The sequence below is a fragment of the Geodermatophilus ruber genome, assembly GCF_900114385.1.
Taxonomy (GTDB): domain Bacteria; phylum Actinomycetota; class Actinomycetes; order Mycobacteriales; family Geodermatophilaceae; genus Geodermatophilus; species Geodermatophilus ruber.
The window spans coordinates 1-57531 of sequence record NZ_FOSW01000018.1; the positions used below are offsets into that span (position 1 = coordinate 1).

52 protein-coding genes (1 of these 52 only partly in view) are annotated in these 57531 nt (G+C 72.8%); 28 read left to right on the top strand and 24 right to left on the bottom strand.

Annotated elements, in window-relative coordinates:
* Positions 1-177: 177 nt before the first annotated feature.
* Both BMZ50_RS21320 and BMZ50_RS21325 read right to left on the bottom strand, forming a co-directional pair.
* Positions 178-801, bottom strand: a complete 624-nt coding sequence (locus BMZ50_RS21320; RefSeq protein WP_091329285.1) for an alpha-ketoglutarate-dependent dioxygenase AlkB — start codon at positions 799-801, stop codon at positions 178-180.
* Positions 802-839: 38 nt separating this feature from the next.
* Positions 840-3062, bottom strand: a complete 2223-nt coding sequence (locus BMZ50_RS21325) for a RecQ family ATP-dependent DNA helicase (protein WP_091329287.1) — start codon at positions 3060-3062, stop codon at positions 840-842.
* Between the two features lie 80 nt (positions 3063-3142).
* On the opposite strand from BMZ50_RS21325, the gene BMZ50_RS21330 reads away from it, so the two are divergent.
* From BMZ50_RS21330 to bar, 4 genes are all read left to right on the top strand, one after another.
* Positions 3143-3961 (top strand): PHP domain-containing protein, encoded by an 819-nt coding sequence (locus BMZ50_RS21330; protein ID WP_091329431.1) that lies wholly within the window; start codon positions 3143-3145, stop codon positions 3959-3961.
* 133 nt (positions 3962-4094) lie between these two features.
* On the top strand, positions 4095-4478 hold the full coding sequence (locus BMZ50_RS21335) for a DUF1801 domain-containing protein (protein ID WP_091329288.1): 384 nt from the start codon (positions 4095-4097) through the stop codon (positions 4476-4478).
* A 54-nt stretch (positions 4479-4532) separates the two neighbouring features.
* Positions 4533-5483, top strand: a complete 951-nt coding sequence (locus BMZ50_RS21340; RefSeq protein ID WP_091329290.1) for a carbamate kinase — start codon at positions 4533-4535, stop codon at positions 5481-5483.
* A gap of 28 nt (positions 5484-5511) precedes the next feature.
* The gene (gene bar / locus BMZ50_RS21345) at positions 5512-6615 is read left to right on the top strand and encodes a barbiturase (protein ID WP_091329292.1); all 1104 of its coding nucleotides are present in this window, start codon (positions 5512-5514) and stop codon (positions 6613-6615) included.
* An 87-nt stretch (positions 6616-6702) separates the two neighbouring features.
* On the opposite strand, the gene BMZ50_RS21350 is transcribed toward bar, so the two are convergent.
* On the bottom strand, positions 6703-7332 hold the full coding sequence (locus BMZ50_RS21350; protein WP_091329294.1) for an NADPH-dependent F420 reductase: 630 nt from the start codon (positions 7330-7332) through the stop codon (positions 6703-6705).
* A gap of 127 nt (positions 7333-7459) precedes the next feature.
* Positions 7460-8260 (bottom strand): IclR family transcriptional regulator domain-containing protein, encoded by an 801-nt coding sequence (locus tag BMZ50_RS21355; RefSeq protein ID WP_091329296.1) that lies wholly within the window; start codon positions 8258-8260, stop codon positions 7460-7462.
* 146 nt (positions 8261-8406) lie between these two features.
* Here BMZ50_RS21355 and BMZ50_RS21360 point away from each other — a divergent pair, with 146 nt between their 5' ends.
* The 10 genes from BMZ50_RS21360 to pcaD all read left to right on the top strand — a co-directional run bounded on the left by BMZ50_RS21360 (position 8407) and on the right by pcaD (position 16894).
* Positions 8407-8979, top strand: a complete 573-nt coding sequence (locus BMZ50_RS21360) for a flavin reductase family protein (protein ID WP_091329298.1) — start codon at positions 8407-8409, stop codon at positions 8977-8979.
* Between the two features lie 62 nt (positions 8980-9041).
* Positions 9042-10646, top strand: coding sequence for a 4-hydroxyphenylacetate 3-hydroxylase family protein (locus BMZ50_RS21365; RefSeq protein ID WP_218146377.1), 1605 nt, complete (start codon positions 9042-9044; stop codon positions 10644-10646).
* A gap of 45 nt (positions 10647-10691) precedes the next feature.
* Positions 10692-11537, top strand: coding sequence for a catechol 1,2-dioxygenase (gene catA, locus BMZ50_RS21370; protein ID WP_091329303.1), 846 nt, complete (start codon positions 10692-10694; stop codon positions 11535-11537).
* A 124-nt stretch (positions 11538-11661) separates the two neighbouring features.
* Entirely contained in the window at positions 11662-12885 is a 1224-nt protein-coding gene (locus BMZ50_RS21375; RefSeq protein ID WP_218146378.1) for a cytochrome P450, read from the top strand.
* A gap of 6 nt (positions 12886-12891) precedes the next feature.
* Entirely contained in the window at positions 12892-13941 is a 1050-nt protein-coding gene (locus BMZ50_RS21380; RefSeq protein ID WP_091329307.1) for an NADH:ubiquinone reductase (Na(+)-transporting) subunit F, read from the top strand.
* A gap of 25 nt (positions 13942-13966) precedes the next feature.
* Positions 13967-14182, top strand: a complete 216-nt coding sequence (locus BMZ50_RS21385) for an EthD domain-containing protein (RefSeq protein ID WP_091329309.1) — start codon at positions 13967-13969, stop codon at positions 14180-14182.
* 28 nt (positions 14183-14210) lie between these two features.
* Positions 14211-15332, top strand: coding sequence for a muconate/chloromuconate family cycloisomerase (locus BMZ50_RS21390; protein ID WP_091329311.1), 1122 nt, complete (start codon positions 14211-14213; stop codon positions 15330-15332).
* A 19-nt stretch (positions 15333-15351) separates the two neighbouring features.
* Positions 15352-15639 carry a muconolactone Delta-isomerase gene (gene catC, locus BMZ50_RS21395; protein WP_091329314.1) on the top strand — a complete coding sequence of 96 codons (288 nt, stop codon included), beginning with the start codon at positions 15352-15354 and terminating at the stop codon, positions 15637-15639.
* Positions 15636-16130, top strand: coding sequence for a nuclear transport factor 2 family protein (locus BMZ50_RS21400; RefSeq protein WP_091329316.1), 495 nt, complete (start codon positions 15636-15638; stop codon positions 16128-16130). Before catC ends, BMZ50_RS21400 begins: the two co-directional genes overlap by 4 nt.
* Positions 16127-16894, top strand: coding sequence for a 3-oxoadipate enol-lactonase (pcaD, locus tag BMZ50_RS21405; protein WP_091329318.1), 768 nt, complete (start codon positions 16127-16129; stop codon positions 16892-16894). The genes BMZ50_RS21400 and pcaD overlap by 4 nt, the downstream gene beginning before the upstream one ends.
* Positions 16895-16913: 19 nt before the next feature.
* Here the strand turns inward: pcaD and rpsD are convergent, their stop codons facing one another.
* From rpsD to BMZ50_RS25105, 4 genes are all read right to left on the bottom strand, one after another.
* Positions 16914-17516, bottom strand: coding sequence for a 30S ribosomal protein S4 (rpsD, locus tag BMZ50_RS21410; protein ID WP_091329320.1), 603 nt, complete (start codon positions 17514-17516; stop codon positions 16914-16916).
* A 102-nt stretch (positions 17517-17618) separates the two neighbouring features.
* A complete protein-coding gene (locus BMZ50_RS21415; protein ID WP_218146379.1) occupies positions 17619-19238 on the bottom strand; it encodes an MFS transporter in 1620 nt (539 codons plus the stop codon).
* A gap of 158 nt (positions 19239-19396) precedes the next feature.
* Positions 19397-20818 carry a YlbE family protein gene (locus BMZ50_RS21420; RefSeq protein WP_091329322.1) on the bottom strand — a complete coding sequence of 474 codons (1422 nt, stop codon included), beginning with the start codon at positions 20816-20818 and terminating at the stop codon, positions 19397-19399.
* Entirely contained in the window at positions 20815-22320 is a 1506-nt protein-coding gene (locus BMZ50_RS25105; RefSeq protein ID WP_281245455.1) for an AllF/FdrA family protein, read from the bottom strand. The genes BMZ50_RS21420 and BMZ50_RS25105 overlap by 4 nt, the downstream gene beginning before the upstream one ends.
* Positions 22321-22505: 185 nt before the next feature.
* On the opposite strand from BMZ50_RS25105, the gene BMZ50_RS21430 reads away from it, so the two are divergent.
* Complete coding sequence (locus BMZ50_RS21430) at positions 22506-23963, top strand: uracil-xanthine permease family protein (protein ID WP_091329324.1); 1458 nt, start codon at positions 22506-22508, stop codon at positions 23961-23963.
* A gap of 23 nt (positions 23964-23986) precedes the next feature.
* Here the strand turns inward: BMZ50_RS21430 and BMZ50_RS21435 are convergent, their stop codons facing one another.
* From BMZ50_RS21435 to BMZ50_RS21475, 10 genes are all read right to left on the bottom strand, one after another.
* Entirely contained in the window at positions 23987-25222 is a 1236-nt protein-coding gene (locus tag BMZ50_RS21435) for an MFS transporter (protein WP_143087248.1), read from the bottom strand.
* A gap of 37 nt (positions 25223-25259) precedes the next feature.
* Positions 25260-26891, bottom strand: coding sequence for a tetratricopeptide repeat protein (locus BMZ50_RS23835; RefSeq protein ID WP_143087249.1), 1632 nt, complete (start codon positions 26889-26891; stop codon positions 25260-25262).
* Between the two features lie 71 nt (positions 26892-26962).
* Positions 26963-27280 (bottom strand): NIPSNAP family protein, encoded by a 318-nt coding sequence (locus BMZ50_RS21440; protein WP_091329328.1) that lies wholly within the window; start codon positions 27278-27280, stop codon positions 26963-26965.
* Positions 27277-28443, bottom strand: coding sequence for an aromatic ring-hydroxylating oxygenase subunit alpha (locus BMZ50_RS21445; RefSeq protein ID WP_091329330.1), 1167 nt, complete (start codon positions 28441-28443; stop codon positions 27277-27279). Before BMZ50_RS21445 ends, BMZ50_RS21440 begins: the two co-directional genes overlap by 4 nt.
* 46 nt (positions 28444-28489) lie before the next feature.
* Positions 28490-28720 carry a ferredoxin gene (locus BMZ50_RS21450; protein ID WP_177212929.1) on the bottom strand — a complete coding sequence of 77 codons (231 nt, stop codon included), beginning with the start codon at positions 28718-28720 and terminating at the stop codon, positions 28490-28492.
* Positions 28717-29997 carry an NAD(P)/FAD-dependent oxidoreductase gene (locus BMZ50_RS21455; RefSeq protein ID WP_091329333.1) on the bottom strand — a complete coding sequence of 427 codons (1281 nt, stop codon included), beginning with the start codon at positions 29995-29997 and terminating at the stop codon, positions 28717-28719. Before BMZ50_RS21455 ends, BMZ50_RS21450 begins: the two co-directional genes overlap by 4 nt.
* Positions 29994-31109 carry an ABC transporter permease gene (locus tag BMZ50_RS21460; RefSeq protein ID WP_218146381.1) on the bottom strand — a complete coding sequence of 372 codons (1116 nt, stop codon included), beginning with the start codon at positions 31107-31109 and terminating at the stop codon, positions 29994-29996. The genes BMZ50_RS21455 and BMZ50_RS21460 overlap by 4 nt, the downstream gene beginning before the upstream one ends.
* Complete coding sequence (locus tag BMZ50_RS21465; RefSeq protein ID WP_091329335.1) at positions 31106-32698, bottom strand: sugar ABC transporter ATP-binding protein; 1593 nt, start codon at positions 32696-32698, stop codon at positions 31106-31108. Before BMZ50_RS21465 ends, BMZ50_RS21460 begins: the two co-directional genes overlap by 4 nt.
* A 1-nt stretch (position 32699) precedes the next feature.
* On the bottom strand, positions 32700-33839 hold the full coding sequence (locus BMZ50_RS21470; protein ID WP_091329337.1) for a sugar ABC transporter substrate-binding protein: 1140 nt from the start codon (positions 33837-33839) through the stop codon (positions 32700-32702).
* Between the two features lie 226 nt (positions 33840-34065).
* Positions 34066-36825 carry a winged helix-turn-helix domain-containing protein gene (locus BMZ50_RS21475; RefSeq protein ID WP_091329339.1) on the bottom strand — a complete coding sequence of 920 codons (2760 nt, stop codon included), beginning with the start codon at positions 36823-36825 and terminating at the stop codon, positions 34066-34068.
* A gap of 646 nt (positions 36826-37471) precedes the next feature.
* Here BMZ50_RS21475 and BMZ50_RS21480 point away from each other — a divergent pair.
* The 4 genes from BMZ50_RS21480 to BMZ50_RS21495 are packed head-to-tail and all read left to right on the top strand — an operon-like array spanning position 37472 to position 42001.
* Positions 37472-38350: an FAD binding domain-containing protein gene (locus BMZ50_RS21480; protein WP_091329341.1), complete on the top strand. Its 879-nt coding sequence runs from the start codon at positions 37472-37474 to the stop codon at positions 38348-38350.
* Positions 38347-38865: a (2Fe-2S)-binding protein gene (locus BMZ50_RS21485; protein ID WP_091329343.1), complete on the top strand. Its 519-nt coding sequence runs from the start codon at positions 38347-38349 to the stop codon at positions 38863-38865. The genes BMZ50_RS21480 and BMZ50_RS21485 overlap by 4 nt, the downstream gene beginning before the upstream one ends.
* Positions 38862-41288 carry an aerobic carbon-monoxide dehydrogenase large subunit gene (gene cutA / locus BMZ50_RS21490; protein WP_091329345.1) on the top strand — a complete coding sequence of 809 codons (2427 nt, stop codon included), beginning with the start codon at positions 38862-38864 and terminating at the stop codon, positions 41286-41288. Before BMZ50_RS21485 ends, cutA begins: the two co-directional genes overlap by 4 nt.
* Entirely contained in the window at positions 41285-42001 is a 717-nt protein-coding gene (locus tag BMZ50_RS21495; RefSeq protein ID WP_091329347.1) for an SRPBCC family protein, read from the top strand. Before cutA ends, BMZ50_RS21495 begins: the two co-directional genes overlap by 4 nt.
* A 131-nt stretch (positions 42002-42132) precedes the next feature.
* Here BMZ50_RS21495 and BMZ50_RS21500 read toward each other — a convergent pair whose 3' ends face one another.
* Complete coding sequence (locus tag BMZ50_RS21500) at positions 42133-43209, bottom strand: alkene reductase (RefSeq protein ID WP_091329349.1); 1077 nt, start codon at positions 43207-43209, stop codon at positions 42133-42135.
* A gap of 148 nt (positions 43210-43357) precedes the next feature.
* On the bottom strand, positions 43358-43981 hold the full coding sequence (locus BMZ50_RS21505) for a dihydrofolate reductase family protein (RefSeq protein WP_091329351.1): 624 nt from the start codon (positions 43979-43981) through the stop codon (positions 43358-43360).
* A 176-nt stretch (positions 43982-44157) separates the two neighbouring features.
* On the opposite strand from BMZ50_RS21505, the gene BMZ50_RS21510 reads away from it, so the two are divergent.
* Positions 44158-45807 (top strand): cation:proton antiporter, encoded by a 1650-nt coding sequence (locus tag BMZ50_RS21510; RefSeq protein ID WP_091329353.1) that lies wholly within the window; start codon positions 44158-44160, stop codon positions 45805-45807.
* 234 nt (positions 45808-46041) lie between these two features.
* Here the strand turns inward: BMZ50_RS21510 and BMZ50_RS21515 are convergent, their stop codons facing one another.
* Positions 46042-47031, bottom strand: a complete 990-nt coding sequence (locus BMZ50_RS21515; protein WP_091329355.1) for an LLM class flavin-dependent oxidoreductase — start codon at positions 47029-47031, stop codon at positions 46042-46044.
* Positions 47032-47255: 224 nt separating this feature from the next.
* On the opposite strand from BMZ50_RS21515, the gene BMZ50_RS25110 reads away from it, so the two are divergent.
* The 7 genes from BMZ50_RS25110 (at position 47256) to BMZ50_RS21550 (ending at position 54356) form a co-directional block, all read left to right on the top strand.
* Positions 47256-47486: a hypothetical protein gene (locus BMZ50_RS25110; protein ID WP_177212930.1), complete on the top strand. Its 231-nt coding sequence runs from the start codon at positions 47256-47258 to the stop codon at positions 47484-47486.
* Between the two features lie 126 nt (positions 47487-47612).
* Positions 47613-48821, top strand: coding sequence for a globin domain-containing protein (locus BMZ50_RS21525; RefSeq protein ID WP_091329358.1), 1209 nt, complete (start codon positions 47613-47615; stop codon positions 48819-48821).
* Between the two features lie 102 nt (positions 48822-48923).
* Positions 48924-49358, top strand: coding sequence for a DUF1707 SHOCT-like domain-containing protein (locus tag BMZ50_RS21530; RefSeq protein ID WP_218146382.1), 435 nt, complete (start codon positions 48924-48926; stop codon positions 49356-49358).
* 102 nt (positions 49359-49460) lie between these two features.
* The gene (locus tag BMZ50_RS21535) at positions 49461-49649 is read left to right on the top strand and encodes a hypothetical protein (RefSeq protein WP_091329362.1); all 189 of its coding nucleotides are present in this window, start codon (positions 49461-49463) and stop codon (positions 49647-49649) included.
* Between the two features lie 63 nt (positions 49650-49712).
* Complete coding sequence (locus BMZ50_RS21540; RefSeq protein WP_091329364.1) at positions 49713-51791, top strand: hydantoinase/oxoprolinase family protein; 2079 nt, start codon at positions 49713-49715, stop codon at positions 51789-51791.
* Complete coding sequence (locus BMZ50_RS21545; RefSeq protein ID WP_091329366.1) at positions 51788-53659, top strand: hydantoinase B/oxoprolinase family protein; 1872 nt, start codon at positions 51788-51790, stop codon at positions 53657-53659. The genes BMZ50_RS21540 and BMZ50_RS21545 overlap by 4 nt, the downstream gene beginning before the upstream one ends.
* Before the next feature lie 145 nt (positions 53660-53804).
* Positions 53805-54356: a GNAT family N-acetyltransferase gene (locus BMZ50_RS21550; protein ID WP_091329367.1), complete on the top strand. Its 552-nt coding sequence runs from the start codon at positions 53805-53807 to the stop codon at positions 54354-54356.
* On the opposite strand, the gene BMZ50_RS25115 is transcribed toward BMZ50_RS21550, so the two are convergent.
* Positions 54344-55165: a neutral zinc metallopeptidase gene (locus BMZ50_RS25115; RefSeq protein ID WP_177212931.1), complete on the bottom strand. Its 822-nt coding sequence runs from the start codon at positions 55163-55165 to the stop codon at positions 54344-54346. The genes BMZ50_RS21550 and BMZ50_RS25115 overlap by 13 nt on opposite strands.
* 202 nt (positions 55166-55367) lie before the next feature.
* Entirely contained in the window at positions 55368-55850 is a 483-nt protein-coding gene (locus BMZ50_RS21560; RefSeq protein WP_091329371.1) for a DnaJ family domain-containing protein, read from the bottom strand.
* 133 nt (positions 55851-55983) lie between these two features.
* Between BMZ50_RS21560 and BMZ50_RS21565 the strand changes: the two genes are divergently transcribed.
* On the top strand, positions 55984-57021 hold the full coding sequence (locus BMZ50_RS21565; RefSeq protein ID WP_245753793.1) for an ATP-dependent DNA ligase: 1038 nt from the start codon (positions 55984-55986) through the stop codon (positions 57019-57021).
* Positions 57022-57036: 15 nt separating this feature from the next.
* On the opposite strand, the gene BMZ50_RS21570 is transcribed toward BMZ50_RS21565, so the two are convergent.
* On the bottom strand, positions 57037-57531 hold the 3' portion of the coding sequence (locus BMZ50_RS21570) for a MarR family winged helix-turn-helix transcriptional regulator (protein ID WP_091329374.1). The gene runs 45 nt beyond the window's last position; 495 of the gene's 540 nt are visible here — the last part of the coding sequence; its start codon lies beyond the right edge, outside the window; it ends in the stop codon at positions 57037-57039.

Sequence of the window (57531 nt, forward strand, 5' to 3'; positions counted from 1 at the left end):
TCTCGATCGGTACAACACCCGGCACTCTGGCCGTCTTCCCACCGCGTCCGCGCTCCGCGTCATGGAGTTCGCGGAGCGGGAAACCGTCCGGTGGGTCCGGGTGTCCCGACGTGTGGCGTCAACGCCGGCCCCGCGGGCCTGCTTCCGGCTGCGCTCGTGGGCTCGCTCACGAGCCACTCAAGCCACGCCGCGCGGCCGGAACTGCACGCTGACGCGGGGGCCCACGGCTCTGGCGGTCTTCGGGATGCAGTGCTCCCACGTGCGCTGGCACGAGCCGCCCATGACGACGAGGTCCCCGTGCCCCAGGGGGAACCGGATGCTCTCGCCACCCCCGACGGGCCGGAGCATCAGCGGCCGGGGCGAGCCGAACGAGACGATCGCAACCATCGTGTCCACGCTCCGCCCGCGGCCGATGCGGTCGCCGTGCCAGGCCACGCTGTCCCGCCCGTCCCGGTACAGGCACATGCCGGCGCTGACGAACGGCTCCCCGAGCTCGGGCCCGTAGTGGGCGTTGAGCGCGGCGCGCGCCCGCCCGAGCAGCGGGTGCGGCAGCACCTCGTCGCCGCCGTACCACCGCAGCAGCCGGGGGACGGCGACCTCCCGCTCGTACATCTGCCGCCGGTCGGCCCGCCAGCCGATGTCGCCGAGCAGCACCTCGAGCACCGCATCGGAACCGGAGACCCAGCCCGGCAGGTGGTCGACCCAGGCGCCCCGGTTCAGGTGGTGCCGGGTCCCGGCGAACGGCGTCAGGGCCGGCTCGTCGGCGAGGTCCCAGATCGACGGCTGGTGGGCGAGCGACATGGCCGCAGGCTACGCCGGGTCGAACGTTTGTACGAGTCTCAGGCGATCAACGCCAGCGCGAAGGGCAGCACGCGCGAGGCACCGGCCAGCCGCAGCTCCCGGCCGGCGACGGTCATCGTCCACCGGGAGTCGGCGAGGTCGTCGACGAGCAGCACCGGGCCCTGCACCGAGGACAGCGCCATGCGCAGCTCCGGTCCCACGACGATCCGCTGCCACACCCCCGCCAGCCGGAAGGCGCTGTTGCCCCCCGGCCCGCCGGTGGGCCCGCCGTGCGCCAGGGACAGCTCACCGAGGTAGGGCAGCCGGCCGAGTCGAGCCAGGCCCTCGGCGAGGCCGGTGACCAACCGCGGCCGCCGGCGCGAGGGCACGGCCACGACCGCGGCCGGACGCTCGGCCCAGTCCCAGGCGGCCAGCACGCGCGCGCAGGCGCGGAGGAGCTCCTCGTCCGGGGGGACGTCGGAGACCGAGCGCTGCACCGGGACGTCGAAGGCGGCGTCCGGGTCCTCCTCGATCCCCGGCGCCTGCAGGTCCAGAGTGACCGTGCCCCCCACGCCGTCGTCCCCGAGCAGGGTGCGCAGCCGCTGCCCCCAGCCGAGGTCGGTGAGCCGTGCCACGGCCCGGCCCGGCTCCAGCTGCTCCGCCGGGGCGATCTTTCCCCTCACCTCGACCCCGAGCCGGTCGGCACCGGTCGGCCACTGCGCCCGCGGCGGCAGCTCCACCCCGGGGCGATCGAGCACCGCGGACGCGGCCTCGGCTGCGCCGGCCGGCACATCGGTCGGGTACCAGGGGCCGGCGCAGACGTCGCACCGCCCGCAGGGCGCGGCGGTCGGGTCGTCCAGCGCCTCCTGGAGGAAGGCCATCCGGCACTGCGCCTCGTCGACCGGCCGGGCATAGGTGATCATCGCCCGCTGCTCGGCCTCGCGGGTGGTGGCCACGCGCCCGTACCGCTCGCCGTCGTAGACCCACGGCTGCCCGGTCGCCCGCCAGCCGCCCTGCACCCGCTCCACCGCCCCGTCGACGGCGAGCACCTTGAGCAGCAGCTCCAGCCGCGACCGGCGCACGTCGGCCACCGTCTCCAGCCGGGCCACCGACCACGCCTTTCCGTCGGCCATCGCCGCGAGCACCGCGGCTGCGTGGTCCTCCCGGGGCATGGACGACGTGGCGAACCACTGCCAGATCGCGAGGTCCTCGGGCCCGGGCAGCAGCAGGACGTCGGCGTGCTCGACGGCGCGGCCGGCGCGGCCGACCTGCTGGTAGTAACTCACCGGCGAGGACGGCGCGCCGAGGTGGACGACGAAGCCGAGGTCGGGCTTGTCGAAGCCCATGCCGAGCGCGGAGGTGGCCACCAGCGCCTTGACCCGGTTCTCCCGCAGCGCCGCCTCGGCATCCTTGCGGTCGGCGTCGTCCAGCCGGCCGGTGTAGGCGCGGACCTCGTACCCGGCGTCCCGCAGCAGCGACGCGGTCTCCTCGGCCGCGGCCACCGTGAGCGTGTAGACGATGCCGCTGCCCGGCAGCTGGTCCAGATGCGCGGCCAGCCAGGCCAACCGCGCGCGGTCGGTGGGCAGCCGGAGCACGCCCAACCGCAGCGAGTCACGGGCCAGCGGCCCGCGCACGGTGGTGACGGAGACCCCGCCGGCGCCCAGCTGCTCGGCGACGTCGGCGACCACCCGCTCGTTGGCCGTGGCCGTCGTCGCCAGGACGGGCGTGCCCTCCGGCAGCGCGCCCAGCAGGTCGCGGATGCGCCGGTAGTCGGGGCGGAAGTCGTGCCCCCAGTCGGAGACGCAGTGCGCCTCGTCGACGACCAGCAGGCCGCAGCGCTTGACCAGGTCGGGCAGCTGCTCCTCGCGGAAACGCGGGTTGGTCAGCCGCTCGGGGGAGACGAGCAGGACGTCGACCTCGTCGGCGGCCAGCCGCGCGGCGACGTCGTCCCACTCGGTGGCGTTGGCGCTGGAGATCTCCACCGCCCTGATGCCGGCGCGAGACGCAGCGGCGACCTGGTCGCGCATCAGCGCGAGCAGCGGGCTGACCAGCAGCGTCGGCCCGGCGCCGCGGCGGCGCAGCAGCGCGGTGGAGACGAAGTAGACCGCCGACTTGCCCCAGCCGGTGCGCTGGACGACCAGCGCCCGCTGCGACCGCTCGACCAGTGCGGCCACGGCGGCGTCCTGCCCCTCGCGGAACTCCGCGTCGGGACGGCCGGTCAGCTCGCGGAGAACCTCGAGCGCCTCAGCGGCGAGGGCGGAAGTCGGGGCGGCGGTGCTCATGGCTCCCGACAGTAGGCACGGCAGCCGACGGAACGGCCCCCGCGCGGGAACGGTGGACGGAGGAGGAGGATCCACAGGTGATGCGACCACCGGACAACCACGTGCACAGCAGGTGGTCCTGGGACACCGCGGGTTCGGCGACCATGGTGCGCGCCTGCGAGCGGGCGCTCGCCCAGGGTCTGCCCGCGATCGCCTTCACCGAGCACCTGGACTTCACCGTCTGGGCGCCGGAGGACCGCGCCACCACCGACGGGCTGGTGGACCGGCACGCGTCCCGGCACGAACCGATCGACGTCGAGGGGTACTTCGCCGAGCTCGCGGAGTGCCGCGAGCGCTTCCCGGAGCTGCGCATCTGGTCGGGCGTGGAGACCGGCGAACCGCACCTGTTCGCCGCCAGCGTCGCCGCCCACCTCCGGGACGCCCCGGTCGACCGGGTGCTCGGCTCGCTGCACTCGCTGAGCCTGGACGGGCGGCTCTACGGCGTCGGCCAGCTCCTCTACCGGGACGCCGACGCGACCATGCGCCGCTACCTCGGCGAGCTGGTCGACATGGTCGAGAGCAGCGCCGTCTTCCAGGTTCTCGCCCACGTCGACTTCCCGCGGCGGTACTGGCCCGGCGGCCGGCAGAAATACGCGGAGAAGGACTACGAGGAGGAGTACCGGGCGGTGTTCCGCGCGCTGGCCGGCACCGGGCGGGCGCTGGAGGTCAACACCACCAGCCCGCTGGCGTCGGTCGACCAGGTGCGCTGGTTCTTCGAGGAGGGCGGCGAGGTGGTCAGCTTCGGCAGCGACGCCCACGGGCCGGACGCCGTCGGCCAGCACTTCGACCTCGCGGTGGACGTCGTCGAGGCGGCCGGCTTCCGGCCGGGCCGCGATCGGTTCGACTTCTGGCGCCGGTGAGGGCGCCGCAGGTCCGGGCCGCGACGGACGACGACGTCGCCTCGGTGCAGCGGCCGATCGGCCCGGACGGCGCCCCATCGGCCGAGCCGCGCTGAACCGCGGACTGTCGTCCCGGCCTGCCAGGATCCGCGGCATGGGACGACGCAGTGCCGACGCCGATCGGCTCGTGCAGGAGCTCGACCACCCGCTGGAGGAGGGGATCGAGGAGCTCCGGCAGGCGATCCTCGACGTCGATCCCGACCTCACCGAGCAGGTGAAGTGGAAGGCGCCGAGCTTCGTGTACGACGGGGAGGACCGCGTCACCTTCCGGCTACGCCCCGGCGACCGGCTGCAGCTGGTGCTCCACCGCGGGGTCCGGACCAGGCCGGACGGCGCCGGCTTCTCCTTCGACGACCCCTCGGGGCTGATCGCGTGGGCCGCGCCGGACCGGGGTGTGATCACGCTGGCGGACCTCGACGCGGTCCGCGAGCACCGCGACGCCGTGGTTTCGCTGGTGGACCGGTGGATCCGCGTGTGAGTCGATCGGGGCAACTACTTCACCGCTAAGAGAAATCCCGCTAGGGTCGCCAGGGTGACCCCCACCCGCCGCGTCGTGATCGCCCTGGGCGGCAACGCGATGACCGGACCCGACGGCTCGGCCACCCCCGGCGCCCAGCAGGACGCGATCGCCGCGGCGGCGGTCCACATCGCCGAGGTGGTGGCCACCGGCGTCGAGGTCGTGCTGACCCACGGCAACGGGCCCCAGGTGGGCAACCTGCTGGTCAAGAACGAGCTGGCCGCGCACGAGGTGCCGCCGGTCCCGCTGGACTGGTGCGTGGCGCAGACCCAGGCGACGATCGGCTTCACCGTCGCCGACGAGCTGGACGCCGCCCTGGCCGCCCGCGGCCTGCCGCAGCGCACCGCCAGCCTCATCACGCGCACCCTCGTCGACGCCGACGACCCGCACTTCCGGGAGCCGTCCAAGCCGGTCGGCCGCTTCCTGACCCGCGAGAAGGCCGAGACGTTCCTCGCGCTCGGCCAGATCTGGGAGGACCGCGGCGAGCGCGGCTGGCGGCGGGTGGTCGCCTCCCCCGAGCCCCTGTCGGTGATCGACGCCCCGACCGTCTCCGCGCTGGCCGCGGCCGGCTTCGTCGTCGTCTGCGCCGGCGGTGGCGGCATCCCCGTGGTGGACGACGGCGAGGGCGGCGCGCTGCGCGGTGTCGAGGCGGTCATCGACAAGGACCTGACCGCCGCGCTGCTGGCGCGGGAGCTCTCCGCCGACACCCTGGTGATCGCCACGGACGTCCCGAACGTGATGGTCGACTTCGGCACCCCGTCGGCCCGGCCGCTGGGCGCGGTCACGGCCGCGGAGCTGCGCACGCACGCCGCGGAGGGGCAGTTCGCCCGCGGCAGCATGGGCCCCAAGGTCGACGCCGCGCTGCGCTTCGTCGAAGGCGGCGGTCGGCGCGCCGTCATCACCAGCCTGGAACACATCTCCGACGCCGTCCGCGGGGACGACGTCGGCACCGTCCTGACCGCCTGATCCGACCACCCGAACCGGAAGGAATCCGATGCCCGCACCGATCGAGGTCCGCAAGGTCCCGCTGCACAACGTCAGTGACGCCTCCGAGCTGGCCAAGCTCATCGACGAGGGCGTCCTGGAGGCCGACCGCGTCATCGCGATCATCGGCAAGACCGAGGGCAACGGCGGCATCAACGACTACACCCGGATCATCGCCGACCGCGCCTTCCGCGAGGTGCTGGAGGAGAAGGGCTCGCGCCCGATGGAGGAGATCAAGCAGATCCCCATCGTGTGGTCCGGCGGCACCGACGGCGTCATCAGCCCGCACGCCACGATCTTCGCGACCCTGCCCGAGGACTCGGTCGAGAAGACCGACGAGCCGCGGCTGACCGTCGGCTTCGCGATGAGCGAGGTGCTGCTGCCCGAGGACATCGGCCGCGTCTCGATGGTGGAGAAGGTCGCCGAGGGCGTGCGCCGGGCGATGAAGGAGGCCGGGATCACCGACCCGGCCGACGTCCACTACGTGCAGACCAAGACGCCGCTGCTGACGATCGACACGATCCGCGACGCCCGCGAGCGCGGGAAGACGACGTACATGAACGAGCCGCACGGCTCGATGGACCTGTCCAACGGCACCACCGCGCTGGGCATCGCCGTTGCGCTCGGCGAGATCGAGATGCCGACGCAGGAGCAGATCATGCACGACCTGTCGCTGTACTCCTCGGTGGCGTCCTGCTCGTCGGGCGTGGAGCTGGACCAGGCGCAGATCGTCGTCGTGGGCAACGCGCGCGGGCACGGCGGCAACTACCGCGTCGGCCACTCGGTCATGAAGGACGCTCTGGACCAGGACGGCATCTGGGCCGCGATCCGCGATGCCGGCCTCGAGCTGCCCGAGCGGCCGCACCACACCGACCTGGGTGACCGGCTGGTCAACGTCTTCCTCAAGTGCGAGGCCTCGCCGGACGGCAAGGTCCGTGGCCGGCGCAACGCCATGCTCGACGACTCCGACGTCTCCTGGCACCGCCAGATCAAGGCGACCGTCGGCGGCGTGACCGCCTCGGTGACCGGTGACCCGGCGGTCTTCGTCTCCGTCGCCGCCGTGCACCAGGGCCCCTCGGGCGGCGGCCCGGTGGCCGCCATCGTGCGCGCGTAAGGCTCAGCCAGCTCCATCGGCCTCGGGGAGGTCGGGCTCCGGACGTCGTTCCGGGGCCCGGCCTCCCCGAGGTCGTCTCCGGGGCCGTCAGGCCATCGGGCCGACGAGCTGCCAGGCCGTCTGCCACGACCAGCCCCGGGTCGCGTTGAGGGTGATGTTCAGGAACGCCATCTCCTCCAGGGAGCGGGCGAACCGCAGGCCCTCGACGTCGAGCGGCGCGAAGCCGAGAGACCGAGCGAAATCGCCGACGACACGCCGGGCGGTCTCGTCGTCCCCGGCGATGTGCACCTGCAGCGGCCGGCCGTTCTCGCTCGGTGCGGCGTACCGGGCCGCCAGGATCGTGTTGAACGCCTTGACGACGGGCGCGCTGCCCGCCGCGCGCTGCACCGCCTCGGCGCCGGACGTTCCCTCGATCGCCAGGTCGCTGCAGGTCTCGTCGAGGGGATTGGTGGCGTCGACGACCACGGCGCCGGCCAGGGCGGGAGCGATCTCCGCCGCCACGAACGGGGCCACGACGGCCGGCACCATCAGGACGACGAGCTCTGCGTGCTCCACCGCGACGACGTTGTTCGCGGCGGGGGTGGCGCCGATGTCATGCGCGACGGCCCGGGCACGATCCGGGCGCAGGGCCGAGAGGTGGACGTGGTGACCGGCGCGGACGGCCGCGCGGCCGAGGGCGGAGCCCGCGGTGCCGGCCCCGATGACCGCGATTCGCATGGCGCCCCCAGATGCTTGATCGCTCAAGTGATCTGTCGACGCTAGGCGGGTGGACGGGGCCCATCAACCCCTCCCGGCGTCAGGGGCCCCTCCACCTGGCGGCCTGATCCGGACCGGGATCCATCCGCTACGGCCGGCCCCCCAGGTCGGCGGTGATCCGGTTCGCCGTCTCCACCAGCAGCGGCACCACCTCTCGCTGCAACTGCCCGCTGCTGGAGCGGCCGGCCGAGGTCGACGACGCCAGCGCCGCGACGACCTGCCCCGTCCGGTCACGCACGGGGGCCGCGGCCGACAGCAACCCGACCTCGAGCTCCTCGGCCACGATCGACCAGCCCTGCTCGCGGACGCGGGCGAGTTCGGCCCGCAGCGCCGAGGCGTCGGTCACCGTCCTGGGAGTGATGGGCCGCAGCGGCCGGCGGTTGAGCGCCGAGTCGACGACGTCCCTCGGCGCCCAGGCCAGGAGCACCCGGCCCATCGAGGTGGCGTACGCAGGCACCCGCGTGCCGACCGAGACGTTGATGCTCATGATCCGGCGCACCGGCACGCGGGCGACGTAGACGGCCTCGTCGCCGTCCAGCGTCGCCAGCGAGGCCGACTCGTGCGTCTCCTCCGCCAGGCGTAGCAGGTGCGGCTGGGCCAGCTCGATGAGCGCGTGCGAGGCCGTGTAGTGCTGGCCGATCGCGAGCACGCGGGGGGTCAGCGACCAGCGGCCCCCGGAGCCGCGCACGTACCCCATCCGCTCCAGCGTGATCAGGAAGCGCCGCACCGCCGGGCGGGAGAAGCCGGTGATCTGCGCCAGCTCGGCCAGCGTCGGCTCGGGATGCTCCTCGTCGAAGGCGAGCAGGACGGCGATCCCACGCTCCAGGCTCTGCACGTAATCGCGGTCGACCTGGGGGGACGCGCCGGTGGAGACGTCTGCGATGACCATCGGCCTCATCTTCCTGCACCGGAGGGGTTGACGTGCCGGGTGACGCGCAGCACACTGCCTGCACGCGCTGCGGTCAGATTGTACGCATAGCGGGCACGACAGGAACCAGCAGGCACGGCCGGCGAGCTCGACGAGGAGATCCCCCGATGCTCGATTCCCGCACGATCCGCACCGCCTTCGGGCGCTTCGCGACCGGCGTCACCGTGGTCACCTGCGCCAAGGACGACGGTCTGCCCCACGGGGCCACCGTCAACGCCTTCACCGCCGTCTCCCTCGAACCGGCTCTGTGCCAGGTGACGCTCACCCGGCAGTCGAAGGCCTGCGGCTACCTGGAGGACGCGCCGTTCGCGGTCAACGTCCTGTCCTCGGCGCAGCTCGACACGGCGTGGCACTTCGCGGGCCGGCCGCAGTCCCGGGAGCCGGAATGGGCCGAGGGCCCCACCGCCCCCGTTCTCGTGGGCAATGCGGCGACCATCTCGTGCCGGCCGTGGCGCACCTACGACGGTGGCGACCACCTGATCGTCATCGGCGAGGTCGTCGACCTGCAGGTCGGCGACGAGGATCCCCTGGTCTTCTTCAGCGGCCGCTTCCGCGAGCTGGCCGCCCCGGCGACCGGCGTCCACTGGGCCGGGTCCATGGACTGCCCGGAACTGGGCTGGTTCGACGCCTCGACCACCTTCACGGCGCTCCACGCCCACAAGCACCGCGCCGCCTCCTGAAGCTCGGCACGGCCCCTGCACCACAGCAGCACCCGACTCCACCGCCGAAGAAGGGTTCCCCTGTGACACTGGAGAAAGAGCAAGAAGTCGTCGGCCCGCGCACGACGGCCGAGGGCGCGCCCGATCCCGATGCCCCCACCGCCACCCGGCCCATGACCGGGGACGAGTACATCGAGAGCCTCCGCGACGACCGCGAGGTCTGGATCTACGGCGAGCGGGTCGAGGACGTCACCACGCACCCGGCCTTCCGCAACCCGATCCGCATGACCGCGCGGCTCTACGACTCGATGCACGACCCCGCTGTCCAGGACAAGGTGACGACGCCGACCGACACCGGTACCGGCGGCGTCACCCACCCGTTCTTCCGCGCGCCGCACTCGGTGGAGGACATGGTCCGCGACCGGGACGCCATCGCGACCTGGGCCCGGATGTCCTACGGCTGGATGGGCCGGGCCCCCGACTACAAGGCCGCGTTCCTCGGCACCCTGGGCGCGAACAGCGAGTTCTACGCGCCCTACGAGGCCAATGCGAAGCGCTGGTACAAGGAGTCGCAGGAGAAGGTCCTCTACTGGAACCACGCGATCATCAACCCTCCGGTGGACCGCAATCTCCCGCCGGACGAGGTCGGCGACGTCTTCATGAAGGTGGAGAAGGAGACCGATGCGGGGCTGATCGTGTCCGGGGCCAAGGTCGTGGCCACCGGTTCGGCGATCACCAACTACAACTTCATCGCCCACTACGGACTCCCGATCAAGAAGAAGGAGTACTCGCTGATCTGCACGGTGCCGATGGACGCACCGGGCGTGAAGCTGATCTGCCGGGCCTCGTACAGCCAGCAGGCCGCGGTGATGGGCAGCCCGTTCGACTACCCGCTGTCGAGCCGGATGGACGAGAACGACACGATCTTCGTCTTCGACAAGGTCCTGGTGCCGTGGGAGAACGTCTTCCTCTACGGCGACGTCGAGAAGATCAACGGGTTCTTCCCCGCGTCCGGGTTCCTCCCCCGCTTCACGCTGCACGGCTGCACCCGCCTCGCGGTCAAGCTCGACTTCATCGCGGGCCTGCTGCTCAAGGCGCTGGAGATCACCGGCAGCAAGGACTTCCGCGGCGTGCAGACCCGGGTCGGTGAGGTCATCGGCTGGCGGAACGTCTTCTGGGCGCTGAGCGACGCGATGATCCACAACCCCGACGAGTGGGTCGGCGGCACCATGCTGCCCAAGCTCGACTACGGCCTGACCTATCGGATGTTCATGATCCAGGGCTATCCGCGGGTGAAGGAGATCATCGAGTCCGACGTGGCCAGCGGGCTGATCTACCTGAACTCGCACTCCCTGGACTTCAAGACCCCCGAGGTCCGGCCCTACCTGGACAAGTACGTCCGCGGCTCCAACGGCGTCGAGGCCGTCGACCGGGTCAAGCTCATGAAGGCCCTCTGGGACTCGGTCGGCACCGAGTTCGGCGGCCGGCACGAGCTGTACGAGCGCAACTACTCGGGCAACCACGAGGGCGTGAGGGCCGAACTGCTCTTCGCCGCCGAGGCCCAGGGCACCACCGGCGCCATGAAGGGCCTGGCCGAGCAGTGCCTCTCCGAGTACGACCTCGACGGCTGGACGGTGCCCGACCTCATCGGCAACGACGACGTCTCGTACTTCCGCAACCGCCGCTGAACCCCGCGGGCCGGGCGGCCCGCATCCACTCAACGAGGAGCACCCATGACCACGGTCGAATCCAGCCCCACCGCCGCCGGTTCCGGCGCCAACGCCACCGAGGCGTTCCGATCCGCCCAGCACGAGGTCACCGACGTCTCCCCCGAGCGCATCAGCGCCGTCGTCCGGGGCGTGCTGCAGGGCGTCCACAGCGCCATCCGCGAGCACAAGGTGACCTATCCGGAGTTCCAGGCCGCCAAGGCCTGGCTCATCGAGGTCGGCGAGGGCGGCGAATGGCCGCTGTTCCTCGACGTCTTCGTCGAGCACGTCGTCGAGGAGGTGACGTCGGAGGCGCAGCAGGGCAGCAAGGGCACCATCCTCGGGCCCTACTACCTGCCGAACGCGAAGCCGCTGGCCGCCGAGGCCACGCTCCCGATGCGGGACGACGAGCAGGGGACGCCGCTGGTCTTCGCCGGCCAGGTCCGCGACATCGACGGCACGCCGCTGGGTGGCGCCGAGATCGACATCTGGCAGGCCGACAGCGAGGGCTACTACTCCGGCTTCGCCCCGCACCTGCCCGAGGGGAACCTGCGCGGCGTCGTCACCACCGACGAGGAGGGCCGGTTCGAGATCCGCACGATCCAGCCCGCGCCCTACCAGATCCCGACCGACGGGCCGACCGGCAAGCTGATCACCGCCGCCGGCTGGCACCCATGGCGTCCGGCGCACCTGCACCTCATCGTGCGCGCACCCGGACACCGGCCGATCACCACGCAGCTCTACTTCGCCGGCGGCGAGTACCTGGAGAGCGACGTCGCCGAGGCGGTCAAGCCCGAACTGGTGCTCGACCCCCAGGACCAGGGCGACGGCACGTTGAGGTCGACGTACGACTTCGAGCTCGAGCGCGCCTGACCGACCGTCCTGCTGCGGCCTCCGGTCCCCAGCGACCGGAGGCCGCAGCCTGCACGGGGGCCGACGGCCCCACCACCCCCCACCCCAGCGGCAACGACGCCGACGTACGAGGAGCAACCCCTACGTGACCGCAGTGACCGAGACGCCCGCCTGGATCGCCGAGATCACCATGGCCGAGCTCGAGAAGAACCCCTACCCGTTCTACGAGCGGCTGCGCCGGGAGGCCCCGGTGGCCTTCGTCCCCGCGCTCGGCCTCCACATCGCCTCGACGAGGGCGGCCTGCCAGGAGATCGGGTCGCAGAGCGACATCTGGGACGGCGTGATCAGCCCGGCCGGCGGCCGCACCTTCGGCCACCCCAACGTGCTCAACGCCAACGGCCCCGAGCACGACGAGCTCCGCGGGATGGTGGACCCGGCCCTGCAGCCCAGCGAGGTCGACCGCTACGTCGACAAGCTGGTGCGCCCCATCGCCAAGCGGTACGTGGAGGCCTTCGAGAACGACGGGCACGCCGACCTGGTGGCCCAGTTCTGCGAGCCGGTGAGCGTCCGCGCCCTGGGCGACCTCATGGGCCTGCAGTCGGTCAGCTCGGACAAGCTCCGCGAGTGGTTCCACAAGCTGAACGTCTCGTTCACCAACGCGGCGGTCGACGAGAACGGCGAGTTCGCCAACCCCGACGGGTTCATCCCCGGTGACGAGGCGCGCGCCGAGATCCGGGCGGTGCTCGACCCGCTCCTGGACAAGTGGACCGTCGAGCCGGACGACAGCGCCCTGTCCCACTGGCTGCACGACGGCATGCCCGAGGGCCAGACGCGGGACCGGGAGAAGATCTACCCGACCGTCTTCGTCTTCCTGCTCGGTGCCATGCAGGAGCCTGGGCACGCGATGGCATCGACCATCGCCGGCCTGTGGAGCCGCCCCGAGCAGTTCGAGCGCGTCGTCGACGACCCCAAGCTGATCCGCCGGGCGATCACCGAGAGCCTGCGCTGGACCTCCCCCATCTGGTCGGCCGTGGCCCGGGTCAACAAGGTCGACACCACCGTGGCCGGCACCTTCCTGCCGGCCGGCTCGGTCGTGATGCTGTCCTACGGCTCGGCCAACCACGACGGGAACGCCTACGACGCGCCGTCGGACTACGACCTCGACCGCGCGCCCGTCCCGCACATGGCCTTCGGCGCCGGCAAGCACGGCTGTGCCGGGACCTACTTCGCCAGCGAGGTGTGCCGGATCGGGCTCGAGGAGCTCTTCGAGACCATCCCCAACCTCGAGCGGGACGAGACGAAGGGGATCGACTTCTGGGGCTGGGGCTTCCGCGGGCCGGTCGAGCTGCACGCGAACTGGGAGGTCTGAGCTGACATGACGGGGCACACCGTCCGCCTGCAGACGCTGGGCAAGGTCACCAGCTGCCGCAGCGACCAGTCCCTCCTGGACGCCTATCTCCGGGAGAACGTCTGGCTGCCGCACGGCTGCACGCAGGGCACCTGCGGCAGCTGCAAGCTCAAGGTGCTCGACGGGGAGGTCGACCACGGGGACGCGCCGGCGTTCACCCTCACCCCGGAGGAGCGGGAGCAGGGGATCACCCTCGCCTGCCAGGCCACCCCGCGCTCGGACCTGCTGGTGGAGCCGCTCGCGGAGGTGTCCGACGACGGCGTCGTCCGGCATCCGCTGCGCGACCTCACCGGCAGCGTCGTCGTGCTGGAGGACATCGCCCGCGACACCCGTCGCGTCGTGGTCGAGCTGACCGAGGCGATGCCGTTCAACGCCGGGCAGTACGCCGAGCTGCGGGTTCCCGGCACCGGCGTGTGGCGCCAGTACTCGATGGCCAACCCGCCTTCGGAGACCCACCGGCTGGAGTTCCACGTCCGGCGGACCCCCGGCGGCGTCGCCACCGACGGGTGGGTCTTCGCCTCGTTGGCCGTCGGCGACGCCGTCGACGTCCGCGGCCCGCTGGGCGTCTTCGGGATCTCCCGGCCCCAGGAGGAGCCGGCGATCCTGATCGCCGGCGGCACCGGCCTGGCCCCGATGAAGTCGATGGTGCTGCACGCGCTGGCCGAGGGGCTGGTGCCCGAGCTCTACCTGTACCACGGCGGGCGGACCGAGGCCGATCTCTACGACGGCGACCTGTTCCGCGCGCTGGACGCCGAACACCCCCACTTCCACTACCGGCCGTGCCTGTCCGAGCAGCAGTGGGACGGCGCGAGCGGCATGGTCACCGACGTCGTCCTCGAGGACTTCGCGACCTGCAAGGGCATGTCGGCCTACCTGTGCGGCCCCCCCGCCATGGTCGAGGCCGCGGGCAAGGTGCTCAAGCGCCGCCGGATGGCCCCCCGACTGGTCTTCAAGGAGGAGTTCACCGACGCCGCCGATCTCGCCGCCGCCGGGGGCCCCCTGGCCACCGCCAGCTGAACCCCGGACGAGAGGCACTCTCCCGATGCACACCCCGATGGCCCCGTACCGCCCGCCGGCCGACCGCGCGGCGTTCAACCGGCACTGCGGGCAGGTCCACCTGCCGCTGGCGCAGAAGCTCCCCGGCGTGCGGGCCGCGCACCACAGCCTGGACGCGGCCGGCGAGGCGGCCGGGGCCGACATCCCGAACTTCGCGACGAGCGGCCTGGAGATCCTGCACTTCCCGGCCCGCGCGTCCTGACCTCGACTCCCCGGACAGAGGCAATCCCATGAGCGACCTGCACATCGAACGAGTCCAGACCGCGATCCTGGACGTCCCCCTCCGGCGACCGCACCGGTTCGCGCGCACCGGCATGGACGCCCAGCCCCTCCTGCTGGTCACGCTCACCACCCGGGGCGGCGTCCGGGGCGTGGGCGAGGGCGTCGTGCCCGGCGGACCCTGGTGGGGCGGCGAATCGGTCGAGACGATGCAGGTCGTCATCGAGCGGTACATCGCACCGCTGCTGATCGGCCGTCGCGTCGACGACATCGCCGGCATCCAACAGGCCGTCGACGACGTCGTCGCCGCCAACCTCTACGCGAAGGCCGCTGTCGAGGTGGCCCTGCACGACGCCTGGGCCCGCAGCCTCGGCGTTCCGGTGCACACGCTGCTCGGCGGCCTGGCCCGCACGTCGATACCGGTGACGTGGGCGCTGGGCACCGAGTCGGCGGCCGAGGTCATCGACGAGGCGCAGGGAAAGCTGGACGCCGGGTTGCACTCGAGCTTCAAGCTCAAGATGGGCGCCCAGGACCCTGCGGACGACGTCGCGCGGATCGTCGAGGTGGCCGAGAAGCTGTCGTGCAACGCCAGCATCCGGGTCGACATCAACGCCCGCTGGGACCTCATCACCTCGCTGCGCTGGCTGCCCCGCCTGGCCGAGGCGGGGGTCGATCTCATCGAGCAGCCGGTGCCGGGCGCCGAGGTCGAGTGGCTGGCCGAGATCAACGCGGCGCTGCCGATCCCGGTCATGGCCGACGAGAGCCTCCGGACACCGTCGGACGCACTGCGGCTGGTCAAGCTGCGCGCCGCCGACGTCTTCTCGCTCAAGACGACCAAGTCCGGCGGCCTCCGCTACACCCGCCAGATCGCCGACGTCGCCGCGGCCGCCGGCATCCCCTGCCACGGCGGCACCGCGATCGAGGGGCCGATCGGCACGGTCGCGTCCCTGCACCTGGCCTGCTCGACCCCGGCGGTCAGCTACGGCAGCGAGCTGTTCGGCCCGCTGCTCATGCGGGAGGAGTTGCTGACCGGGCCACTGCGCTACGCCGACGGCTCTCTGCACCTGCCCGAGGGCCCGGGCCTCGGCGTCGAGCTCGACCCTGCCGCCGTCGCCCGATTCACCCGAGCCTGACCTGCGAAGGAGCTCCAGCATGCTGTTCCACGTCCGCATGGACGTCGCCGTCCCCCGCGACCTCGACCCCGACGAGCGCACCACCCTGCTGGCCACGGAGAAGGCGCGTGCGCTGGAGTTGCAGCGCAGCGGCAAGTGGGTGCACCTGTGGCGGGTGGTGGGCAGGTACAGCAACGTGAGCATCTTCGACGTCGACAGCGGCGACGAGCTCCACGAGATCCTCTGGAGCCTGCCTCTGTTCCCGTTCATGACGATCGCGGTCACGCCGCTGACCGAGCACCCGTCGGCGCTGTCGGCCAACCCGTGAATGCGGTCGAGGAGCGGCTGCGGCGCCTCGAGGACACCGAGCAGATCCGGACCCTCGATGCCGTCTACTGCCGGCTGCTCGACGACGGGAACTGGCCGGCGCTGGTGTCGCTGTTCACCCCGGACGGAACGTTCGACGGCCTGTCGGTGGTCACGGGCCGGGACGCGCTGCTCGCCTTCTTCAGCAGCCTGGCCGACAGCGGGCTGACCGCGTTCTGGCACCACGTGTCCAACCTGGAGATCGCCGTCGACGGCGACATCGCCCACGTCGGTTCCCTGCTGTGGCAGCCCTGCGTCGTCGACGGCGTCCCCCATGTGGCCGCCGGCCGCTACGCCGATCGCCTGGTGCGCACCGACGACGGCTGGCGCTACTCGGTCAAGCAGGTGCGCTTCTTCTACTGGGCCCCCCTGGCGCAGGGGTGGGACCACCACCGGTTCACCCTCGAGTCGGCCCGCAACGCCGCCACCACCCCGTCGAGAGGACTCGCATGACCACCGCCCGCCTGCACGCCGTCGAGGACGGTCCCGCCGACGGCCCCGTGCTGGTGCTCGGCCCGTCGCTGGGCACCGACACCGGACTGTTCGACGCCCAGGTCGCCGAGTTCGCCGGCACGCATCGGGTGATCCGCTACGACCTGCGCGGGCACGGCGGCTCGGAGGTGGTGGCGGGCACGTGCACGATGGCCGACCTGGCGCGCGACGTGCTCGCGCTGCTCGACGGCCTCGGCGTCGAGCGGTTCTCCTACGCCGGGGTGTCGATCGGCGGGGCGATCGGCCAGCAGCTCGCGCTGACCGTGCCCGAGCGGCTGGAGAAGCTGGCGATCATCGCCTCCGCGGCCCAGTTCGCCGACCCGCCCTCCTGGCCGGTGCGGGCCCGGCAGGTGCGCGAGCAGGGCACCGAGATCCTCGTGCCGTCGCGCACCGGTACCTGGTTCACCGAGGAGTGGGCGGCGGAGAACCCGAAGGCGGCCGAGCGGCTGCTCCAGATGCTGCGCGACACCCCGGCCGAGGGCTACGCCGCCTGCTGCGAGGCGATCGGCACCTTCGACGTCCGAGACCGGCTGGGCGGGATCTCCACGCCGACGCTCGCGATCGCCGGCGCCGAGGACCCGGCGACGCCGCCGGACATGGTGCGACTCATCGCCGAGGGGATCGACGGCGCGGAGTTCGTCGTCGTCCCGGGGGCGGCGCACCTGCCCAACGCCACCGATCCGGAGACCGTCAACGCTGCCCTGCGCCGGCACCTCGGGAGCTGAGCACGCCCCTCGTCGGGGGTCAGCGGGAGTAGTACTCCACGACGAGCTGCTCCTCGCAGATCACCGGGACCTCGTCGCGGGACGGCGTCCGCTCGACCCGGGCCGTCAGGTCGGCCAGGCGCACGGTCAGGTAGGCCGGGGCATCGGCGTGCGCGCCTGAGGCGGCGACGACGAACGGCTCCTTGCTGCGGGACTTGTCGGCGACCTGCACGAAGTCACCGGGCTGCAGCCGGTAGGAGGGGCGGTCGACCCGCTTGCCGTTGACCAGCACGTGCTGGTGGACGACGAACTGGCGGGCCTGGTAGATCGTGCGCGCGAACCCCGCGCGCAGCACCGTGGCGTCCAGCCGGGACTCGAGGTCCTGGATCAGCGCCTCGCCGGTCTTGCCCCCGGAGCGCCTGGCCCGGTCGAAGGCGGCCCGGAGCTGGGTCTCGCTGATGTCGTACTGCGCCCGCAGCCGCTGCTTCTCCCGCAGCCGGGTGGAGTAGTCGCTGACCTGGCGCCGCTTGCGGCCGTGCTCCCCCGGCGGGTACGGCCGGCGCTCGAAGTACGGGACGGATTTCGGCGTGAGTGGGATGCCGAGCGCGCGGCTCAGCCGGACCTTGGGACGTGATGTGTTCATGCCACTTTCAAGTGTAGTTAGGCTCACCTTATTTCCTGCTCCACCCTCTTCGACGCCGTCGCCACCCTGCTGGCCTGCGGCTGCTGACGGTCGGCGGCGGGGTCAGGCCGAGCGCGCGCTCTCCACCCGCGGCGCACCGGCGGGGCCGGTGTCGGCGAGCCGGGTCGTCGGCAGCTGCCGGGTGAGGAACAGGCTCAGCAGCGCGATCGCCGCCGCGGCCAGCAGCGCCACCTTCAGCCCCTCCAGCTGCGCCTGGGCGTAGGTGTCCAGCAGGGCGCCCACCTCGGACGGCGAGATGCCCGCCCGCTCGAGGGCGGCCCGCGCCTGGTCGACCGGGACGAAGCCGACGCCGCCGCTGATCGCGACGCCCACCTCCTGCTGCACGGCGTCGGAGATCGCCGGGTTGTCGGTGATCCCGCGCTCGGCCGAGACGGTCAGGGCGCCGATGAGGACCGAGCCGATGAACGCCGTCCCGAGGGAGGACCCGAGGTTCTGCGCGGTGTACTGCAACCCGCCCACCTCGCTGCGCTCGGCCTCCCCGACGCTGGACTGCGCCACGTTGCCGAGCTGGGCGGCCAGCAGCCCCATCCCGATGCCCAGCAGCGCCATGGCGGCGGCGAAGGAGGCGTCGTCGAGCTCCGGGTCGATGGCCGACACCAACCACACCGTCGCGAGGACCAGCAGAGCGAACCCGGCGCGGACGACGGAGCGCGGCGCGGCGACCCGGTTGAGCAGCGGTGCGCTCATCGCGGTGACCAGCATCAGGACCGAGACGGGTAGCAGCCGCAGGCCGGTCTCGAAGGCGTTCAGCCCCTGCACCACCTGCAGGTAGAGCGGAACGGTGAAGAACACCCCGAGCAGGATCAGGTTCTGGGCGAGCAGCGTGGTGACGGCGGCGCGCAGCGGCGGGATGTCGAACAGGCTCCAGTGCAGCAGCGGGTCCTGCCCCCGCTCCTCCCGCCGCCGCAGCCAGCCGCGGAGCAGGCCGAGCGTGGCCAGCCCCGCCGCGATCACGAACGGCGTCGGGGAGAACCCGAGGACCGTGAACGGTGCCTCGCGGGGCCGCAGCCACCCCCACTCGGTGCTCTGCAGCACGCCGAGGACGACGAGGGTCAGCCCGACGACGGAGAGCACGCCGCCCACGACGTCCAGGCGCACGCGGGGGCCGGTCACCGGCGCGTCGTCGACCCAGCGGAGGACGGCGAGGATGCACAGGACCACGACCACCTCGCCGGCGAACACCAGCCGCCAGGTGAGGTTCGTGGTCACCCAGCCGCCGAGCAGCGGCCCGACCGCGATACCGGCGCCGGCCAGGCCACCGATGACGCCGTAGGCCATCGCCCGGTCCCGCCCCGCGTAGTTCCCGCCGACCAGGGCGGCCAGCGCGGGCAGGACCAGCGCCGCCCCGAGCCCCTCGATGATCGACCAGCCGAGGACGAGCACCCCCAGCGTCGGGGCGAGGGAGGTCAGCAGCGAGCCCACGCCGTAGATCACGAGCCCCACCGCGAAGGCGCGCCGGCGCCCGATCAGGTCGGCCACCTTGCCGCCGAGCAGCATGAAGGCCGCCATCACCAGCGTGTAGATGGTGATGACGGCCTGGATGGCGGTCACCGTGGTGTCGAAGTCCTCGACCAGCTGGCTGATCGACACGTTCATGACCGAGGTGTCGAGCACCATGAGGAACTGGGCCGTCCCCAGGGCCACGAGAGGCTTCGCTCTCACGGCCCCGACCGTGACACCGCCGGGCGCCGGGCACCTCGTCCGCCCGGGGCGATCCGCTCGTCCACCCCGCCCTGAACCGCCGAGATCGCGCGATCTCGCACGGATCCGGCGGGGACACGTGCGAGATCGCGCGATCTCGACAGGAATGGAGCCCGGCGTCAGGCCGCGGCGCGGGACTCCTCGGCCAGCGCGGCCAGCGCCTTCTCGAAGCACTCCTGCGGCGGCTGGACCAGCCCGGCACCGACCTGCCCGGTGCCGGCGACGCGGCCGGCCATGCCGGTGTTGATCTGCGGCAGCCAGCCGGTGCGGGCCACCTTGAGCACGTCGATGCCGGTGGGCGAGCCGCGGAAGCCGAGGATCGGCACCTGCATCGCCGGGTTCTCGGCGAGGGTGAGCTGGTACATCCGCTCGGTGGTGGCCAGCGCGTCGGGCACGGAGCCGCCGACGAAGCGGACGATCGCCGGGGCCGCGGCCATGGTGAACCCGCCGACACCGTAGGTCTCCATGATCGCGGAGTCGCCGATGTCGGGGTTGGCGTCCTCGGGGCCGTAGTCGCCGAGGAAGAGGCCGACCGGGGTGTTCGCCGGGCCGGTGAACCAGCGGTCGCCGGTGCCGGCGGTCTGGATGCCGAACTCGGTGCCGTTGCGGGACATGACGGTGACCATCGAGGAGCCGGGGACGTCGCGGGCGGCGTCCATGGCCAGCTTCGCCGTCGGCATCCCGAGGTTGAGGAAGAAGTGCTCGTTGCCGCCGATGAACTTCAGCACCGCGGCGATGTCGGACGCCGGGGCGTCGACCTCGACGATCGCCGGCGAGAGCTCGCGCAGGGTCATCAGCGAACCGGCGCGGTTGCGGTTGTGCCCCTCGTCGCCCATCTGCAGCATCTGCGCGAGCACGGCCTTGACGTCCAGCGGGTCGGCGCCGGCGTCGATCGGGTCGCGGACGGCCCGCGACAGGATCGGGCCGAGCACGTCGCGCATCCAGGCCAGGCGGGTGAGGACCTCCTCGTTGTAGGCCCCCATCCGCAGCACCTTGCCCAGGCCCTCGTTGAGGTTGCAGAACGCCCGCCCCCCGTTCACCGGGTCGGACAGGCACCACATCCACATCGACGGGCTGGTGACGCCGGCCATCGGGCCGACGGTGCGGTGGTGGTGACAGGGGTCGAGGGTGATCTCGCCCGCGGCGAGGATCTTCTCGGCCTCCTCCACCGTGGACGCCCAGCCCTCGAACAGGCAGGCGCCGATCAGCGCGCCGCGCATCGGGCCCGAGGCCATGTCCCAGGTCAGCGGCGGGCCCGAGTGCAGCAGCGTGCGGTCGGGCAGGCCGAGCACCTCGCGCGCCGGCCGGACGTCGACCAGCTGCGACCCGGCGGCCATCAGCCGTTCGACCGCGGTGCGGTTGGCCACGGCCCGCCGCGGGTCGAGGGCCAGCGCGGCCAGATCGGCCGGGTCGCCGAAGCCCGGCGGGCGCCAGTCGACGTCGGTCACGTCGGCACCCTGGGCGCGCAGCGCGTCGGAGAAGACGTCGACACCGGCGGCGACGATCGCCGGCGGGGCGGACAGGAGCTGTCCCAGACTCATCGCGCGGCTCCCAGCAGGTCGAGGGCGTGCCGCGTGGCCGCGGCGTTGGAGGAGAAGACGGCGGCGCCGGCGGCGGCGAGGGCGTCGGCCTGCCGGCTCCAGCCCTGCGGGTCGCCCTCGGTGCCGACCAGCGCGATCACCACCGGCAGCGGGGTGGCCGACGTCTCCCGTGCGGCGATCAACGCCGGCACGAGCGAGCCGGCGGGGTCGGCGTCCGCCCCGTGGCCGAGGACGACGTCCATGAGCAGCACCGCGGGCTCGCCGCTCGCGGCGACCCCGGCGAGGGCCTCGAGCCGCAGCGTGGGGTCGATCATCGGGTGCGCCCGCCCGACGGTGAGCGCGTCGTCCCCGAAGTCGATGACGACGTGACCCGTGGCGGACAGGTCCGTCCCGAGGTCGAGGCCGGGCTCCAGCGGGGTGTTGGACCGGATGCCGCCGAGCACCGGGGCGGCGAGGAGCATCGCCTCGTCGGCGAGGGTGCCCCCGGAGTACAGGCCCTTGAGGACGGCGCCCGGCGCGGCGGTCGTGCCGTCGCCGGGCCGGGCCGGCCACTCCGGCACCGCGGCGCCCATGTCGGCCAGCAGCGCCTCGACGGCGGCGGTGAGGTCGGGGGTCTCGGGCGAGAGGGCCGCCGAGCGCACCGGCACCGCGAGCTTCCCGGCGGCCTCCTCCACGGCGGCGGCCACGGACGGCGCCGGCGGCTTGGAGACCAGCAGCACCCGCTCGGTGGCCGGGTCGGCGTCCAGGGCGGCGAGCGCGTCGAGCGTGGCGAGCCCGCCGACGGCCTCGGACAGGTCCCGACCGCCGACACCCAGCACGTGGCTGACGCCGACGCCGGCCATGTCGAGCAGGCAGGAGACCTGCTGCGCGCCGGTGCCGGAGGCGGCGACCAGACCGACCGCCCCCGGCCGGACGACATTGGCGAAGCCCAGCGCGACGCCGGAGACGATCGCGGTGCCGCAGTCCGGGCCCATGACGAGGACGCCGGCGTCGTGCGCCGCCCGCTTCAGCGCGACCTCGTGCTCGACCGGCACGCCGTCGGAGAAGACCAGCACGCTGCGCCCGGCGGCGATCGCGTCGGCGGCCTCGGCGACGGCGTACTGCCCGGGCACGCTGACGATGGCCAACGCGGAACCGTCGGTCGGGAGGGCGTCGAGCCCGGCGGCGACGGTGCGCGCGGGAATGGCGTCGGCCGTGCCGGTGGAGCGCTCGCGGGCGGCCAGGGCGGCGTCGACGGCGGTGACCGCGGCGGCCAGCACGTCCTCGTCGGCCGCCTTGATGGCGATGAGCAGCTGGTCCGGGGAGGGCTCGCCGTCGGGCGCCAGGCCCATGCCCGCGGCCAGTTCGAGGTTGAGCGGGGTGGCCATGGCGACCAGTACGGCGGAGACGCCGTCGCGGGCGCCGATGTCGCGGCTGACCTGCATCAGCTTGACCGAGTCGGCGTAGACGCCACTGCGGAGGGAGACGTGCCGGGCTCCGGCACCGGGGGGAGGGGCGCTCACCCCGATGACCGTACCCGGGAAGTTCCTCAGCGTTAAGACATCACTGCAATAACGATTTAACGATGAGGTACTTCCGCCGTCTCGTGGTGCATGACACATTGGCGCCGCTCCAGTTCCGGCAACGCCCCTGTGGGCGCCCCACACTCGGTACCGGACCGGGTCACAGTGCAGTCGAGGAGGCACTCATGGCGTTCGGTTGGAAGCTCTACGGGGACGGCAAGACCCCGCCGTTGGGCGAGGCCGTCGCGCCCGACGAACGGTTGTCCTGGCCGCGCACCGTCGGCATCGGCGCGCAGCACGTCGTCGCCATGTTCGGCGCGACCTTCGTCTTCCCCATCATCATGGGGCTGGACCCCAACCTCGCGATCATGATGAGCGGGATCGCGACGATCATCTTCCTGCTCATCGTGAAGAACCAGGTGCCCAGCTACCTGGGCACCAGCGCCGCGTTCGTGGGTGGCGTCCTGGCCATCCGTGCCAACGAGGGTGACTCCAGCGACGTCGTCGGCGCGATCCTGGTCGCCGGCGTGGTGCTCGCCTTGATCGGCCTGCTGATCCACTTCGCCGGCGTCGGTGCGGTCAACAAGCTGCTGCCCCCCGCCGTCACCGGCGCGGTGGTCATGCTGATCGGGTTCAACCTGGCGCCGGTGGTGGCCAGCATCTACTGGCCGCAGGACCAGTGGGTCGCCCTCGCCGTGATGACCTTCGTGATCGTGGCGTCGCTGGCGCTGCGCGGCTTCCTCGCCCGCATCGCCATCCTGCTGGGCCTGATCTTCGGCTACCTGCTGTCGGCGCTGCTCGACGTGACCGCCGGTCCGATCACCGGGCCCGACGGCACCGGCGCCGTGAGCACCCACGAGCGGATCAACTTCGACGCCGTCGGTGCGGCCGACTGGTTCGGCCTGCCGGACTTCATCGCGCCCAGCTTCTCGTTCAAGTTCAGCCTGCTCGTGCTCCCCGCCGTCATCGCGCTCGTCGCGGAGAACGTCGGGCACGTGAAGGCCGTTGCCGAGATGACCAAGCGCGACCTCGACCCGGTCATGGGCCGCGCGATCTTCGCCGACGGCGTCGCCACGGTGGTCGCCTCGTCGGTCGGCGGGTCTCCGACGACCACGTACGCCGAGAACATCGGCGTCATGGCCGCCACCCGCGTCTACTCGACCGCGGCCTACTACGTCGCCGCGCTCGTCGCGATCCTGCTCGGCCTCTGCCCGAAGTTCGGCGCGCTGATCAGCATCGTCCCCGGCGGCGTGCTCGGCGGCATCACCGTCGTCCTCTACGGGATGATCGGCCTGCTCGGCGCGAAGATCTGGAAGGAGAACCGGGTCGACTTCGGCAACCCGATCAACCTGGTGCCGCTGGCCGCCGGGATCATCATCGCGATCGGGAACGTCAACCTGCAGATCACGGACTCCTTCTCGCTGTCCGGCATCGCGCTCGGCTCGATCGTCGCGGTGGTCGGCTGGCACCTCGCCCGGGCACTGGCCCCGGCGGACCTGAAGGCCGCGCTGCTGCGCGAGGGCCCGCACCCGGCCGCCGCCTCCACGCTCAGCCACGCCGCCGACCCGTCGTCGGTGGACCAGGTCGACCGTCCGGGGGTGCCCGGCGCCCGCACGCCGGGAGAGAGGGCGCGCAACAGCTAGCGACCGCCCGCCGGACCGCCACGTCACCGTGGCGGCCCGGCGCCACCGCTGGCCGGAAGGGGCCCCGTCACTCGGTGACGGGGCCCCTTCCGCCACATGTGGGGCAGCGCGAGCAACGGCGCGAGCCACAGTCCCGCGACCGCGAGCAGGGCGGCCGTGGTCCACGAGTGGTCGATGGCGGCACCGAGCAACGGGGTCCCGAGCAGGATGACACCGTTCGCCAGGCCGTTGAGCAGGCCGACAGCAGCCGCCGGCCGCTCGGGCCGGCGCGCCTGAGCGGCGGTGACCAGGCCGGCGAACGGCAGGCCGCTCATGATGCCGATCACGGTGACCGCCACCAGGGCGACGGCCACGTGGCTCGGCATCGCCAGGAGCGCAGTACCGGCGGCGCACCCGACCAGGGCGCTGAGGGTGATCCGCCGGGCGCGGTCCGGGTACCGACCGTTCAGGTATCCGCCGAGCGGTTGGCTGACGGTTGCGCACAGCAGGATCACCGACGCCAGGCCGGCCGCCGCACCCGGCGCGGCGCCCCAGGTGCGCTCGAGGACGGTCGCGGCCCAGACGCTGAGGACGACGGCCATGCCGAAGTTCACGGCCTGGACGAGGGCGAGGCGGTGCAGTTCCCGATCGCGCAGAACGGACGCTCCGGGACCGCTCTGCCGCGGCGGGGTCAGGGGTACCGGAGGGGTCCGGTGCAGGGCCACGCTCACGATGGCCAGCGCGGCGGCGAGGGCACAGGTCAGCCAGGCCGAGCGCCAGCCCAGGACCCCCCCGGCCGCAGGGACGACCGCCACGGCCGCACCGCCGACGGCGAGCGACGCGCCGCCGAAGAAGCCCAGCGCCGTGGGACCCAGACCCGCCCGGCGTGCCACCTCGACGCCGGCGACGAAGCACACGGCGCTCCCGGCCCCGGCGACCGCACGGGCGCCGATGGCCAGGGACATGACGGGCGCGAGTGACGCTGCCAGGTAAGCCAGCAGCGTCATGCCGAGCCCGAGGAGCGCCGCGGGGCGGACGCCGATCCGATCGATGAGCATGCCGGCGGGGATCTGGCCGATCGCGTACGGCACCCCGAACGCGGTGGTGAGCAGCCCGATGCCCACGAGGCTCGTGTCGTACGCCGGAGCCAGGTCGGTGACCCCCGCGCCGGCAGCGGTCAGGCTCCAGGCGGACGCGCCCCCCAGTAGCAGTGCGGTCAGCAGAGCTCCCGCGCGCAACCGTGTCGACAGCGCGTCGACGCCTGCGGCTGCAGCTACCACGTGCGGGCACCGGACGCGCCGCGCGGAGCGACCCGCCTCATGTCCGCAGGCTCTCGGCGATGGAGTGGCACCACGGCTCGAACGCCTTCCCGTCCGGACACCTCCGGGCCTCCTCGAGGTGCGCGTGGGCCTGCTCCCCGGCGGCGCTTCGGAGCGCCACCTCCGCCCGGAGGAGCCAGTAGCGGGCCGAGGAGTCCTGCGCACGCACCGCCATCCGATCGAGCACCACGGTGCAGTCCTGGACCCGCGCCGCCCCGAGCAGGCAGCCCACCGCCTCGACGCCGAGCTCGACCTCCTGCGGGTCGATGCGATGGGCCCTCAGCAGTCGGACCGCGGCGTCCTGGATACGACCGGCCGCGAGGTCGACGAGGGCGAGGTTCCGCTCGGTCCAGACCGTCGGGCGCAGCGCGTGCGACCACGACCAGCGTTGGTGGGCCTCCCGCAGGTCCCCGTCGAGGAAGGCGATGTCACCCAGCCGAAGGTGAACCCGCCAGTCACCCAGCGACTCACGGCGGTGGGCCCGGCGCAGCTCGGACAGCCAGTGGTGGCCCACCGGATGACCGACGTCTCCCGGATGCACGCGATCGGAGGTCCCCAGCCCCTCGTCCCGGAAGAGGTGAAGCCACTGCTGCTCCGGTACGCCGCGGAGGCGTGCAGCGACGTCGGCCGGTTCCGCGGGTTCGCGGACGGGGGTCGCCGCCGGGACGACCGGGACAGCCGTCCCGCGCTCGCGTGCGCGCACCACCTCCAGGCCGGCCCACGCCGAGCCGGTGCCCACCTGGCCCGTGCCGTCCGCAGGCGCGGGGTCCTCCAGACCCGCCAGGACCGCCGGGACCAGCGCCGCGAGCCGTTCGGAATCGACCGGCGCCACGGCCAGCGCCAGCCAGCGCACCACCTGGCCGTCGTTCGCAGGGCGGGCAACGGGCTCGGCACCCGTGCTGTCGCCGTCCGTGTGTCGCGTGATGTCCCCGAACACGCTGATCGCCGCAGCGCCGGTGAGGATCGTGGCCGACCCGTCGTCGCCCGTGCCACCCCATCGGGCATCGTCGACGAGCATCGTGAAGCCTGGTTCGGCGCCGTCCACGGCCGACGTGAGCGGTGTCTGCCGGACGGCTACCAGGAGGACCGGCGCACCATCGGGGAGATGCAGGTCGACCTGGCAGAGGTAGCCGCCGGCCCGCTCCAGTTCCCACCACCGCAGCCGGTCGCCACCCAGGCGGTCCGGCAGGGACACCGTGGCGTGGACCGGTTCGAGGGCGAGCGGTGATCTGCGCAGGCGACTGGGGTTCCACTCCACCCCGCCGCGAAGACCGGTACCGCGCGCGTCCCGGCCGTCCATGACCGCGTGCGCCACGGCGGACAGCCCGGCCCCGCCCCAGGTGACCAGTTCCAGCAGCCGCCCGCCGTGCGCGAGGTCGACCGTTGCCTCGAGATGACGACCGCGCAGCCGGACCTCCCCCGGCCGGCCCGGCTCGGGCTCCGGGAGGAGGCCGCCGGACCACAGCGGGTAGGGGTATCCGCTGTGGTCCGCGCAGCCACGTCCGGGATGGTGCGGGGGAAGGACACCCGCGCGCGGGATGGGCGAGAGGTGCGAAGCCCGCACACCGGTGGCCCGGAAGACGTCCTCTTCCCCCGGCAGGCCGGGGCCCCGCGTCGGTCCCGACGTCATCGGAATTGCCGCGTGCATGTTCATCGTGGGGTCCACTCCCTCGAATCGCACCGGTGGGCCGGGCGGGCGGGTCAGGCCAGCGGTGAGAAGCTCGCCGGCGACAGCAGCCGCATCCGTCGGCGCGTGATGAGATGGCCGTACTCCCCCGCGAAGGACACCCAGTCGGGGTCCTCGGCCAGCGACAGGCGGCGCTGGCGTCGGTCCTCCACGTCGGCGAACCGCCACACCTGCACCATCTCGTCGATGTCGCCGCCGAGGTCCACGCCCCAGCAGCCGACGAGGTCGCCCAGATGGCGGTGCAGCACCGCGAGACCCCGCTGCTCGTAGGCCCGCATGAGCACGGGGACCTTGCCGACCTGGAGGGTGTAGGTCTGCTCCTCGTAGATCATCCGACGGGCCGGCCCGCCGCTACCGTGAGGCCGACGCCGGCCTCCTCGCTCTCGATGGCCACCTGGTCCAGCGCCGCCTGCAGCTCCTCGGGGCCGCGGCGGGCCGCGATGTCGAGCTCCCGGATCCACCGCCGCCACAGAATCATCGGCTTGTCCGGCAGCACCGAGATCTCCTCGTTGGGCTCACCGATCCGCGCCGGCTCGTGCGTCACGACCACCGGGAGGTCCTCGCCGAGGACCATGTCCTGCAGCTGCAGATGGACCTCGTCCGCGGAGTCGTCCACCGTGTGGCAGGTGAACCAGTAGCTCCGGCAGGTGATCCCGTCGATCGGGGTGGCGTGCATGAAGATCTGCGTCGCGAACGTCTCGGTCCAGGTGAACATCAGCGTGATGCTGAACGGCATCTCGATCACGTACCGGGCCGGCGGGATCATGACGGAGTCCGGGTGCGTGGGCGGACCGTAGGTGTCGCTGCCGGGGTTGGCCGCGAGGAACGTTTCCGTCTTCCAGGTCAGCCGCCGGTCGGCCTGGTCCACCGGGTAGACGGGGAAGACGGTGTTGGGCGGCGCGCCCAGCGTTCCCTGGTGGGCGAAGGGGAAGTGGGTGACGTCCATGAAGTTCTCCATCCGGCGGCCGGAGGAGCATGCCCACAGGTACGGCTCGCCCATGATGCAGTGCATGGACTCGTCGTCCCACCCGGGGAAGTCGGGGATCTGCGTGTCCAGCGACGAGTCCAGCCGCACCCAGATGAGGTCGTAGCGGACCTCGCAGTCGTACTGCTTGAGCCGGGCGCGGGCGGGCAGGGTGGCACCCGGCGGGAGCGACGGGATCTCCGTGGCCTTGCCCGTGTTGTCGAAGCACCAGCCGTGGTACCGGCAGCGGAGCCCCTCGTCCTCCGCCCAGCCGAGGGTGAGCGCCACCCCACGGTGCGGGCAGCGATCCTCGAAGGCGACGATCTTGCCGTCGATCTCGGCGATCCCGACCTTCTCCCCCAGCAGGGTCGACTGCAGGGGACCACGGCCGCCCGGCTTGGCCTCCCGCAACTCGTCCAGGGTCGCGACCGGGTGCCAGAAGTGCCGCCACGTCTCCGCCCGGCTGCCCAGGTCGTAGATCCCGTCCCGCGCTCGGGTGTCGTGGCTGAGGTCCTGGTTGATGCTGCTCATCGATGGTCTCCTCGGATGGTTGGTGGGCGACTGGACGTCGAGCGGGTCAGAACAGGTCGATCTCTGAGCCGTTGTCGGTCAAGGTGATGCAGAGGGTCGGGCAGTTCTTCGCGGCCCGGACCAGCACGTCCCGGTCGGTGGTGGCGGCCGTGTCCAGCACGACCGCGACACCGCTGGTGTCCAGCCGGAACGCGGTGGGTGCGATCGAGGCGCACAGCCCCGACCCGCAGCACTCCGTCTGATCGAGCTGCACCTCGATGGGCAGCGTGTGGCTCACGCGGCATCTCCTCCGCTCAAGTCGTCGGCTAGGGACATCTCCCGGGGTGCGATCTGCGACCACGGGGCACCGGCTGCGGCGAGCGCGCGCAGCCGGCGGAACTCCTTGGGGTGGTTGACGGTCAGGACGCCGCCGAGCCGGTCGGCGTCGCGATAGGCCGCAACCAGGCGGCTCCGGTCGGGGCGCAGCTCGAGCAGCGCGGCATCCCGGTTCAGCAGGCCTGCGCCCTGGATCTTCACGCCGTACTGGTCGGACCAGAAGTACAGGTCGTGCTCGAACGGCCCGGCCGCGTCCGCGCCGTACACGAGAACCTCGGCCACGTGCCGGCCCTGGTCGCCGGCGGTGGTCCACTGCTGGGATCGCGTCCGGTAGGCATCCCGGCCCGGGCTGCGGTTCGGCCAGGACACGGCGTCGCCTGCGCCGAGGACTTCGCTGCGGCCGGCGCGCAGGTACTCGTCGCACGCAACCCCGTCGTCCAGCGGCAGCCCGCTGTCGGCGAGCCACTCGACGTCCGGGACCACCCCGACGCCCACGACCACCAGGTCGGCGGCGACGGACGTCCCGTCGTCGAGCAGCAGGCCCTCGACCCGGTCCGTGCCGTGCAGGCCGGTGACCCCGCGCCCGCAGACCAGGCGGACGCCGTTGCGTGCGTGCAGGCCGCCGAGGAGGTCGCCCATGCTCTGCCCGATCGCCCGGGCGAGCGGGGAGGCGGCCGACTCGATGACCGTGACGTCCAGCCCCAGCGCTCGTGCGCTGGATGCGACCTCGGCCCCGATGAACCCGGCGCCCACCACCGCCACCTGGGGACCGGTCAGCAGTTCCGCGCGCAGCCCGGCGGCATCCTCGACGGTGCGGACGACGTGCACGCCCTCGGGGGGCTCGGCACAGGGCAGCCGCCGTGGCCGGGCTCCCGTGGCGATGACCACCGCCGAGTACGGCACCGTCAGCTCCCCGCCACCGGCATCGCCGACGTGGAGCACCCGGCGCTCCACGTCGAGCCGGCGGGCCTGCTGCCCGAGCATGAGGTCGATCCCAAGGTCCGCGAAGTACTCCGCGCCGTGGTAGACGGGTGCCTCGGGGGCCAGTTCACCGGTCAGGACCTGCTTGGACAGGGGCGGACGGTCGTAGGGCAGGTGCCTCTCCGCCGCCACCACGGTGACGCGGCCGGTGTACCCCGCGCTGCGCACGGTCTGCACTGTCCGCAGCCCTGCGATCCCGCCGCCCACGACGACCAGGCCGGGGTCACCTGCCCGCAGGGTCGTCAGGACGCCGGTCATCCGAGTTCCTGCGGTCGTCGGCCGCGCAGCAGCTGGGACAGGGCCACGGCGAGGACCAGAGCTCCGCCGTAGAACAGGTCCTGCACGTACGGCTCGGCGCCGAGCATCTGGAGCCCGGTGATGCCCACCAGCAGGAAGTAGGCAGCGACCAGCGTGCCGAAGGGGTTGAACTGGCCCGGCTGGATGCTGGTGGCACCGAGGAAAGCCGCCGCGAAGGCCGGGAGCAGGTACGCCACGCCTCCCCGGGGGTCGGCCGAGCCGGTGGTACCCGCATACAGCACGCCGGCCAGCGCAGCGACGGCCCCCGACGTGATCAGGGCACCCCACCGGTTGCGGTCGACCTTGATCCCGCTGAGTCGGGCGACGTCACGCCCGGCGCCCACGAACAGCCACCGCCGGCCCGTCGCGGTGCGTTCGAAGACGAACCACATCAGCAGGCACAGCGCCAACGCGTAGTAGAAGGCGAGCGGGATCCCCAGGACCCGGGTGAGGACGACGAGGTCCAGCAGCGCAGAGTCGATGCCCGAGACGATGCGGTTGTCGCTGAGCCAGCTCACGACACCGAGCAGGAAGGTACCGATGCCGATCGTGACGATGAAGGAGTTGATGCCGAAGACGATGACGAAGAACCCGTTGATCGCGCCGACCGCGGCGCCGGCGGCGAGCGCGGCCAGGATGCTGAGCCAGAGCGGGAGACCGTGCTGGCCGTTGAGGACGGCCACGATCATCGTGGCGAGAGTCAGCGTGCCCCCGACGGACAGATCGAAGTCGCCGCAGCGGAGGGGCACCAGCAGCCCGAGCGCGACGACGACCAGGACCGCCTGCGCGCCGAGGATGGCCGCCGCGTTGTCCGTCGTGGCGAACGACGTCGGTCGGAGGACCGAGAAGATCACCACGAGCAGGAGCAGAACCAGCGGCAGCGCCGCACGCTCGAGGGACGTCGCCCACAGTCGGCTGCCGGGCCCCATCGGCGACGTCGTGGTGCGGCCCTCGTCCGCTGCCCCCGGTGCCGGCGCGCTGGTGGCGCCCCGGGACGGCGACGGGGAGTCCAGGGATACGACCGTCGTGCCGCTCGGGGGCAGCCCGGAGCCGGGGTCCGCGTCAGCGTTCATCTCGGTGCTACCTCCTTGCCGACCGGCTGGTCGGTCGTTGCGCTGAGCAGGTCGGTGGACCCACCGGTCAGGCAGGCCTGGGCGATGCGGTGCTTGGTCAGGGACTCGCCCTGCAGGACCTCGACGACCCGGCCCTCGGACAGGACGAGCACCCGATGGCACAGGTCCGCGAGCTGTTCAGGGTCGGAGCTGGTGAGCAGGACCCCCGCCCCCTCGGCGGCCGCGGCGAGGATGCTCGCCTCGATCTGCGCGCGGGCGCCCACATCGACCCCCTGGGTCGGTTCCTCGAGGATCAGGAAGCGAGGAGCCCGGCGCAGCCACTTGGCCATCAGCACCTTCTGAGCGTTGCCACCGCTGAGCGCCGAGACCGGCAGATCCGGCGAGGGTGGATGCACCGCATAGGTGCGGGCCAGCCGGGCCGCCGCCGAACGCATCGCCCGGCGGCGCAGGGCTCCGGCGCGGCGGTACGCGGGCAGGACGGTGATGCTGCTGTTGTCCGTGACGGGCAGCGTCACGCAGACGCCTTCCCTGGCACGGTCGGCGGGTACGAAGGCGATGCCGGCCGCCATGGCCCGGGCCGGGCGCAGCGACGCGAGGTCGAGCCGGCGCCCGTCGACGTCCAGGTGGCCACGGGCCTGCCCGCCGCCGAACAGTCCCCGAGCGACCTCGTCGACGCCGCACCCCAGCAGTCCGGTGAGCCCGACCACTTCACCCGGCGCGATGTCGAGATCGAGGTGCGGCAGGCTCGGGGTGCGCAGGCCGCGCACGTGGACGTGGGGCGCCTCACGCACCACCGGCCGCTCCAGCGCGGCCTGGGAGGTGGCGCTGCCCACGATGTGCCGCATGAGGTCGTGAACGCTCAGCAACTCGACCGGCGCGCCCGACACCACCATCTGCCCGTCGCGCAGAACGGACACCCGGTCGCTGAGGCTGAGCACCTCGTCGAGGAAGTGCGAGACGAATAGCACGGCCGTTCCGCGGCTGGTGACCTGTCCGACCATCTCGTAGACGTGTCGCTTGTCCTCGGGCGGGAGGAACGCCGTGGGCTCGTCCAGCACGAGCAGGCCGGCCGCCGTGTCGCCGTCGCCCGCGGGGATCACTGCCCTGAGGATCGCCAGGTTCGCCTTCTGGACCGCGGTCAGCCGGTGAACCGGCTCCCGCGGGTCGAGGGGCAGCCCGTACTCCTCCAGGGCCTGGGCGGCGTCACGACAGAGCGAGCCAAAGTCCACCCGCCGCCGGGTCCCGAGGGCCAACTGCTCGAGCCACAGGTTCTCCGCGACCGTCAGCCGTTCGACGAGCCCGAGGTGCTGGTGCACGAAGCGCACCCGGTGCTGGCGCAGCACGCTGGGCTGGACGGGCAGATCGACCGGTTGCCCGCCGAACCGCACCGACGCGCCGGGGTCGGCATCCTGATACCCCGCGAGGATCTTGATGAGGGTGGACTTGCCGGACCCGTTGTGGCCGACGAGGGCGTGGACCTCGCTGCCCTCGATGACCAGGTCCACATCGGACAGCGCACGCGTCGGGCCGAAGGTCTTGGACAGCCGGTGGACGGAGAGGGCCTCGGCGCCGGAGGCGGGAACTCCCATCTCAGTTCAGGCCCCACAGGGTGCGGAAGCCCTCCTGGTAAGCGTCGCCGTAACCCTGCGAGTCGGTCGGGGGGTCGCCGGCCTGGTCGAGGTTGTCGTGGGTCCAGATGTAGAGCGGCCAGGTGGCGTCGGGGTTGGTCGGCAGCCCGGCGACGAGGCGCATCTGCTGGTCGAGGGTGACGTGGGCCATCCAGTCGTTGCTCTGCCCGACGTTCATCTCGATGAGGTCGCTCTCCCGCATCATCGCGAGGATGGAGGGAGTGCCGTTGTAGGTCGCGATGTGGACGGAGTCGCTCCGGCCGGCCTGGATGATGGCCTGGCTGGCCCAGATCGACATGGTGTCGTAGAGCGGCAGGACGTAGTCGATCTCGGAGTCGGCGACCAGTGCGGACTGGACCTGCGGAAGGATCTTCGTCGCCCAGTCCGCCGACGGGACGTCGATGTACTCGACCTGGCAGCCGGGACAGACCTCGGCGAACTCGTCCTTGATCGCCTCCTCCGCCGCCTCGCTCGGTTTGATGTCGCTGGACGTGATGACCAGCGCCCGGCCGGCACCGTTCGTCTGGACGGTGACCCAGTCCGCCATCAGGCGGGCGGCTTCCGAGCACGGGCAGTTGACCGCTGCGGCCAGGGACCCGTCGGGCTCCTGCTCCACGTCGTACCCGTCGGTCGAGACGACCGGGATCCCGGCTCGCTCGGCCTCGACCATCTGGGGAGACACCTGACCGGGGTCGATGCCGGCGAAGAGTTCGATGACGTCGGCGTCGTCGGCGAGCGCGGCCTGGATGCCCTGGCCCCACTCGCTAGGACGGCCCTGGTTCTGCCAGGTGGTGTACTCGAAGCCGACCGAGTCGGCGATCCGTTCGGCCGCCTGACGGTAGAACTGGGTGAAGTCGATCGCCGCGTTGACCGGGACACTGGCGATCGTCCGGCCGGACATCGCTGCGGCGGCGTCGAACGGTTCGCCCGGGGCCTCGAACTCCGGCACCTGCGAGAACTGGTCGATGCGCTCCTGCGCCGCCGCGAGATCGCCTTCCGCTGCGCCTGCCGCGCTCTGCGACTCCGCGCCGGAGGAGCAGGCGGACAACACGGCGAGCAAGGCCATGGCGGCGACCATGGTGACGCGCGAGGGCTTTCGCATGGTGTCTCGTCTCTCGGGTGGGGCTCGGGGAGCCGCAGCGGTCGGTACGGCAAGACTCGTCACCCGCTGTGATCCCGGCCTCACCCCGACGGCGCGATTACTGGCCGCCGGCCACCCGTCGCATGTGATGCGCCTCACCCCATCGGGGTGAGGCGGTAGGCGGGCAGCGCCCGGTAGAGGCGGGGACGGCGCGGGCGGCGAGCCGCCGGTCTCGGATGCGCCGGGGTCAGACGAGCCCGAGCTCCCGGGCGCGGGCCACGGCTTCACGGCGCCCGTTGACCCCGAGCTTGCGGTACAGGCTCCGCAGGTGGGCCTTCACCGTGTTCACGGAGACGAACAACCCGGAGCTGATCTCGGGAAGGGTCAGCAAGCTGTCGAGGCACCGCAGCACCTCGAGTTCTCGTTCGGTCGGCGGTTCCGGGAGCGCACCCCTCCCCGGCTCGGCAAGGGGCACCCAGGGGCTGACGTGGCCGGCCAGGCACTTCCTGAGCCGTTGCACGAACCTCCGCTGCGGGCCGCGCTGCCGGTCCAGGGCCTCCAGCAGCCGGTCGACGCGCGCACCGAACTGCAGGAAGGGCTGCACCATCTCCTCGGGCTCGGCCATGGCGACGACCTCGGCCATGGTCTGCACGGCGGCGACGCTCCCCACGTGCTGGGCACGGAGCAGCGACAGCAGCACCCCCGCCTGCAGTCGCTGGTCCAGGAAGCCTTCCCCGACCGCGACCGCCTTCTCCAACAGGTCCATGGCCGCATCGGGGCGACCGTCACTGAGGAGGAGCTCCGCGTGGGCGAGCGCGAGGTGGATGGAGCCGTAGGCATCGGGGGGGCTGCCGGCCAGGAGGCGACGGGTGACGGCGGTCTGCCCGATCGCCAACGACAGCCGGGCGCGCTCGCCGGTGATGTAGCCGCCGAACACGTACGGCACGTGCAGCCGCTGCATGGTGCGCTCGGCTGCCTCCAGCGTCGCCAGGGCCTCCCGCTTACGCCCGCGCAGACCGGTGACCAGGCCCCGCACCAGGAGGATCACGGCGCCCACTGCGGCGTCCTGCCGACGGACGGCGTCTTCGGCCAGGTCGAGGTACTGATCGGCGTCGTCCAGCTCGCCGCGCACGTAGTGGATCCAGCCCAGCGCGTGCCAGAGCTCGGCCGCCGCTCCGCTCTGCTCCCATCCCCGGATGCGGGCCAGCTCGACCGCCTCCTCGGACGCCGTCAGGGCGTCACCGAGGCGGTCCTGAGCGGTCAGGACGCCGATCAGCTGGCTCAGGCAGCCCAGCTCGACGTAACCGCGCTCGTTGGCCCGTGCTGCCGCCAGCGCCTCGCGGAGGTGGTCCTCGGCCTCGGCCCGACGCCCGGCCCAGTACTCGGTGGTGCCCAGCTCCTGAAGCGCGAGCGCGCGCAGATCGTTCGCGTGCCGCGGGCTGCCGGCCCCGTGCTCGGCCGCATGCATGAGCCCACCCGCGGCGCTGGTCACGGCGGCGAGGTCACCGGACAACCGCGCGCGCTCCAGACCCACGACCAGCTCCGGGATGCCCGCCGTCCCGCCGTCGTCGCCCGGCGCGGAAACTGCCGGCACGGAGGCGGCGGTGGCGTTTGGCGTCTCCGACGAGTCGTCGACCCCGGCGCCGGCCAGCGCGGCGTCCCCGGTGCCCACGAAGCCGCTGTCCCCCAGCGCCAGCCCGGTGGCGATGCGTACCAGCGCGATCTGACCGCTGCACCGCACGACGTGGTCGGGCAGGCGCCGAATGAGGTCCTGGAGGGTCACCAGCTGCCCGTCGAGGTACAGGGAGAGCCACGCCGAGAGCAGCACCTCCTCCGCCAGGTCCCAGTCCTCGGCGTGCACGGCGTGCTCGAAGGCGTCCACCGGCATGCCCTGGTCGAGGAACCAGCGGGACGCCGTGACGTGCAGGTGGCTCCGCGTGGGGGCGCCGAGCCGGTCGAAGCGGCTGCGCAGGAGGTCGGCGAACATGGCGTGGTAGCGGAACCAGTCCTGCCGCGACGTGGTCGGCGTCGTGAACACGTTGCGGCGCGCTAGCCCCAGCAGCGTCTCGCGCCCGTTCGCGCGGCCGGTCAGCGCCGACGCCAGGTCGCCGGTGAGCCGATCGCAGATCGACGTCCGCAGCAGGAAGTCCTGGGTGTCCGCGGGCAACCGGTCGAAAACCTCCTCGACGAGGTAATCGGCGACGTCCGCATGCTCGCCGTTGAACTCCACCAGGGTCTGCTCGGCGGAACCGCCGTCGGCGAGCGAGAGCGCCGCCAGGCGCAGCCCCGCCGACCACCCCTCGGTCCGGTCCCGCAGGATCCGCGCGGCCTCGTCGGACACCGTGATGCCCGAGTGCCGCAGCATCTCGGCCGTCTCCTCGGCGGTGAAAGCGAGGTCCTGCGCGTGGACGACCTCCAGCCGGCCCTCCAACCGCAACCGCTGGGTCGGCAGCTCGGGGAGGTAGAGCCCGCTCAGGACGAGCCGGACCGAGGGCGGCAGGTGGAGCATCAGGTACGACAGGCCGGAGGCGACGGGGGAACCCTCCAGCCAGTGGACGTCGTCCAGGACGAGGACCGTGGTCGGCTCGAGGCCGGCGAACGCCTCGGCCACCAGGGCGGGCAGCAGATCGGGCGGTGTCTCGGACTGCGGGGCGGGCGCGAGGGAGGAGAGCAGCGAGCCCTCCGGCGGCGCGGCCGCGCTACGCGCGGCCGCCAGCAAGGCCGACCAGAAGCGGACCGGGTCCCGGTCGGTGCGGTCCAGGGTGACCCATCCGGGCGCACCGGGAGCCGCGGACGAGCGCAGCCAGGAGGCCAGCAGCTGCGTCTTGCCGCAGCCGGTTGGACCGGTCACGACGGTCACCGAGCACCGAGCGGCCTCGGTCAGACGCCGGAACAGCCGGGGGCGGTCCACCACACCCCGCGGCAGCTGCGGCAACGACACTTTGCCGAGCAGCATGGGCGACACCGCGAAACCTGAGGCGTGGCCGTGCTCGTGCTGCGGAGTCACGTCACCTCCCCGCTGTCACGATCCGGCCCTGCCGCTCGTGCGAATCCGTCCGGGCACAGGCCCCGGACACGGGACCAGCGGGCACAGGTCCCGGACGTCGGGGGCGGTGCCACGACCGGTCCACCTGCCCCCGCGAACGTGGTCGGTCCCCGGGATCCGGAGGTGCGCTTCGCTGGATACCAGCCTGGCGGCGTGTGCTGCATCTAACCGTCGCGCGTCCCGTTCGGCCAGCATGAAGTCCCCTGGCCACGGCGCCGACGGTCTCCGTGCGCGGGCGGTTCGTGGCGCGACGAGACATGAAAGTGCTGGTCAAGCGACGGATCGGGGCCCGTCCGGCGGTCGGCGCAGCTGGCGGCGTCGACCGCACCGGGCGCCGGCGGTCCGGGCGAGGCGCCCGCCCGCGGGCCCACCGGGCACGGTTGGCAGGAGCCCTCGGGGAACATCGTCGCGGCATAACAATTTAGCGCTGAGGTACTTCCGCGCCCCGCCTGCCGCGTGACACGCTGACGCCTCGCCGGTGCGGACGACGGACGTCGGCCAGCACCCTCGGGCCGGTCGACAGGGGGCCCTCGAGAGTCGGCGATGTGCGTGGCAAGGAGGCACTCGTGGCGTTGCGTCGGAAGCCCACCCCCGGGGACGTCGGCCGGTGAAGCCCTCGGCCTTCCGCTACGCCGACCCCCGTTCCCTCGAGGAGGCCCTCGAGGTCCTCTCCGCCGAGGGGGAAGGCGCCAAGGTCCTCGCCGGCGGGCAGTCGCTGCTCCCGCTGCTGTCGATGCGCCTGGCCGCCCCGGCCACGCTGGTGGACATCAACCGGGTCCCCGGCCTCGACGCCGTCGAGACCGGCGAGGGCGGCGTCCGGGTGGGGGCCCTCGTGCGGCACGCCCGGCTGCTCGAGGACGCCGCCGCCGCGCGGGTGCAGCCACTGCTGGCCCGCGCGACCGCGAACGTCGCCCACCCCGCGATCCGCAACCGGGGGACGACGGTCGGCTCGATCGCGCACGCCGACCCCTCCGGCGAGATGACCTCCGTCCTCGCCCTCACCGGCGGCTCGGTCACCGTGGCCACGCCCGCAGGCGTCGAGACCGTCGGCTGGCAGGACCTCTTCGTCGGCCCGCTGGAGACCTCCGTGCACGGGCCCGCGGTCGTCACCTCCGCCTTCTTCCCCGCGCTGCCCGCCCGCTCGGGCACCGCCTTCGCCGAGATCGCCCGCCGCAAGGGCGACTACGCGGTCTGCGGCGCCGGCGTCGTCGTCACGCTGGACGAGGACCGCCGCGTGTCGGCCGCGCGGGCCGCCTACATCTCCGTCGGGCTGGTGCCCGAGGTGCACGACCTCACCGAGGCCGTCGCCGGGCAGCCGGTGGACACCGCCGACTGGGCCGGGGCCGGCGCGCTCGCGCGCACCCTGGTCGACCCGGACGCCGACATCCACGCCAGCGCCGACTACCGGCGCCTGCTGGTCGGCGTGCTGACCGAACGAACCCTGATCGAAGCGGCCGCCGAGGCCGCCGGGAGGACCGCCGCATGACCGCCTCCGTCGACGCCGAGCGCACCGTCACCCTCACCGTGAACGGTGTTCCACGTGAAGCCACCGTGCCGGTGCGCCGGCTGCTGTCGGACGCGCTGCGCCACGACCTCGGGCTGACCGGCACGCACGTCGGGTGCGAGCACGGCGTCTGCGGCGCCTGCACGGTGCTGGTCGACGGCGCCCCGGTGCGCTCCTGCCTGGTGCTCGCCGTCCAGGTCGAGGGCGCCGAGGTGCGTACCGTCGAGGGGCTGGCGCACGACGATCACCAGGGCGGCCAGGTGCTCCACCCGGTGCAGGAGGCCTTCCGCGAATGCCACGCGCTGCAGTGCGGGTTCTGCACACCCGGCTTCCTCATGACGATCGCCGCGGGGCTGGAGAACCGGGACGCGTCGGCGGAGCTCACCGAGGAGGAGGTCGAGGAGATGGTCGGCGGCAACCTCTGCCGGTGCACCGGCTACGCCAACATCAAGAAGGCCGTCCGGCACGCCGCCGCCGCGATGAAGGACGCCGAATGACCACCAAGGTGTTCGGCGAGCCGGTCCGCCGGCGCGAGGACGCCCGGCTGATCACCGGCAAGGGCCGTTACCTCGACGACATCGGCTCCACCGCGACCCTGGCCGCCGCGTTCGTGCGCAGCCCGCACGCCCACGCCCGCATCCTCGACATCGACGTCACCGGCGCGCTGGACGTCGAGGGCCTGGTCGCCATCTACACCTACGAGGACCTCACCGGCCCGCTGGCCGAGCCGCTGCCGGTCCTCATCCCGCACCCGCAGCTGACCGCGCCGCGCACCGGCTTCCCGCTGGCCAACGGTGAGGTCAACCACGTCGGCGAGCCGGTCGTCATGGTCGTCGCGACCGACCGGTACCTCGCCGAGGACGCCGCCGAGCGGATCCTCGTCACCTACGAGGAGCTGCCCCCGGTCGTCGGCGTCGACGCCGCCCGCGAGGCGCGGCACGCGGTCCACGCCGAGATCCCGGACAACGTCGCGGCGCGGCACCACCAGGAGACCGGCGACGTCGAGCCGGCGCTGGCGGCCGCGAAGAACACGCTGTCGTTCACCCAGTACATCGAGCGCAGCGCCTGCATGCCGATGGAGGGCAAGGGCGTGCACGCCCGGTGGGACGCCGCCGACTCCTCGCTGCGCGTCTACACCAGCACCCAGGCCTCGACGTCGGTGCGCGCGGCGATCGCGGCCAAGCTGGAGCTGTCGCTGGACAAGGTCGAGGTCATCGCGCCGGACGTCGGCGGCGGCTTCGGCGTGAAGATCGTGCACCCGTGGCCGGAGGAGCTGCTGGTGCCGATGGCCGCGATCGCGCTGCAGGCCGAGGTGAAGTGGGCCGAGGACCGGCGCGAGCACTTCGTCTCCTCGGCGCACGAGCGCCAGCAGCGGCAGGAGATCACCGTCGGCTACGACGACGAGGGCCGGATCACCGCCCTCGACGTCCACATCTGGCACGACAACGGGGCGTACACGCCCTACGGGATCATCGTGCCGATCGTGACCGCGACCCAGCTGGTCGGGCCGTACGTGATCCCGGTCTACCGGGTGATCGTGGAGAGCGTCTTCACCAACACCGTCATCGTGACGCCGTACCGCGGCGCCGGGCGGCCGCAGGGCTGCTTCGCGATGGAGCGCACGATGGACCGCATCGCCGATGCCCTCGGGCTGGACCGGGCCGTCGTCCGCGAGCGCAACCTCATCCAGCCCGACCAGTTCCCCTACGACCACCACCTGACGTTCCAGGACGGCCGGCCGGTCATCTACGACTCCGGCGACTACCCGGGGCTGATGGCCAAGCTGAAGAAGCTGGTCGGCTGGGAGGAGGCCGAGCAGCTGCGGGCGGACGCCGGGGCGCGCGGCCGCATGCTCGGCGTGGGGATGGCCCTGTACGTGGAAGGCACCGGGCCCGGCCCGTACGAGGGCGGGCACGTGCAGGTGCTCGGCAGCGGCAAGGTGCTGGTCTCCACCGGGCTGACCTCGCAGGGCCAGGGGCACGAGACGGCGTTCGCGCAGATCGTGGCCACCGAGCTCGGGGTGCCGATCGAGGACATCGAGGTCACCACCGGCGACACCCGCCGGTTCGGCTACGCGGTGGGCACCTTCGCCTCCCGGGCCGCGGTGATGAGCGGCAACGCGATCGCGCTGGCCGCCCGCGGCGTGCGGGCGAAGGCGCTGCGGATCGCCGCCGACGTCCTGGAGGTGGACCCGGGCGACCTGGAGATCGACGAGGGCGTGGTCCAGGTCAAGGGGACGCCGGGGGCGTCGATCCCGCTGCGGACGGTCGCCGTCCTGTCCAACCCGCTGCGCTACGCGTTCGACGAGGCGGCCCGGCAGGCCACCCAGTTCGCCGGCCCGGCTGACGACACCAGGCCGCCGGTGGCCGAGGGTGACGCGCCCGGGCTGGAGCACGTCGATTACTACTCGCCGGTCCGCTCCACGTTCGCCTCGGGCGCGCACGCGGCGATCGTGGAGATCGACCCGGCGACGTGGGAGATCGACGTGGTGAAGTACGCGGTCGTCCACGACTGCGGAAACATCGTCAACCCCATGATCGTCGAGGGGCAGGTGCAGGGCGGCGTCGCGCAGGGCGTGGGCGGCGCGCTGTACGAGCGCATGGCCTACGACTCGGCCGGCCAGCTGCAGAACGCCTCGTTCATGGACTTCCTCATGCCCTACTCGAGCGAGATCCCCGACGTGGTCATCGACCACCAGGAGACCCCCTCGCCGCTGAACCCGCTGGGCCTCAAGGGCGCCGGCGAGGCCGGGGTGATCCCCGGGACGGCGGCGATCGCCTCGGCGATCGAGGACGCGGTGGGACGGCGGATCACCGCGATGCCGATCTCCCCGACCCAGCTGTACGACCTCATGCGCGACCAGGACACGGAACGGACCGCGGCGGCAGCACGCCGGGCGGGGACAGGAGCGATGGCGTGAACCTCGACGGCTCGGCGGTTCTCTCGGGCGAACCGGAGCGGGTGTGGGCGGTGATCACCGACCCGGCGGTGCTCGCGCGGACGATTCCCGGCTGCGAACTGCTGGAGCAGGTGGGGAACGACGAGTACCGGATGACTGTCTCGGTCGGGGTCGGCGCGATCCGCGGCACCTACGCCGGCGAGGTCAAGCTGACCGACCAGAAGCGGCCCTACTCCTACGTCATGCACGCCTCGGGCGCCGGTGCACCGGGCAACGCGCGGGCGACGGTGACGATCAACCTGGAGCCCAACGGCGACAGCACGATGCTCACCTACTCGGCCGACGCCGTGGTCGGCGGGCCGGTGGCCGGCGTCGGGCAGCGGATGATGACCGGGGTGGCCAAGCGGATCGCCGGCCAGTTCTTCTCCGCGATCGACGCCGAGCTGAACAGCCTCGCCCCGGCGCTGACCTCGACGGCCCCGGGCGAGGCGGCCCCGGGCGAGGTCGCTCCCGCCGAGGCGGCTCCGGTCGAGGCGGCTCCGGTCGAGGCCGCAGCGGTTCCGGCGACCGCTGCTTCCCCGGCCGCGCCCCGGGTGTTCGCCGCCAAGGCCGCCCCGGCCGCCGCCGCGGCGCCTGGCGACCTCCGCACGGCGCTGATCGGCGCGGTCGGCGGTGCGGGGCTCACCCTGCTCGGCGTCGTCGTCGGCTGGCTGCTGGGCCGCCGCAAGGGCTGACCCGCACCACCATCGTGGTGCGCTCGTCGTCGTATCGCGCGCTCCCGGATGCGACAACAAGGGCACAACACACGCCGAGGGCCCTCTCGATCCGATCGAGAGGGCCCTCAGCGCGTGTCCGGAGAGGAGGTTCAGCTGGCCGCGAGGAACGGGTAGTCGGTGTAGCCCTCGGCGCCGCTGGCGTAGAACAGGTGCGGCTTCGGCTCGTTCTCCGGGTGCTCGCCGGCCCACCGCTCGACCAGGTCGGGGTTGGCGATGACGGCGCGGCCCACGGCGACGGCCTCGGCGTGCGCGGCGTCGATCAGCGCGACCGCCTCCTCGCGGGTGGTCACCCGGCCGAAGCCGCTGTTGGCGATCAGCGGGCCGCCGAAGCGGCGGCGCAGCTCCTGCACCAGGTCACCGGCGGGCTCGGCGTGCAGCACCGACAAGTATGCCAGGCCCAGCGGCGCCAGCTGGTCGACGAGGGTGCCGTAGGTGGCCAGGACGTCGTCGCGGTCGGTCTCGAACGCGTCCTGGATGTTGTGCTCGGGGGAGATCCGCAGGCCGACCTTGCCGGCGCCGATCGCCTCGGCCACCGCGGTCACGACCTCGACGACGAAGCGCGCCCGGTTCTCCGGCGAGCCGCCGTACCGGTCGGTGCGCTCGTTGGACCCCGGCGCCAGGAACTCGTGCAGCAGGTAGCCGTTGGCCCCGTGCACCTCGACGCCGTCCAGGCCGGCCTCGACGGCCCGCTTGGCGGAGGCGACGAAGTCGTCCAGGGTCGCGCGTGCCTCGTCGGTGGTCAGCGCGTGGGGCACCGGGTAGGCCTGCTTGCCCTTCTCGGTGTGCCCCTCGCCGTTGATCGCGAGGGCGCTCGGGCCGACGACGGTGCGTCCGCCATTGACGTCGGAGTGCGTCACCCGGCCGGCGTGCATCAGCTGCATGACGATCCGGCCGCCACGCTCGTGCACGGCGTCGGCGACGCGGCGCCAGCCGGCGACCTGCTCGTCGGTGACGATGCCGGGCTGGCCGACGAAGCCCTGCCCCTCGTGGTTCGGGTAGGTGCCCTCGGTGATGATCAGGCCGACACCGGCGCGCTGCGCGTAGTGCTCGACGACGAGGTCACCGGGAACGCCGGACGCGCCGGAACGCATGCGGGTCAGCGGGGCCATGACGACGCGGTTGGCAAGCTGGAGGTCGCCCAGGGCGACAGCTGAGAACAGGTCCACGGATGGTTGAAACGCGAACCATCGGGGAGCCGATTCCGGAACGCGACGCTCGTCACGTCGCCGCCGCCTGCGCCGGTGCGCACGAACCGACCCATCACGAGCCCGGATACCGCGGCCCGCGCGCAATCGGGAACACAAGCCGGCCCGGTCAGTCGTATTCGGGACCCATCGACCCGGTCTGCACCTCGCCGGCGCGCTCGTAGGTGGCGATGAGCGCGCCCGTGGACGTCGCCTTCGACGAGGTCAGCCGCCACGCGCCCGGGATCGCCCCGTCCCCGAACAGCCGCTTGCCCTCGCCGAGCACCACGGGGAAGACGACCAGCCGCAGCTCGTCGACCAGATCCTCCTGAAGCAGCGTCTGCACCAGCCCCGCCGAGCCGTGGACCTGCAGCTCGCCGCCGTCCTCCTCCTTGAGCTTCCGGACGGCGTCGGGCACCTCCCCGTCCAGCAGCCGGGCGGTCTCCCACTCCACCGACGGGAGCGTGCGGGAGGCGACGTACTTGGTCTTCGTGTTCAGCGCCGCCGAGACCGGGTCGCCCTCGGTCGGCATCTGCGGCCAGGAGGCGTGGAAGATGTCGTAGGTGCCGCGGCCGAGCAGGAAGTCCTGCGCCGGCGCGAACCACTCGTGGACCTGAGCGCCCAGGACGTCGTCGAACAGGGGCACCAGCCAGCCCTCGTGGCCGAACCCGCCCGACGGATCCTCCCCGGGGCCGCCGGGTGCCTGCATGACCCCGTCCAGGGTCAGGAACGTGGTGACGACGAGCTTGCGCATGCCCGCTCCTCCGCGACGGCGGGCGATCCCTCCGATCGCCTCCTCAGAACAGACGCCGGACCGGCGCCGTTCTCATCACCGACCGGCGCAGAATCATCGGACGCCCAGGCCGAGCACGGCCGCTGCCACCGCCTTCCGGCGAACACCCGTGCTGCGGGACCCGGGACGATGGGTCGGTGGACGTGGAGACCACCTTGCTCTTCGTGCTCACCGCGGTCGCCGTGCTCGTGGTCGTCCACTGGCTCGCCGACCGGACCGGCCTGCCCGCCGCCGCATTGCTGACCGCCGTCGGCCTCGGCTTCGCGTTCCTACCCGGCCCGAACGTCGTCCTCGACCCTCACCTGGTGCTGACGGTGGTCATCCCGCCGCTGCTCTACAGCGCCGCGCTGGACTCCTCGCTGCTGGCCATCCGCCGCAACCTGCGCACGATGATCAGCCTGTCGGTCCTGCTCGTGCTGGTCACCGCGCTCATCGTCGGTGTGGCCTTCGATCTCCTCGTCCCCGGGGCGACGCTGGCCGCCGGCATCGCACTCGGCGCCGCGGTGGCACCGCCGGACCCGGTCGCAGCCCTCGCGGTGGGCCGGCGGGTCGGACTGCCGCCCCGGCTCATCACCCTCATCCAAGGCGAGGGACTGCTCAACGACGCCACCGCGCTCACGATCCTGTCGGTGGCCGTGGCCGTCGCCACCGGTGAGCGCTATTCGACGTGGTGGGCGGTGGGCCGGTTTCTCCTCGCCTCCGTCGGCGGGGTCGCGATCGGGGTCCTGGTCGCCGTCGGTGTCCGGTGGGTGCGTCGCTGGCGACGCGACCCGATGACCCTGAACGCGGTGTCCCTGGCCACGCCGTTCGTCGCCTACCTGCTCGGCGAGAAGGCCCACGTCTCCGGAGTGCTGGCGGTGGTGGTCGCCGGACTGGTCATCGGTCACGACAGCTCCCGGATGGTGTCCGGCGCCAGCCGGCTTCAGGTCAACGCGGTGTGGCGGTTGGTCAGCTTCCTCCTCGAGGGGTTCGTCTTCCTGCTCATCGGCCAGCAGTTGCCCACGGTGGTGGCCGGGCTGGGCCAGTACGAGACCTCGACGATCGTCCTCGCCTCCGTCGTCACCCTGGGGGCGGTGCTGCTGGTGCGGCCGCTGTGGCTGGCCCTCACGCAACTGCTCCCGCAGTCGCTGCACACCCGCCTCGGCGGTGGAGAGGACGAGGACGAGGACGACCGACCCGACACACGCCGGGCGCACGCCGAGCAGCGGTTCACCGGCCGTGAACTGGCTGTCCTGAGCTGGGCAGGGACCCGCGGGGTCATCAGCCTGGCCGCGATCTCCACCCTGCCGCTGACCTTCCCCGACCGCGACCTGCTCCTGTTCTGCACCTACCTCGTCGTGCTCGTCACCCTGTTGGGCCAGGGCGTCACCTTCGCGCCGCTGGTACGGGCGCTCCGCATGCGCGCGAATGCCGCCGACCAGGCTCGGTTGCGCAACCGCGCCCGCGCGGCAGCCGTGCAGGCGGGGTTGGACCGGCTCGGGGAGATGCAGAAAGAAGAGCACGACGCCATCGACGACCAGGCGATCGCCGCGCTGCGGGCCCAGCTCGAGTCCCGGCTGGCGCGGTACCGGCAGCGGCTGGACGTCCTGAGGAACGCCGAGAGCACGATCCCGTACAACCCGCAGTACGAGGCGGCGGTGCGCGCGCAACGGGCGGTCATCGAGGCCGAGCGCGAGGAGCTGCTGCGGCTGCGGGACGTCGGCCGGCTGCCCGACTCCGGGCTGCGCGTGCTGGAGCGGGAGCTCGACCACCAAGAGGGCCTGCTCCCCGCCCGACCGGCCGGGTGAGCGATGTCCGCCGGGCGTTGAAGCGCGATCATGTGCAGCTGCTTCACCCGCTCCCGAGGTCCAGAACCAGCTTGCAACCTCAGACATTGATTCCCAATGCCCGAGAGTCGGTTGCTGACCGAGCTCGATCTGGCCAACCGGACGCATGCGGCCGACCTCGCCCACGAGGCCGGCCTGCTGGAGGGCTGACCCGGGTGAGCTCTCCGCGCGGAGGGCCCACCCGGGGGCCCCGGATCAGACGGAGACGCCCTGCATCGCCTCGGCGGTGAGCTCCACCGACCGCAGCCGGGCCTCCACGCCCGGGGTCTGGTGGGCGACGATCAGCTCGTCCGCGTCGGCCTCGCGGGCGAAGTTCGTGAGGTACTCCCGCACCTCGGGCGGAGTCCCGAGGGCGGTGTGCGTGAGCATCGAGTCGATGTGGGTGGATGCGCCGCCGTCGAGCAGCAGCTGCGCCTCCGCGTCCGACAGCGTCCGCCCGCGGCCGAACAGCCCGATCGCCAGCGAGCGGCGGGCGGCGGCGAACGCCTCCTCGGCCGCCTTGCGGGTGTCGGCGGCGATGGCGTTCACGCCGGCGATCACGTACGGGCGGTCCAGCTGCTGCGACGGCTGGAACTCACGCCGGTAGGCCTCGACCGCCGGCCGGAGCATGGCCGGCGCGAAGTGCGAGGCGAACGCGTACGGCAGGCCGAGCGCGGCGGCGAGCGTGGCCCCGAACGTCGACGAGCCGAGGATGTACAGCGGCACGTTCGACCCCTTGCCCGGGATGGCGTCGACGCCGGGCACCTTCGAGTTGCCGGTCAGGTAGCCCTGCAGCTCGACGACGTCCTGCGGGAACCGGTCGGCCGAGCGCGGGTCGCGGCGCAGCGCGTACATCGTGTTCTGGTCCGACCCGGGAGCCCGGCCCAGGCCCAGGTCGATCCGCCCCGGGTACATCGCGTCCAGCGTGCCGAACTGCTCGGCGATGACCAGCGGCGAGTGGTTGGGGAGCATCACGCCCCCCGCGCCCAGCCGGATCGACGACGTCCGCGTGCCGATGTGGGCGATCAGCACGGCCGGCGCCGAGGAGGCGATCGTGGGCATGTTGTGGTGCTCGGCGTACCAGACGCGGCGGTAGCCGGTCTGCTCGGCGCGCTGGGCGAGCGCCACGCTGGCCGCGATGCTCTCGGCCGGGGTCGATCCCGGCGGGATCGGCGCCAGGTCGAGGACGGACAGCGGGATGTTCATGGCATGACCTCTTCCGTGGGGATACAGCGAGCAACCTGTGCCCCGTCGCGCCCCTTCCCACGCCGCTCCCTGCCTACGCGGCCAGGGCCACGGCCCGCCCACCGGCCGCGAGCAGGGCGGCGTAGGGGCCGCCCTGCTCGACGAGCTCCCCGTGCGTCCCGCTCTCCCACGCGCCCCTCGGACAGGACCGCGATCCGGTCGGCGCCGCCCACCGTCGACAGCCGGTGGGCGATGGTGATCGTCGTCCGGCCCCGGCTGGCCTCGACGAGGGCCGCCTGCACCGCCCGCTCGGTGCCGGTGTCCAGCGCGCTGGTCGCCTCGTCGAGCACCAGCACCCGGGGATCGCGCGGCAGCGTCCGGGCGATCGCCTCCGGCCGGGAGGGCTCGATCCCGCCGACCGCGCCTCGCTGTCCCGGATCCTCACCGCCCTGCTGGACGCCGAGCAGTACACCTAGCCCGCCCCCTCCCGGCACCGGACCCCGGTGGTTCACCCGGACCATCCATGCGTAGCCTCAGCCGCCGCGGGCTAGGAGCTGGAGCGCCGGACCCGCCGCGCGCCGATCGAGGGGAAGGGACCCGCCGTGCTGTCCGAGAAGGCCAAGCCCGTCATCGAGGCCACGCTGCCCGTGGTCGGCGAGAACATCGGGGCGATCGCCGAGCGGTTCTACGCGCACCTGTTCGGGGAGCACCCCGAGCTGCTCGATGGCACCTTCAACCGGGGCAACCAGGCCGAGGGCGCCCAGCAGAAGGCCCTGGCCGGCTCGGTCGCGATGTTCGCCAGCGCGCTGGTCAACCACCCCGATCACCTGCCCGAGCACCTGCTCAACCGGGTGGCGCACAAGCACACCTCGCTGGGTATCCGCGCCGATCAGTACCAGGTCGTCCACGACCACCTGTTCTGGGCGATCGCCGACGTCCTCGGTGACGCGGTCACGCCGGAGGTCGCCGCCGCGTGGGACGAGGTCTACTGGCTGATGGCGTTCGCGCTGATCAACCGGGAACGCGGGCTCTACAGCGCCCGCGGCGTCCGGGCGGAGACGGTCTGGCGCGACTGGGAGGTCATCGAGAAGGTCCGGGAGACCGACGATGTGGTCACCTTCCGGGTCAAGCGGATCGACGACCGGCTGGTGAAGACCTCCCTGCCCGGCCAGTACGTGAGCGTCAAGATGCTGATGCCCGACGGCGTGCACCAGCCGCGGCAGTACAGCCTCACCCAGGCCGACGACGGCGAGCACCGCTCATTCGCGGTCAAGCGGGTATCCGGCAACGGAAAGCCCGCCGGCGAGGTCTCCACCCTGCTGCACGACACGGTGCAGGTCGGCGACACGATCACCATGTCGCTGCCGTTCGGGGACGTCGTCCTCGACGACTCCGGCCGCCCGGTCGTCTTCGCCAGCGCCGGCATCGGCATCACCCCGATGGCCGGCATGCTCTCCCACCTGACCGCCGCGGGCTCCCACCTGGACGTGACACTGCTGCACGCCGACCTCGACGAGGCCTCCTGGGCGCTGCGGCGGCAGGTGTTCGACGACGTCCGGAAGCTGCCGAACGGGAAGCTGCACGTCTGGTTCGAGCGCGGCGCCGAGTGCAGCCTGCCGGTCGACGGCGTCCACAGCGGGACGATGGACCTCTCGGATGTCGACCTGCCCGCCGGCGCCGTCTACTACCTGTGCGGGCCGCTGCCGTTCATGAAGGCGGTGCGCAGCACGCTGATCGACCGCGGCGTGTCCACCCAGGACATCCAGTACGAGGTGTTCGGCCCCGACCTGTGGCAGGCCGACGCCGACTGACGTCGGCGCCAGCGGTGCGAGTGCGCGCGAAACGCCCCTCCCGGCGCCCCGAGAGGGTGCCGTTCGCCCACTCGCGCTGGAGCCGGTGCCACGATCGGTTCCGTGACCGAGCCGGTGCGCCCCGACGAGCTGCGCGTGTCCGACGTCGAGCGCGCCGCGGTCCAGGAGAGGCTGCGGCAGGCTGTCGCCGCCGGACAGCTCGACCTGCACGAGTTCGACGCCCGCGTGCAGTCGGTGTGGGCCGCGCGGACTCGTGGGGAGCTCTCCCGGATCACCCGGGACCTGCCGGAGCCGCCGCCCGCGCCGCCTTCCCCACCGCCGCTGGGCCGGGCGTTCTCCGACGACGCCGGCGGCATGGCGATGCGGGTGCTGACCATCGTCTGGGCCAGCATCGTGGCGATCAACCTGGTGGTGTGGGGCCTGGTCTCGCTGACCACGGCGGAGGTCGTGCACCCGTGGTGGGTCTGGGTGGCCGGGCCGCCGGGCGCCGTCCTCGCGGTGCTCTACGCCGCCGGGATCGGCCGCCCGAAGCGATGACCGGGCACCTGGGGGCCCGCACGTCACCGCCGCGGCCGGACGCCTGGCCGCGTTCCGGCAGGTGCGGCCGAAGGACGTCGCGATCGACCGAGAGGAGCAGTCATGACCGGGCCCGACGACGCCTTCCTGGCGCCGGATGACGCACTGCAGGACGTCGACGAGGACATCGAGCACGGCACGGGCGGCGTCGCGCGCGGGAGGGAGGACATCGAGCGCCCGGCCCCGCCCGGCCCCCGGAGCGAGGTCGAGGCCGAGGTGCCCTCGACCGACGCCGAGCCGCGGCCCGAGTAGCAGCGGGTACCGGACCTGTGGTGCGTCTTCCGCCGAAGTTATCTCAGCGCTAAGGTTTTTCCCATGACTGCGCCACCCCGCCGGGTCCGCATCGGCATCGACACCGGGGGGACGTTCACCGACGTCGTCGCGGTGGACGAGGAGACCGGGCAGACCACCACCACCAAGACCCCGTCCACGCCCGCGGACCCCGCCGAGGGCTTCCTCAACGGCGTCCGCAAGGTGCTCGACCTCATGGGCCTGTCCGGTGACACGGTCACCGCCGTCAGCCATGGCACGACGGTCGCCACCAACCAGCTGCTCGAGGGCAAGCTCGACCGCATCGGGTTCATCACCACCGAGGGCTACGAGTCGGTGCTGGAGATCGCCCGCCAGTCCGTACCCGACGGCTACGGCAACAGCTACTTCTGGGTCAAGCCGCCGCGGATCGTCCCGGCCGACCTGGTGAGGACGGTGCGCGGCCGCCTCGACCACACCGGCGCCGAGGTCCGGCCGTTCGACCGGGACGACGCCCGCGCGGCGGCCCGCTTCTTCAAGGACGCCGGCGTCTCCACCCTGGGCGTCTGCTTCCTGCACGCCTACGCCAACGACGCGCACGAGCGGGCCATGCTCGAGGTGCTCCGCGAGGAGTTCCCCGGCGCGGTCGTGTCGCTCTCCTCCGAGGTGCTGCGCGAGTACCGCGAGTACGAGCGCTCGGTGACCACGCTCGTCGACGCCGCGGTGAAGCCCAAGGTCGGCGCCTACGTCACCAACATCCGCACCCGCCTCGACGAGATCGCCCCGGGCGTGCCCTTCTACGTGATGAAGAGCAACGGCGGCGTGCTGTCGGCGCAGGAGGTCGTGCACCAGCCGATCACCACGATGCTCTCCGGCCCGGCCGCCGGCGCCCTGGGTGCCGCACTCATCGCCGGCACCGCCGGCTTCGACCGGGTGCTCACCTGCGACGGCGGCGGCACCTCCACCGACGTCACCGTGGTCATCGACGGCGAGCCGACGCTCACCACCGAGGGCTCGGTCGGCGACTACCCGTCCAAGATTCCGATGATCGACGTCGTCACCGTCGGCGCGGGCGGCGGCTCGATCGCCTGGCTCTCCCCCGAGGGCACGCTCAAGGTCGGCCCCAAGTCGGCCGGCGCCGACCCCGGCCCGATGTGCTACCCGAACGGCGGCGACCAGCCGACCGTCACCGACGCGCACGTCACGCTCGGCCGGATCCCCCCGCACCTGCTGGGCGGCGAGATCCCGCTCTCGGTGGAGGCCGCTCGCGACGGCCTGGAGCGGCTCGGCGGCAAGCTGGACCTGTCGCTGGAGAAGACCGCCACCGGCATCCTCGAGATCTCCGCGTGGAACCAGGCCAACGCGCTGCGCCAGGTCACCGTCGCGCGCGGCCTCGACGTCCGCGACTTCACGCTGACCACGTTCGGTGGCTCGGGCTCGCTGCTGGCCTGCCGGCTCATGGACATCCTCAACCTGCCGCGCACGCTGGTGCCGCCGAACCCGGGCAACGTCAGCGCGTTCGGCCTGCTCACCGTCGACGTGCGCAACGACTACGTGCAGACCGTCGTCTCCAAGCACGCCGACCTCGACCTCGACCGGGTGCAGGCGGTGTACGCCGACCTCGAGGCCCAGGCCCGGGTGGCCCTGGACGGCGAGGGCTTCGGCCGTGACGCCCAGCGCATGCAGCGCACCGCCGACCTGCGCTACGTGGGCCAGGCGTTCGAGGTGCGGGTGCCGGTGGCCGAGGGCGCGCTGGACGCCGCGGCCGCCGAGCAGGTCGCCCAGGCCTTCCACGCCGCGCACCGGCAGCTCTACGGCTACGACTTCGCCGACGACCCGCGCCAGGCCGTGGAGTGGGTCAACCTCCGGGTGAGCGGGATCGGCCCGATCCGCCGTCCGGACATGGTGGAGCTGCAGCCGTTGGACGGCGGCCCCGAACGCGCCGTCACCGGCTCGCGCCGGGTGTTCTTCGACGACTGGGTGGACACCCCCACCTACAACCGGCCCGACCTGGGCCCCGGGGACGTCGTCCGCGGCCCGGCGATCATCGAGGAGTTCGGCTCGACCGTGCCCGTGCACCCCGGCTTCGCCGCCACCGTCGACAGCTACGGCAACCTGCTGCTCACGAAGGAGACCGGCCAGTGACCCTCACCGACGGCAAGGTCGCCGCCGACCCGGTGCTCGTGGAGATCGTCGCCGGCACGCTGGCCGCGATCGAGAAGGAGGTCGAGACCTCCATCGGGCGCACCTCCCGCTCGCCGATGATCCGCGACGCGCACGACTTCCGCGCCGGCATCCACGACCGGCAGCTGCGCAAGCTCACCGGCCGCTCGTACTCCGCGCTGGTGCAGCCGGTGGTGCGGGACTACCCGATCGAGCAGATGAACGTCGGCGACGTCTTCTTCCACAACGACGTCTACATGTCCGAGGGCGGCATCGGCCACCTGCCCGACCTGTGCGTCACCGTGCCGGTCTTCGCGCGCGTGGACGGCGAGGAGAAGGTGGTCGCCTTCATCCAGGCCTTCGGCCACCACGACGACATCGGCGGCGCGGTGCCCGGCTCCATGCCGTCGGCGGCGACCAGCGTGTACGAGGAGGGGCTGATGGTCCCCCCGATCAAGCTGTGGGACCGCGGCGTGCCCAACGAGTCGGCGCTGAAGATCATGACCCGCAACTCGCGGATGCCCGACTCGCTGGCCGCCGACCTCGACGCCGAGTGCTCGGCCTGCCTGGCCGGCGCCCGCCGGCTGGGCGAGCTGTTCGACCGGTACGGCGTGGAGGCGGTCGAGGCGTGCTTCGACACGATCCTGGCCAACTCCACCGAGGTCTACCGGCGGGAGATCCTGAGCCAGATCCCCGACGGCACCTACGTCTGGGAGGACTACGCCGAGCACGACGGCGTGGAGGAGCCGCAGCTGCACCGGCAGCGGATCACGCTGATCATGGACTCCTCGAAGGAGACCCCGCTGGTCATCGACTTCACCGGCACCGGCCCGCAGGCCAAGGGCCCGATCAACCACTGCGGTGACTACGCCGACGGCAACTTCCTCAAGAAGTGGCTCGCGCCGATCCTGCGCAACCTGGCCGAGACGCCGGAGCGGATGGCCGAGCTCGACGTCAACGAGGGCGTCGTCCCGCTGATCGAGATGCGATTCCCGGAGAAGGGCACGCTGCTCACGCCGATCTTCCCGGCGCCGACCAACGCGCGGACCTTCGTCATCCTGCGGCTGCTCGGCGTCCTCGCCGGCGTGCTGGCCAAGGCCACCGGCGGCCGGATGCCGGCCGACCAGGAGACGATCCGCTACACCGGCGTCTACGGCACCGACGCGGACGGGCAGCCCTACCTCATGCGCGAGGTGCTCGGCGGCGGCTCGGGCGGGCGGTACTACGCCGACGGCGAGGACACCATCCACGTCGTCCCGGACTCGCGGAACCTGCCGACGGAATTCACCGAGGGGCGCTTCCCGCTGCGGGTGGAGCGGCTGGGCCTGGCCCTGGACTCCGGCGGCCCGGGGCGCTACCGCGGTGGCTGCGGCTACGAGAAGCACATCCGGGTGCTGCGCGACGCGCACTTCATGTCGATCGCCGACCGCTCGATCCTGGCCTGCTGGGGCGTCAAGGGCGGCAAGGCCGGGCGGCCGTTCCAGATCACCGTCGACCCGGGCGGGCCGAACGAGCACGACGTCGACGCGCTGGCCGACGCCGAGCCGCTGAAGGCCGGCACCGTCGTCCGCATCCGGACGACGGGCGGCGGCGGCTGGGGCGACCCGCTGGACCGGCCGGTCGAGGAGGTGCTGCGGGACATCGCCTGGCGCAAGGTGAGCGTCTCCGGTGCCCGCGAGGACTACGGCGTCGTCGTCCTGGAGTCCGGCGAGGCCGACCTGGCCGCGACGGAGCAGCTGCGGGCGTCGCTGCGGGCCTCCCGCACCGGCGAGGAGCCGTTCTTCGACCGCGGCCCCGGCTACGCACAGCTCTCCGGCGGCGCGGCGTTCAACGAGTTCGACGTCCTCTGACCCGAGCAGAGGCGGGCGCGCGTCACGGCGACCCTGCCGGCGGCTGGTGCCTCCGGCCCCGCTCTGTCTCCGAGTCCGCTGTGACTCGGAGACAGAGCGGGGCGCCCCCGCCCGACGTCTGCCGCGGCCGTGCGAGGGTGGGCCGGTGCCGCCCGCCACCCGCCTCGTGCGCCCGGACGACGCCCCCGCCCTCGCCGACCTGCTGCGCCGGAACCGCGATTTCCTCGCCCCGTGGGAGCCGGTCCGTACCGATGAATGGTTCACCGTCGAGGGCCAGCGGACAGCGATCCACGAGGTCCTCGGCCAGCACGAGCGGGGCCTGGCGCTGCCGCACGTCGTCCTGGACCGCGACGGGCGGGTCGCCGGCCGGGTCAACCTGAACACCATCGTCCGCGGCGCCTTCCAGTCCGCCTCGGTCGGCTATTGGGTCTCGGAGGACCGGAACGGGCAGGGACTGGCCACCGCAGGCGTCCGCGAGATGAAGCGTGTGGCGTTCGAGGAGCTCGGCCTGCACCGCTTGGAGGCGGGGACGCTCCTGCACAACGCCGCCTCGCAGCGCGTGCTGGAGCGCAACGCCTTCGAGCGGTTCGGCCTCGCGCCCCGCTACCTGCGGATCGCCGGGCGCTGGCAGGACCACGTCCTGTTCCAGGTGCTGGACGAGGACGAGGCCCGCGACCCGGCCGGCTACTTCCAGTAGGCGCCGATGCAGGCCTCCGGGCCGCCCCCGGAGAAGCCCGCGTTCAGGGCCTGCACCCGGTCCCCGCCGCTCCTGTTCCAGCCGGAGGTCGCCGTCGTGCCGCTGAGCGCCTCCAGGGTGGCGATCGCCTCCTCGACGTCGCCGGCCTCGAGGAGGCCCTCGCGCTGGACCCACGCCATCCAGACGCCGGCCATGCAATCGGCGATCAGCTCCAGGTTCTGCCCGGTGGGGCGCGACCCGCCCAGCGCGGTGCCGCGCTCGTCCACGACGGAGTGGCCGAACTCGTGGGCCACGGACACCGCGGCCGCGAAGTCACCGGGGACGCTGCTGCGGAAGCCCAGGATGTCCCCCGACCACATCCGCTGCAGCGTCACGACGGGCAGCACCATGCTGCCGACGACGTCGGTGCCGTCTGCCGCACGGCCGGTGTCGGTCGAGCAGTAGAAGAGGTTCTGGTACTCACTGGTCACCACGGGACTGGTCCCGGTCCGGTCCACGCACGTGGTCCGGTACGACTCCCCGGGGCCGACGAGGTGGACGACCACGTCGGGTTCCTTCGCGATCCCCTGCGCACGGAACCAGGCCGCCCAGTTCTTCTGGAGGTCGTTCACGACGAAGGTGACGTACTGCTCGACCTCGGCGACCGACGGCGCGGTCGGCGCGCCCGACAGCCCTTCCAGGGGATCGGGCTCCGCCCTCCCGCTCCGCTCCGCCCCCCCGCTCCGATCCGCCCCGCCGCCGGACTGGTCCGACGCGAACGCCGGCAGCGGGCCGACCAGCAGCGCCAGCACCCCTGCGATGATCACCACGACGGTCCTGCGCGCACCGCTCATCGTCCCGGCCCCGTTCTGGCTGCTCGGCCTCGTCCGCCTGGTCGTGCCGAGCGACGCTAGTGACGGGCCGCCCCGCGGCGGCAGGGCCGCAACGACGCCCCGGCGGCCGCTCCGGCACCCTGCGGCGGGTCGCGCCGGTCGGGCGGCGGCCCGGTCGCGGAGCGTGCACCGGCCCGGGTCAGCCGGGCCGGCGGCGCCACCACGGCCGTCGCCGCGGCGGGGGTGCCGGGGCCTCGGTCACCGGGGGCGGCGGCGGGCGGGTGGCCCGCCAGTGCGCGACGAGCGCCTCGACATCGGCCAGGCCGGGCACCGGCGCCCAGCGGCTCTCCTGCGGCCGGCGCCAGAACGTCTCGACGCGGGCGTTGTAGTCCTCGACCAGCGCCCGGACGGCGGCCTCGGACTCCAGCAGCGCGGCCCGCTCCGGGAGCCGGTCCCGCTCCCGCCGCAGCACCAGCCCCGGCGGGAGCATCGCGGCGGTGTCGATCCCCTCCCGCCGCGCCTTGGCCACCGCCCAGTCGTAGGCGGTCTCGTCCCGGTCCAGCCCCTGCAACGGCTTGCCCGCGCCGGCCAGGTCGGCGAAGTCACCGCGGGCCAGGCCGCGCTCGATCTGCGCGTCGACCCAGCTCTCGAACGACATGCCCGGCGGCTTGCGTTCGACCACGGCCCCATCGTGGCACCGCGCGGCCCGGGGCACGCACGTGGAGCTCACCGGGGCGCACTGACAGGACGCGCCGAGGGGTTCGACCGGTACCCCGAACGGGTGACACCACGGGTCGACACCCCTACGGACGGTCGTGCCTGGCCGCAGGCTGACCGGCGTGCCGCTGTCCGCGCCCGGGGTGCCCGACCTGCCGCCCGAGCTCGCCGGGCCGGTCCCCGTGGCGCTGGCCCGGGCCGTCCGGGACCTCCCGCGCACCGACGCGCTCCCCGGCGGCGTCCTCTACGAGCCCAAGTGGGACGGCTACCGGCTGGTGATCGTCCGCACCGGCGGCACCACCCGGCTGTGGTCCCGGCAGGGCCGCGACCTCACCGCCCGCTTCCCGGACGTCGTCGCCGCCGCCGTCGGGCAGGTCCCGGCGGGCACCGTCGTCGACGGCGAGGTGGTCGTCTGGAACGGCGAGCGGCTGGACTTCGGCCTGCTGCAGCGCCGCATGGTCACCCCACCGAGCCGGATCGACGCCCTGGTCGCGCGCTTCCCCGCCTCCTACGTGGCCTTCGACCTGCTGGCGCGGGGCGGCACCGACCTGCGCGGCCGGCCGCTGCGCGAGCGGCGGGTCGAGCTGGCCGCGCTGGCGCAGCGCTGGGCACCACCGATGCAGCTCTCCCCCGCCACCGCCGACCCGGACGAGGCCCGCCAGTGGTCCACCGACTTCCGCGCCGCCGGGGTGGAGGGGCTCGTCGCCAAGGGCGCCGGCACCCGCTACGCGCCGGGTCGGCGGGAGTGGGTCAAGGTGAAGTCGTGGGAGACCACCGAGGTGGTCGCCGGCGGCGTCATCGGGCCGATCGAGCGCCCTGGCCAGCTGGTGGCGGGGCGGTACCGGCACGGCGAGCTGGTCGTGGTGGGCCGCACCAGCCCGCTGTCCCCCGCGCAGGCCGCCGAGCTCGCCGCGGTCCTCCGCCCCGCGGGCCTGGAGCACCCGTGGCCCGACCGGATCGGCGCCGGCCGCTTCGGCGGCGGCCGGCTCTCCGTGCCGCTCACCCGGGTCGTGCCGGACGTCGTCGTGGAGGTCAGCGCCGACGCCGCGCTGCAGGCCGGGATCTTCCGGCACCCGCTGCGCTACGTCCGCGTACGGCCCGACCTGCAGCCCTCCGACCTGGACGAACTGGCCTGACCGCCGCCGGACCGCTCAGGGCTGCTGTGGCAGCCGGCCCAGCGCGACCAGCAGCCGGCGCAGGAGGTCGGCCAGCTGAGCGAGGTCGTCGCCGGAGAGCCCCTCGAGCAGCCGGCGTTCGGTCTCCAGATGGTCGGGGAGCGCGGCGTCCAGCGCCTCGCGCCCGGCGTCGGTCAGCGTCACGACGACGGCCCGCCCGTCGGCCTCGCTGCGCTCCCGGGTGATCAGCCCCTTCTCCTCCAGCCGATCCAGCCGCTGGGTGATCGCCCCGGAGGTGACCAGTGCGGTGCGCATGAGCGCGGTGGGGGTCAGCTGGTAGGGCTTGCCCGCCCGGCGCAGGGCGGCCAGGACGTCGAAGGACGGCGCGTCGAGGCCGTGCCGGGCGAAGGTGACCCGCTGGGCCAGGAACACCTCGCGCTGCAGCTGGGTGATCCGGGCGATGATCCCCATCGGGCTGCAGTCGAGGTCCGGGCGCTCGCGGGCCCACTGCTCCAGGATCAGGTCGACCGC

Bases quoted from the DNA above. Each gene is read 5' to 3' on its own strand.
- BMZ50_RS21320 (WP_091329285.1), bottom strand. From the start codon at position 801: ATGTCGCTCGCCCACCAGCCGTCGATCTGGGACCTCGCCGACGAGCCG.
- BMZ50_RS21325 (WP_091329287.1), bottom strand. From the start codon at position 3,062: ATGAGCACCGCCGCCCCGACTTCCGCCCTCGCCGCTGAGGCGCTCGAG.
- BMZ50_RS21330 (WP_091329431.1), top strand. From the start codon at position 3,143: ATGCGACCACCGGACAACCACGTGCACAGCAGGTGGTCCTGGGACACC.
- BMZ50_RS21335 (WP_091329288.1), top strand. From the start codon at position 4,095: ATGGGACGACGCAGTGCCGACGCCGATCGGCTCGTGCAGGAGCTCGAC.
- bar (WP_091329292.1), top strand. From the start codon at position 5,512: ATGCCCGCACCGATCGAGGTCCGCAAGGTCCCGCTGCACAACGTCAGT.
- BMZ50_RS21350 (WP_091329294.1), bottom strand. From the start codon at position 7,332: ATGCGAATCGCGGTCATCGGGGCCGGCACCGCGGGCTCCGCCCTCGGC.
- BMZ50_RS21355 (WP_091329296.1), bottom strand. From the start codon at position 8,260: ATGGTCATCGCAGACGTCTCCACCGGCGCGTCCCCCCAGGTCGACCGC.
- BMZ50_RS21360 (WP_091329298.1), top strand. From the start codon at position 8,407: ATGCTCGATTCCCGCACGATCCGCACCGCCTTCGGGCGCTTCGCGACC.
- catA (WP_091329303.1), top strand. From the start codon at position 10,692: ATGACCACGGTCGAATCCAGCCCCACCGCCGCCGGTTCCGGCGCCAAC.
- BMZ50_RS21380 (WP_091329307.1), top strand. From the start codon at position 12,892: ATGACGGGGCACACCGTCCGCCTGCAGACGCTGGGCAAGGTCACCAGC.
- BMZ50_RS21385 (WP_091329309.1), top strand. From the start codon at position 13,967: ATGCACACCCCGATGGCCCCGTACCGCCCGCCGGCCGACCGCGCGGCG.
- BMZ50_RS21390 (WP_091329311.1), top strand. From the start codon at position 14,211: ATGAGCGACCTGCACATCGAACGAGTCCAGACCGCGATCCTGGACGTC.
- catC (WP_091329314.1), top strand. From the start codon at position 15,352: ATGCTGTTCCACGTCCGCATGGACGTCGCCGTCCCCCGCGACCTCGAC.
- pcaD (WP_091329318.1), top strand. From the start codon at position 16,127: ATGACCACCGCCCGCCTGCACGCCGTCGAGGACGGTCCCGCCGACGGC.
- rpsD (WP_091329320.1), bottom strand. From the start codon at position 17,516: ATGAACACATCACGTCCCAAGGTCCGGCTGAGCCGCGCGCTCGGCATC.
- BMZ50_RS21420 (WP_091329322.1), bottom strand. From the start codon at position 20,818: ATGAGTCTGGGACAGCTCCTGTCCGCCCCGCCGGCGATCGTCGCCGCC.
- BMZ50_RS21430 (WP_091329324.1), top strand. From the start codon at position 22,506: ATGGCGTTCGGTTGGAAGCTCTACGGGGACGGCAAGACCCCGCCGTTG.
- BMZ50_RS23835 (WP_143087249.1), bottom strand. From the start codon at position 26,891: ATGACGTCGGGACCGACGCGGGGCCCCGGCCTGCCGGGGGAAGAGGAC.
- BMZ50_RS21440 (WP_091329328.1), bottom strand. From the start codon at position 27,280: ATGATCTACGAGGAGCAGACCTACACCCTCCAGGTCGGCAAGGTCCCC.
- BMZ50_RS21445 (WP_091329330.1), bottom strand. From the start codon at position 28,443: ATGAGCAGCATCAACCAGGACCTCAGCCACGACACCCGAGCGCGGGAC.
- BMZ50_RS21455 (WP_091329333.1), bottom strand. From the start codon at position 29,997: ATGACCGGCGTCCTGACGACCCTGCGGGCAGGTGACCCCGGCCTGGTC.
- BMZ50_RS21460 (WP_218146381.1), bottom strand. From the start codon at position 31,109: ATGAACGCTGACGCGGACCCCGGCTCCGGGCTGCCCCCGAGCGGCACG.
- BMZ50_RS21465 (WP_091329335.1), bottom strand. From the start codon at position 32,698: ATGGGAGTTCCCGCCTCCGGCGCCGAGGCCCTCTCCGTCCACCGGCTG.
- BMZ50_RS21470 (WP_091329337.1), bottom strand. From the start codon at position 33,839: ATGCGAAAGCCCTCGCGCGTCACCATGGTCGCCGCCATGGCCTTGCTC.
- BMZ50_RS21485 (WP_091329343.1), top strand. From the start codon at position 38,347: ATGACCGCCTCCGTCGACGCCGAGCGCACCGTCACCCTCACCGTGAAC.
- cutA (WP_091329345.1), top strand. From the start codon at position 38,862: ATGACCACCAAGGTGTTCGGCGAGCCGGTCCGCCGGCGCGAGGACGCC.
- BMZ50_RS21505 (WP_091329351.1), bottom strand. From the start codon at position 43,981: ATGCGCAAGCTCGTCGTCACCACGTTCCTGACCCTGGACGGGGTCATG.
- BMZ50_RS21515 (WP_091329355.1), bottom strand. From the start codon at position 47,031: ATGAACATCCCGCTGTCCGTCCTCGACCTGGCGCCGATCCCGCCGGGA.
- BMZ50_RS21535 (WP_091329362.1), top strand. From the start codon at position 49,461: ATGACCGGGCCCGACGACGCCTTCCTGGCGCCGGATGACGCACTGCAG.
- BMZ50_RS21540 (WP_091329364.1), top strand. From the start codon at position 49,713: ATGACTGCGCCACCCCGCCGGGTCCGCATCGGCATCGACACCGGGGGG.